This is a genomic window from Citrobacter cronae (assembly GCF_016893685.1).
GTDB classification, from domain to species: domain Bacteria; phylum Pseudomonadota; class Gammaproteobacteria; order Enterobacterales; family Enterobacteriaceae; genus Citrobacter; species Citrobacter werkmanii.
Window position 1 is genome coordinate 880277 of sequence record NZ_CP069763.1, and the last position, 40717, is coordinate 920993.

Consider the following 40717-nt stretch of genomic DNA (forward strand, 5'->3'; position numbering starts at 1 on the left):
TCGTAAACGGGGCAAAGACTTCGCTAAAGGCGTATTTCGCAGCCTGCTGTTCGGTCAGACCGCTGTGCTCAGGGGAAACCTGCCTGGCCACGCCAGGCTGATCGCGCATCATGGACCATATGCCAATCATGCCCAGACCACGATCAGTGGCATCCTGCATCACCAGTTTCGCATCAGACATATAAAACACTTCGCCCTGAACGTCGTTGTAACCGATCATCGGCGTCGTGCCCATCATGGCGTTGATTTCCGCATCGCTCTTGTCAGTGAAAATCTGCTTCATCTGGCTATGGAGGTTTTCAATGGCGGATGTCGCACACTTGCCATGAATGTTTTGGCCTTCAGTACCATCAGACTGGCAAATGCTGTTACCGTAATCCATCGCCATGACGTTGACACCAGCCAGTTCAACGCCCTTGGCTTTCGCATCTTCAAGTACGTAAAGACCTTCAGCCGTCAGGCCCGTCGGCAGAATAGGCAAGGTGTACCAAATCCCGACGCTACGACCTTCTGCTTTCCAGGTGTCCTGAACAGCCTTCACCGCTTCATTACGACGGTTTATGGATTCATGATCCGCAACCCAGGTGCCTTCAATATCGAAGTCCAGCACGTTAAGATTCAGGTTGTCTACAATATCGTAATAATGCTGCTTCAGGTCATTCACATTCTTACAAGACGCTGCCAGTGGGGAGTTATTCGCTCCGCCAATGGAAACCATGATGTCGCCACCTGCTTCACGCAGCGCTTTAATTTTGCTGTACTGAGCGTAGTCGTTAACGTTATATGCGGTACCCCATGTCGGCAGGCAGGTATCTGCATCTTTACTGACCACGAAAGCCATGGTGAAGTGGGTGACATTCTGGTTCTGCGCAAGGCTTGCCAGATCCGGCTGTGAGTTGAGGGTAAAATCGACATATGGGGCATAGACATGCGCAGGCCATGGTGACTTCGGCGTGCCTACTTTTTCTTTGGTGCCGGTCCAGTCGATAAACACGCGCCATGGATTGGTATCAAATGGGGAGACTTTCTGTACTTTGGACTGCGAAACGTAATTACCACCGTTATAGCGGATCAGCGTGCCGCTTTCATATACAGTGGAGGAATTATATTCTGGAGCTTTATTCAACTGGTCCTGAGTATAAGAGACAACAGTGCCCAGTGGTTTCCATGGACGACCATTTGTGCCGGTTGGGTTTTGATTAGCTGGAAGAGAAGGATCATCCCCTACGGTATAAAACAGGGCTTCATATTCCTGGCCATTTTTCTGAACTTTATCGCCTTTATTATAGACGGTCGAGGACGCCCATTGCGTGACAACGGCATAAGCCTCCCATGGATTTTCCTGACCAGGAGCAAAACCATAAGCGCTTTGCGCGACAGACGTTTTATACGTCGCATTATTATAAATAACAATATCACCAGCATTATAAGCGATACTATTGTCATATGCTGGGTAAGTTACCGTACCGCCACCCGTATCGCAGGTTGTTGGATTACCATATTTCGTTATTTCATCAGCGGTCGCTGCTCGCTCGTAGCGCCATGGGTTATTCGCTTCGTCGCCCGCGGCGTTTCCCGGACAATCCGATGCACCTACCCACCACGCATTGCTATACACGCCGCTGTCGAAAATCACTTCATACATACTGCCGCCTTCCTGACCGCTCCATGCTTCCAGGGCAAATGCTGGCAAGGCAGCACATGTCAGCCCCATACAAAATAAGGCTTTTGTTGCGAGATTTAATTGCATTATTAAACATTCCTGTTGTTATAAATCCATCAATTTATTACATATGTATGTAATAACGCATAAGGTAGATATAACAACAAACAAGTTCAATTAATAAAATACAAATCGCAATGCTTTAAGAAATGAACAAACTTATCCTACCAGATAAATTATTTATATATTGAGATTAACTAATATTTCTGAAATCTTTAAATAAACACAAATAAAAAAGCCCCGAAATATATTCGGGGCTTTTAAACTAACTACGTTAAATAAACGTAATATTAGCTCATTACTTTAGCAACAACGCCCGCACCTACAGTACGGCCGCCTTCACGGATTGCGAAACGCAGACCGTCGTCCATCGCGATCGGGTGGATCAGGGTAACAACCATTTTGATGTTGTCGCCCGGCATTACCATCTCTACGCCTTCCGGCAGTTCGATGGTGCCAGTCACGTCAGTAGTACGGAAGTAGAACTGCGGACGGTAGCCTTTGAAGAACGGAGTATGACGGCCGCCTTCGTCTTTGGACAGGATGTACACTTCAGATTCGAACTTGGTGTGCGGCTTGATAGAGCCCGGCTTAGCCAGTACCTGACCACGTTCGATTTCTTCACGTTTGATACCACGCAGCAGAACACCAACGTTCTCACCAGCACGGCCTTCGTCCAGCAGTTTGCGGAACATTTCAACGCCAGTACAGGTAGACTTAGCAGTCTCTTTGATACCAACGATTTCAACTTCTTCACCAACTTTGATGATACCGCGTTCTACACGACCGGTAACAACGGTACCACGACCGGAGATGGAGAATACGTCTTCGATAGGCAGCAGGAACGGCTTGTCAATCGCACGCTCTGGTTCCGGGATGTAAGAGTCCAGGAAGCCAGCCAGTTCGATGATTTTCGCTTCCCACTCTGCTTCGCCTTCCAGCGCTTTCAGAGCAGAACCACGAACGATCGGAGTGTCGTCGCCCGGGAAATCGTACTGAGACAGAAGTTCACGAACTTCCATTTCTACCAGTTCCAGCAGCTCTTCGTCATCAACCATGTCGCATTTGTTCAGGAACACGATGATGTACGGAACGCCTACCTGACGACCCAGCAGGATGTGCTCACGAGTCTGCGGCATCGGGCCGTCAGTCGCAGCAACAACCAGGATCGCGCCGTCCATCTGCGCAGCACCGGTGATCATGTTTTTAACATAGTCGGCGTGGCCCGGGCAGTCTACGTGTGCGTAGTGGCGAGTCGGGGTGTCATATTCAACGTGAGAAGTGTTGATGGTGATACCACGAGCTTTTTCTTCCGGCGCGTTATCGATCTGGTCGAATGCACGAGCAGCACCGCCGTAGGTTTTAGCCAGTACGGTGGTGATTGCAGCGGTCAGGGTAGTTTTACCGTGGTCAACGTGGCCGATGGTGCCGACGTTAACGTGCGGTTTTGTACGTTCAAATTTTTCTTTAGACACGGCTATATTCCTTACTATAGTGCTCTCCCCTATGGAGAGAGCACGGGACTTAGGTTTTAATCCTGTGGCTTATTTACCACGGGCTTCAATAACGGCCTGAGCAACGTTGTTCGGCGCATCGTCGTACTTCAGGAACTCCATGGAGTAAGAAGCACGGCCTTTGGTCAGAGAACGCAGCTGGGTTGCATATCCGAACATTTCAGACAGCGGAACTTCAGCATGGATAACAACGCCAGTGACGTTGGATTCCTGACCACGAAGCATACCACGACGGCGGCTCAAGTCACCGATAACGTCACCGGTGTTCTCTTCCGGAGTCTCTACTTCAACCTTCATGATAGGCTCAAGCAGAACTGGTTTCGCTTTCTTAAAGCCATCTTTGAAGGCGATAGAAGCGGCCAGTTTAAACGCCAGCTCAGAGGAGTCAACGTCATGGTAAGAACCGAAGTGCAGACGCACGCCCAGATCAACAACCGGGTAACCAGCCAGCGGGCCAGATTTCAGCTGTTCCTGGATGCCTTTATCAACGGCCGGGATGTATTCGCCAGGAATTACACCACCTTTGATGTCGTTGATGAACTCGTAGCCTTTCGGGTTTGAACCCGGCTCCAGCGGGTACATGTCGATAACAACATGACCGTACTGACCGCGACCACCAGACTGCTTAGCGTGTTTACCTTCGATATCGGTAACTTTCGCGCGAATCGCTTCGCGGTAAGCAACCTGAGGTTTACCGACGTTCGCTTCAACGTTGAATTCACGCTTCATACGGTCAACGATGATGTCGAGGTGCAGCTCACCCATACCAGCGATAATAGTCTGGTTAGATTCTTCGTCAGTCCATACGCGGAAAGACGGGTCTTCTTTAGCCAGACGGCCCAGAGCCAGACCCATTTTTTCCTGGTCAGCTTTGGTTTTCGGTTCTACCGCGATGGAGATTACCGGCTCAGGGAATTCCATACGTTCCAGAATGATCGGGTGATCCGGGTCACACAGAGTGTCACCAGTGGTCACGTCTTTCAGACCGATTGCAGCAGCGATATCGCCCGCGCGAACTTCTTTGATCTCTTCACGTTTGTTGGCGTGCATCTGAACGATACGGCCAAAACGCTCACGTGCAGTTTTCACGGAGTTCAGGATGGTATCACCGGAGTTAACCACACCAGAGTACACACGGAAGAAGGTCAGGTTACCCACGAACGGGTCGGTAGCGATTTTGAATGCCAGAGCAGCAAACGGCTCATCATCGCTAGCGTGACGCTCAGCCGGAGTATCTTTACCGTCGTCCAGAATACCGTTGATCGCAGGTACGTCGACTGGGGATGGCAGGTAATCAATTACCGCATCCAGCATCGCCTGAACACCTTTGTTCTTAAACGCAGAACCACAGGTTACCAGGATGATTTCGTTGTTCAGAACGCGCTGACGCAGAGCTTTTTTGATCTCTTCTTCAGTCAGTTCTTCACCACCCAGGTATTTCTCCATCAGCTCTTCTGAAGCTTCCGCTGCGGACTCGATCAGGTTCTGGTGCCATTCGTCAGCCAGTTCCTGCATGTCAGCCGGGATATCTTCATAAGTGAAGGTTACGCCTGCATCTTCTTCGTTCCAGTTGATGGCTTTCATTTTCACCAGGTCAACAACACCGGTGAACGCTTCTTCAGCGCCAATCGCCAGCTGCAGCGGAACAGGGTTCGCGCCCAGACGGGTTTTGATCTGACCAACAACTTTCAGGAAGTTCGCACCCATACGGTCCATTTTGTTAACGAACGCAATGCGCGGAACTTTATATTTGTTTGCCTGACGCCATACGGTTTCAGACTGAGGCTGAACACCACCAACTGCGCAGTAAACCATTACTGCACCATCAAGCACACGCATGGAACGTTCTACTTCGATAGTGAAGTCAACGTGCCCCGGGGTGTCGATGATGTTTACGCGATGCGGTTCATACTGCTTAGCCATACCAGACCAGAATGCAGTAGTCGCTGCGGAGGTGATAGTAATACCACGCTCCTGCTCCTGCTCCATCCAGTCCATGGTGGCTGCGCCGTCATGAACTTCACCGATTTTATGGTTTACACCGGTGTAGAACAGAATACGTTCGGTAGTAGTGGTTTTACCGGCGTCGATGTGCGCACTGATACCGATGTTACGGTAGCGCGCGATGGGTGTTGTACGAGCCATTTGATTCCTCGTTTATCTTTTAGGCGTTCAATTTAAGTAGCCCAAAGCGGGCTGCTTACTGGAAGCGCCCGCCTGGTGACTAAAACTCCGAAGGGATTACCAACGGTAGTGTGCGAACGCCTTGTTGGCTTCTGCCATACGGTGAACGTCTTCACGTTTCTTAACTGCAGTACCTTTGTTTTCTGCAGCATCAGAAAGTTCGTTCGCCAGGCGCAGAGCCATGGATTTATCACCGCGTTTACGAGCAGCTTCAACGATCCAACGCATTGCCAGGGCATTACGACGGACCGGACGGACTTCAACTGGTACCTGATAAGTAGAACCACCAACGCGGCGAGACTTAACTTCGACAGTCGGGCGCACGTTTTCGAGAGCTACTTCGAAAGCTTCCAGTTCGTTTTTACCAGAACGCTGAGCCAGGGTCTCCAGCGCGCTGTATACGATAGTTTCGGCAGTAGATTTTTTACCATCTACCATCAGGATATTTACAAATTTAGCCAGCAGTTCTGATCCGAACTTCGGATCCGGCAGAATTTTACGCTGACCAATGACGCGACGACGTGGCATGGAAATACTCCGTTGTTAATTCAGGATTGTCCAAAACTCTAAGAGTTTAGTTTGACATTAATATAAAACGTTTGGCCTTACTTAACGGAGAACCATTAAGCCTTAGGACGTTTCACGCCATACTTGGAGCGTGATTGCTTACGGTCTTTAACGCCGGAGCAGTCAAGCGCACCACGAACGGTGTGGTAACGAACACCCGGGAGGTCTTTTACACGACCGCCACGGATCAGGATCACGGAGTGCTCCTGCAGGTTGTGACCTTCACCACCGATGTAGGAAGTCACTTCAAAACCGTTAGTCAGACGAACACGGCAAACTTTACGCAGTGCGGAGTTCGGTTTTTTAGGGGTGGTAGTATATACACGAGTACATACGCCACGTTTCTGCGGGCATGCTTCCAGCGCAGGCACGTTGCTTTTTGCAACTTTGCGTGCACGTGGTTTGCGTACCAGCTGGTTAACTGTTGCCATTAAATAGCTCCTGGTTTTAGCTTTTGCTTCGTAAACACGTAATAAAACGACCTCATACAATATGAGGACGCAGAATTTTAGGTCGGTGTCGAAAAGGTGTCAAGAAATATACAACGATCCCGCAATTACCAGGACATCTGGTTGGGATGCTTCACCGTAAGTCTGACGAAGTCAGTATAGCTAACCCTGACGACACTGTCTGAAATTTGACCATCTAACCCGCGAGCTTTAATGTCTTCTTCCAGTACAGAGACCTTAATGGAGGCATTTTGCAGACTTTCAAGGAAACGGCTTCCTTCTATTGCGGCAGTCACGCCATCCTGGAGCAGTAAAAGCTCATCGTCTTTTTCAATCAGGCGAAGAAGAGAGGAGAAATCAGTAAGCCACGCGGAGCGGTGTAGTGTGTGCAGCATGAGAGTCTCAAAACCTTAAAATGACGTCATAATTGCCTAGCTCACGGCGCAAATCTTCAGGTTCCAACGGCGTGGCATCAACCACAAAATTAACACCCTGCTGAAGACCCCGCTCACGTAATGAGGCGGCACAAAGCCAACATTGATCGATATCGTACAACTCCAACAGCTTAAACGTTGCGATATAGTTGCGAGCCAGAACGACATCCGGTTGTTGACCCTGGAGGATCTGGAACACGCCATCGCCGATAAAAAACACGCCGAGACCTTCCGTTAGCGCAGATGTCGCCAGTAAGGCATCTAACCCTTCACGGCCGGATGCGCTGCCGTGCGGCACGGTAGAAAAGACAAAAGCAACCCGTTTCATTAAAACTGCACCACGCGATCGCAGGTCAGGGACGCCTCAGCCAGCGAACCCAGCCCGCTGAGATTGAAACCTGATTGTAGATTAGCACCTGCCAGCCCAAGCCGCTTTGCTTCAGCTTCATCAACAACGCCGCGGCGCAACGCCGCTGCAACGCAGATATTTAGCGTCACGCCATGTTGTTGGTTCAGCTGTTGCCAGGCTCGTACCAGATCATACTCATCGCTGGCGGGCGAAGTCAGGAAGTTGGCGTTATACACACCTTCACGATAGAAAAATACGCTGCTTAACTCATGCCCTTCCTTGAGTAGCGCGTGGGCAAATTGCAACGCGCTACTCGCCTGCTGTGTACCATAAGCAGGTCCCGTCACCATGATGGTAAAGCGCATTACTTGTCTTGCCCCTGGAAATCGCCGCTTTTGAACTGGCGAATATAGAGGTAGACCGTGTGCTTGGAGATATTCAGCCGATCGGCGACCTGGTTAATCGCATCTTTAATATCGAAGATACCTTTCTCATACAGATTCAGGACAATCTGGCGGTTTTTCGCATTGTTGGATACATTGCGATCGGCATTCACTTCTTCGATCGTGAATTCCAGCGTCTGGGTGACCAGATCTTCGACTGAAGAAGCAAAGTTCACGGCAGAGCCCACTTCCGGGGTTTCCGGTGGGATAAAGGTATTCATTATCTGCGAGAATGGCACATCGAGGTTCATGTTGATGCACAGCAGACCAATCACGCGATGCTCTCGGTTACGAATGGCAATCGTCACCGACTTCATCAAGACACCGCTTTTCGCACGTGTGAAGTAACACTTCGACACGCTGCTATCCGCACCCGTCATATCATGCAGCATACGCAAAGCAAGGTCGGTTATCGGTGAGCCAATTTTACGGCCCGTGTGTTCACCGTTCGCAATGCGGATAGCTGAGCATTTCAAATCCTGCAAAGAGTGCAATACGATTTCACAATGGGAACCAATGAGCATCGCCAACCCGTCCACTACCGCTTCATAGGATTTAAGGATATCGAAGTCAGTTTGATCGAAAGGACGTTGATCCAGTAAATCTAGCTCACTGGTTTCGTTGGTTAAAAGCGACCTGGACATGAAAAAAAGCACTCCTTTTCAGGAGCCTGTCGTTATGTTGTCAGGGCAGGCTCATCACTATTATAGGGGCATCTAAAGTAATACAGCGCACAAGGCGCTTTCCAGTATTAATTATATCCTGTCGATAATAAAAAACCGCCGCCCTGTGGGCGGCGGTTACTGTTCGCTTACTTTTTGCTGCTATCTGCAGCTTTATCGGCCGGTGCAGCATCTGGCTGCGCCTCGGCTTTCGGTGCCGGTTTGATGTCTAACAGTTCAACATCAAAGACCAGCGTAGAGTTGGCCGGAATACCCGGAACCCCGGTTTTGCCGTAAGCCAGATCCGGTGGGATAACCAACTGAATTTTACCGCCTTTCTTGATGTTTTTCAGACCTTCGGTCCAGCCAGGGATAACACCATCAAGACGGAAAGAGAGCGGCTCGCCACGGGTGTAGGAGTTGTCAAACTCTTTACCATCAATCAGCGTACCTTTGTAGTTTACAACCACGGTATCGCTGTCTTTCGGCGCAGCGCCGGTACCTTCTTTCTCTACTTTGTAGATCAAGCCGGTGGAAGAGGTTTTAACGCCTTTCTCTTTAGCAAATTTCTCGCGGTAAACTTTACCTTTGGCTTCATTGTCAGCCGCGTCTTTTTCCATTTTCGCCTGAGCGGAGCTCTTCACGCGCGCTTCAAACGCCTGCAGAGTTTGTTCGATTTCCTGGTCAGAGAGCTTGCTCTTGTCAGCAAACGCATCCTGAACGCCAGCGATCAGCTGATCTTTATCCAGTTTGATGCCCAGCTTTTCCTGCTCTTTCAGGGAGTTTTCCATATAACGACCCAGTGACGCGCCCAGCGCGTAAGCGGATTTTTGGTCGTCATTCTTGAATGCTGCTTTGCTGTCAGCAGTAGCGGCTGGTTTCGCAGCATCAGCAGCGAAGGTGATCGGGGCATGCAGAGCAACAGCCATTGTGGTCGCCAGCAGCGTTACTTTAAACAGTGATTTCATCCATATCTCCAGGGCCGGGGCATCTCACCCCAGGGTTATCTAACATAAAAATGTACTATAAAGCGTTGCAGAACAAATCAACATACAGGCACGCCCTATTATCACCACTTTTCAGACTCTTTTTGTTTAAATTAGTTTCGTTGCCGAAGATTGAGTGCTGTGCAAACAGGCAAAGTTAAGTAGAATTCGCCGCAGTCCGCGATCTGCCGGAGAAAAAAGAAAGAGGTGAATCATGCAGGATACAACATTAGAAACTCGCCTGGCCGAGCTGGAAAGCCGCCTGGCATTTCAGGAAATCACCATTGAAGAGCTCAACGTGACGGTAACTGCGCATGAACTGGAAATGGCTAAACTACGCGATCATCTGCGTCTGCTGACTGAGAAGCTGAAAGCCACGCAGCCGTCCCACATCGCGTCGCAGTCCGAAGAGACCCCACCGCCGCATTATTAAGACGTAAAAAAAGCGGGGATATCCCGCTTTTTTGTGCCCGATGGCGCGAACGCTTAGCAGGCCTACTCACATATACCCAAAGGATTTCAAATCACAGCAAGGCGGCAAGCTTGAGGAAGTCCCGGGAGCATAGATAACTATGTGACCGGGATTTGAAAGCGCAGCCAACACCGCTGTGGGGTGAAAGACGAAGGGTATTAGTGGCAACCGCAGCCGCCGTTACCTTTACCGCCACCGCCGCAGCAGCCTTCGCCACCGTGCTCGTGACCATGGTCGTGGCCGTGACCACCGCAGCAACCATCGTGACCGTGGTCATGATCGTGGTCGTGACCGTGCGCGCCGTGAACGTGGCCATGAGCCAGTTCTTCTTCGGTCGCTTCACGAATCGCTACAACTTCTACGTTGAATTTCAGGTTCTGGCCAGCCAGCATGTGGTTACCGTCAACCACAACGTGGTCGTCTTCCACTTCAGTAATTTCTACCGGTACTGGACCCTGGTCAGTTTCAGCCAGGAAACGCATGCCAACCTGCAGTTCGTCAACGCCCATGAAGACGTCTTTAGGAACGCGCTGCACCAGGTTTTCGTCGTACTGGCCGTAAGCGTCGTTTGCGCCAACAGCAACGTCGAATTTGTCGCCAACTTCATGACCGTCCAGCGCTGTTTCCAGGCCAGAAATCAGGGAACCGTGACCATGCAGGTAGTCCAGCGGTGCACTCACCGGAGACTCATCAACCAATACACCGTCTTCTGTACGTACCTGATAGGCCAGGCTGACCACCAGGTCCTTTGCTACTTTCATGATATCTCCTGAGCATGGAAAGAATAGTGGCGCAGATTGTAGCGGAATTCTGCACCCGTGTACCCTCTAGCTTAAAAAAAGCTGCGCCATATCGCTAGTCCGGATGAAAAATCCCGATCACTTGCTCTTCTTTGCGAACATGTTCGCGCGCCTCTTTATCGGCTTCCCGCATCTGATGCCCGCACTTAACACACTCAACAATATCGATATTATTTTCGCGCCACATCGCCAGCGTATCCTGCGCCTGGCAGGACGGACATTTTGCGCCTGCAATAAAACGTTTACGAATTGCCATGATTACCTCTACTCAAATTCATCCCAGCCATCCAGCTGACGCCGCTCTTGCTGCATCTCACGTTGGAAAATTTCCTCCAGTTCACGCCGGGCTTCCCTGGCTCGCGAGATTTGTACCGTGTCTGTATGCATGGGAATCAGTTCCCGCAACATGCGCATATCGAGCCGCCGAAAATGCAGCTGAGCGCGCTGAGCCTGGTGCGGATGCATCCCCAACGTGACCAGCGTTTTACGCCCCAACTCCAGCGCACTGGAGAACGTTTCGCGGGAAAACTGCGTCACCCCGGCCTGTAATAACTCATGCGCCTCTACACGTCCGCGCGCTCGCGCAAGAATATGCAAATGCGGAAAGTATTGTTGGCAAAGCTCCACCAGTTTCATGGTGTCTTCGGGTTCATTACAGGTAATGACGATGGATTGCGCCGCCTCTGCCCCCGCAGAACGCAACAGATCCACTTGGGTGGCATCTCCGTAATAGACCTTATAACCATATTTGCGCATCAGATTCACAGCGCTGATATCTCGCTCCAGGACGGTAATACGCATTTTATTGGCCATCAGTAAGCGACCAATAACCTGACCAAAGCGTCCAAACCCCACGACAATGACCTGCGGTTTATCATCCTCCACCCAGGGTTTTTCATCTTCTTCATCCGGGCCGTTAAACTGGCGGGAGAGCCATTTATCAATCAGCTTCATCACCAGCGGCGTGGTCATCATCGACAACGTGACGGTCACCAGCAGTAGCGCCATTTGATCGCCCTGAAACAATCGTTGCGAGGATGCCGTTGAAAACAGCACGAAAGCGAATTCACCGCCCTGGCTTAACACGCCGGCAAACTGCATTCGTTCAGAGCTTCTCATGCCGTTCAGTCGTGCCAGCACATACAACACCAGCATCTTCACGACCACCAGCACGATTACGCTCGCCGCTACCCACAGAATATGGGTATAGAGCACGCCGAGATTGAGCGACATGCCGACGGAGATAAAAAACAGTCCGAGCAACAGGCCCTTAAAGGGATCGATTGCCGTTTCCAACTCATGGCGGTATTCGCTTTCCGCCAGCAGCACGCCCGCGATAAACGTTCCCAGCGCCATCGACAATCCCAGCGCATCCATAAATAGCGCGGAACCCAGTACCAGCAGCAGCGTAGCGGCGGTGAACACTTCCCGCACGCCAGAACCCGCAATGAAGCGGAAAACAGGGCGCAGCAAATAGCGTCCGCCAATCAACATGCCGGCGAAAGCCAACACCTTCATGCCCACTTTGATCCAGTCAAAATGTTCATCAGCAGACCCCGCCAGCAGTGGAACCAGCGCCAGTGCGGGGATTACTGCCAAATCCTGGAACAGCAGCACCGAAAAACCCAGTTGCCCGGATTCGCTGCGGTTCATGCCTTTTTCGCGCATCAACTGTAGCGCCATGGCGGTCGATGACATCGCCAGACCAATGCCGCCGACCACTGCCGCTTGCCAGGAGAATGCGGTCAGCATCAGCAAGCCAGCAAGTACCACTGCGCTCAACATCACCTGCGCGGCACCGACGCCAAAAATTGAACGCCGCAATTGCCATAACTTAGCCGGGTTAAGTTCCAGCCCAATGATGAACATCAAAAAGACGACGCCCAGTTCGGAAAAGTGCAGGATTTCATCTACATCGCTAATGAATCCTAATCCCCACGGGCCGATAGCGATCCCCGCCAGCAAGTATCCTAATACCGGGCCAATACCCAGCCGCGATGCCAGCGGCACCGCAGCGACCGCCGCGAAGAGGAACAACACTCCCGCGGTCAATAAATCAGAACCTTCCATCAGCGGCCTCCCACAGGAATCGGATTCGCCAGCCAGTCACCGTACGCTTTAGCATGGCTGTCCAGCTCCTGCTTCGTTTGCCGCCTTGCCCAGTAAACGATGATTGGGCTCATCCAGTGCATGCGGCACATACCGGCCGTTAGCTCAAAAGGGCGCAGTACATCGCTCATCGGATAACGGTTCAGCGCGTCATAACGGTACGCGCTTTCCGGTTCACCGGTAGTGATGACGCTTCGCCAGTACTTTCCCGCCAGTTGATTCCCTCCGGGACCGCTGGCAAATCCGCGGCTCAGAACACGGTCAAGCCACTCCTTTAACAGCGCCGGGCAGCTATAGGTGTAGAGAGGATGCTGAAAAACAATCACATCATGCTCGCGCAGCAGCGCCTGCTCATGCGGAATGTCGATAAAAAAATCAGGATAGTGCGCGTAAAGATCGTGCACGGTCACATTACTGAGCTGCATGGCCGGTTTAAGCAGAACCCGGTTCGCGACCGAGTCCTGAGATTCCGGATGGGCATACAGCAGCAACACTTTCGCTGGCTGGAACATCATCCCCCTCCCGGTTTTGTCTTTTGTCTATTTTCGACGTTTTGGGCTACCATGGCGCCTCAGTGCGGCAAACGGCCCACACATTACATTATCATAATGATAAATTAACATAGTCTGAACATACGGCGCCTTATGATTGTTTTCTCATCGTTACAAATTCGTCGCGGCGTGCGCGTCTTGCTGGACAATGCCACGGCCACTATTAATCCAGGGCAGAAAGTTGGTCTGGTGGGCAAAAATGGCTGCGGTAAATCTACTCTGCTGGCATTGCTGAAAAATGAACTCAGCGCTGACGCCGGAGGATTTACCTATCCGGGAAACTGGCAGCTCGCCTGGGTGAATCAGGAAACGCCAGCGTTGCCACAGCCCGCGCTGGAGTACGTGATTGACGGCGACCGCGAGTATCGTCAACTGGAAGCGCAGTTGAACGATGCCAACGAACGTAACGATGGACACGCCATTGCCACCGTCCATGGCAAGCTGGATGCCATTGACGCCTGGACCGTACGCTCACGCGCGGCAAGCCTGCTGCATGGCCTCGGCTTCTCCAATGAACAGCTTGAACGTCCGGTCAGCGATTTTTCCGGCGGCTGGCGTATGCGTCTTAACCTGGCCCAGGCGCTGATTTGCCGTTCAGACCTGCTGCTGCTTGATGAACCGACCAACCACCTCGATCTTGACGCGGTGATCTGGCTGGAAAGATGGCTGAAAAGCTATCAGGGCACGCTGATTCTGATTTCCCATGATCGCGACTTCCTCGACCCGGTGGTGGACAAAATTATTCATATCGAACAGCAAACCATGTTCGAGTACACCGGCAACTACAGCGCGTTTGAAATCCAGCGTGCGACCCGCCTCGCGCAGCAACAGGCGATGTACGAAAGTCAGCAGGAGCGTGTGGCGCACCTGCAAAGCTATATCGATCGTTTCCGTGCTAAAGCAACCAAAGCAAAGCAAGCGCAGAGCCGTATCAAAATGCTGGAACGTATGGAGCTCATTGCCCCGGCGCACGTGGACAACCCGTTCCACTTCAGCTTCCGTCAACCGGAAAGCCTGCCAAACCCGCTATTGAAGATGGAAAAGGTCAGCGCCGGCTATGGCGATCGCGTCATTCTCGATTCGATCAAACTGAATCTGGTGCCGGGTTCACGCATTGGCCTGCTCGGTCGTAACGGTGCGGGTAAATCAACCCTGATTAAGCTGCTGGCGGGTGAACTGGCCCCCATCAGCGGTGAAATTGGTCTCGCCAAAGGCATTAAACTGGGTTACTTCGCGCAGCATCAGCTGGAGTTTTTACGTGCCGATGAATCGCCCATCCAACACCTGGCGCGCATGGCGCCGCAGGAACTGGAGCAGAAACTGCGCGACTACCTCGGCGGATTCGGCTTTCAGGGCGATAAAGTCAGCGAACAGACCGCCCGCTTCTCCGGTGGTGAAAAGGCGCGTCTGGTGCTGGCATTGATCGTCTGGCAGCGCCCGAACCTGCTGCTGCTTGATGAACCGACTAACCACCTGGATTTGGATATGCGTCAGGCGCTGACCGAAGCGCTGATCGATTTCGAAGGCGCGCTGGTCGTAGTCTCGCACGACCGTCATCTGATTCGCTCCACTACCGACGACCTCTATCTGGTGCACGACAAGAAAGTCGAGCCGTTTGACGGCGATCTGGAAGATTATCAACAGTGGCTGAGCGATGTGCAGAAACAGGAGAACCAGAGCGACGAACCGGCGAAGGAGAGCGTGAACAGCGCCCAGGCGCGTAAGGATCAGAAGCGTCGCGAAGCTGAACTCCGCACCCTGACGCAGCCGCTGCGCAAAGAGATCACCCGTCTGGAAAAAGAGATGGAGAAACTACAGGCGCAGTTGGCGCAGGCGGAAGAGAAACTCGGTGATAGCGAACTCTACGATCAAAGTCGCAAAGCCGAACTCACTGCCTGTTTGCAGCAGCAAGCGAATGCAAAATCCGGGCTGGAAGAGTGTGAAATGGCCTGGCTGGATGCGCAGGAACAACTCGAACAGATGCTGGCCGACTAACGATGGGAAGACGATGATGAATCAGCTGACGACCAACGATATTACCTTCCGCAAGCTGAGCATCTTCATGACCTTTATGGAGAAGGGTAACATCGCCCGCACCGCCGAGGCGCTGAACATCAGCGGCGTTAGCGTTCACCGGGCGTTACACACGCTGGAAGAGAACGTTCGTTGCCCGCTGTTCGTTCACAAAGGGCGTAATCTTATCGCCCAGCCCGCAGCGTGGACGTTGCTGGAGTACTGCCAGGAAGTCACCCAATTGATGGAACGCGGGCTGGAAGAGGCGCGCAAAACGGCAGGCGTGGGTCAGGGCCGCCTGCGCGTGGGTACGCTCTACTCACTGACGCTGGAGACGGTACCGCACCTGATTATGGGCATGAAGCTGCGCCGACCTGACCTGGAGCTGGATCTCACCATGGGCTCCAACGAAGCGCTGCTGAAGATGCTGGAAGACGGCGTGCTGGACGCCATCCTCATCTCCATTTCCGAAAGCGAAATCGACCGCAACAGCCTCGAAGTGCTGCCCCTGTTCCACGACGATATCTACCTCGCCGCACCGATGTCAGCTACGCTGGACGCCACCATGAAGGCGGACCTGCGCCACTATCGCAATGAGAAATTTGTCTCGCTGGCGGAAGGATTTGCCACCTACGCCGGTTTTCAGGAAGCATTTCATATCGCCGGGTTTGAGCCTGAAATCGTTACCCGCGTAAACGACATCTTCTCCATGCTCAGTCTGGTACAGGCAGGGGTGGGTTTCTGTTTAATGCCGGGGCGAATGAAGAAAATGTATGAGAATACCGTGAAGCTGCAAAAACTGGCTGAGCCCTATCAGATGCAGCAGCTTATCGCGATTGTCTTTGCCCGCAACCGCGAGCGCGACCCAAGCCTGTTAGCGCTGGCCGCCGAAGGGCGCATGTACGCCAGGACGCTGAACCAGAACGCCTGAATCGCCGGATGGCGACGCTTCGCGTCTTATCCGGCCTACATCAGGTGCGAGCCGTAGGCCCGATAAGCGCAGCGCCATCGGGCAATCACATCACGCACGAAGGCGTTTCGCCAGATGCACGGCAACATCGACGCCGCTGCGCTCCAGAGAAATAGACTCCCCTTCCCACGCGGCCTGACGCGTCAGGCAGGTCAGCACGCCACCGGGCGGCATTTCAATCGCCAGCCGCGCTTCACGTTCGTTAGCGGAAATCACCGCCTCCTGCCAACGCACCGTGCGCGCCATATTCATCGCCAGGTCATCAGCAATGCGTTCCGGCTGCCACAGCACGCGTCCGGTACTGCCGCTCAGGTAGGCATAGCGCGGACGGGAAAGCGTCACGCGGCTAAACGCTTCCACCAGCTTTTGCGCGGGCTCGACCAGCAGTTCACAGTGCGACGGCACACTCACCGCCAGACGAGAAGCCTTACTGGCCCCTTTGGCCATCGCGCGTTTTGCCACTTCCGCCATCGCTTCATCGGTACCCGCAATCACAATCTGCGTTTCGGCATTCAGGTTGGCAATATAGGTTTCGCTGTCTGCCACCAGGCTTTCCACCTGACTTAACGTTAGCCCCATAATCGCCGTCAGGCCGTAACCATGTGGGTATGCTTGCTCCATTAAGTCACCGCGCAGCGCCACCAGCGTCAGCGCATCGGCAAAATCGAGCGCACCGGCAACCACCGCCGCCGGGTACGCGCCAATGGAGAGTCCACTGAGGATATCAGGCGCGACACCACGACGTTCAAGCTCACGCGCCCAGGCAACGCCGGCAATCAGCAGAGACAGTTGAACGGCTCGGGTATGTTTCAACGCTTCAGGGCTATCCAGCGTATCCACCTCTGCGCCCAGCACTTCACGCGCCTGAGCGAGCTCCGCCCCCGGAAGGTTTTGCAGCATACCTTCGTGCTGTGTCCCCTGCCCCGGGAAGGTAAACAGAATTTTCATGACTCCTCCCTGCCCCACGGATCGCGCACCAGTTGCGGCCCCTTTGAGGTTTTTAACAGCGCTTTTCCATCACGCAGCCATTCATTGAGGGCAAAGCCGCCGCGCGGAGTATCCACTTGGGTATCCGCCCGGCACAGTCCGCCCATCAGTTGCTGCTGCCACTTCTCCAGCGCTTGTCGGGAGAGCGGCTGAGGCGCGCGGATCAGCAGATCAAGATCGCTTGCCGCGTGGATCACCGGGATCCCGGTCGCCAGCGCATAGCCGGTACTCCCGGAAATGCCCCACGTCCACGGCCACGACTGCTGGGCCAATAATAAAGCCACCTGAAGCGGCGGCTGAGAGATAAAGGGCGAACGCAGCAGCGTCTGCGGGTCCACCAGCGATTCCGGCGAGCAGACGCGAACGACCGCCTCCGCTTTCACCCAACCGGCGGCGCGCTGGTCGCGCTTCATCCCGCGGACGCCCACGGGAATACGCCCCTGCGCATCAACATCACGGCGCACGACCACCGGCAGACCGCTATGCCAGACGGTATCCACCCAGGATTCCGTGACATCCTCGAGCGCGTCGCGTGCGTTCAGCCAGATAAGATCGTGTGGACGTAATGTTGTGCTCATGATTTAGATTCCTGAAGTCAGCGAGATAAACAGCGGCAGCGACAGGATACACAGTACAGAGCTCAACAGCAGCACGGCTTCTGCATCTGGAGACTGCACGCCAAAGCGGTTACCGAACACCACGCCGAAGAAGCCCGCGGACAATGCAATCATCAGGATGGCAGTGATAGCCACGGAACCATGCAGGCCGAAAATCAGCACGATACCCCAGGCAATGGCCGGTTGAATCAGCAACTTAGCGATGGTGGAAGTAATCACCACGGTATTGATTTGCAATTTACGCGCAGAGAGGATAACACCGGTCAGGAACAGCGCCGCCGCAGTAGCAGACAGACCCAGCGGTTTGATCGCCGCCAGCACCAGCTCCGGCATTTTAATACCAATGGCGGAAAGGATAACCCCCAGCAGCGGGCCCATTACGATTGGCTTTTTAATCGAACGCCACATCAGTACCGGCAGCATAGAGAGCGTAGAACCGGTGTTACCGCCTTCCGCACGCGCTTTTTCACGTTCGAGGATCAGCAGGCAGAACGGTGTCATCAGTACGGAACCGCAGGCAATGGAAACGGCAACGGAAAGCGAGGTGGAAGAGGTTTCACCCAGCACGCTACCCAGAATCGGCAGACCCAGCGCGGCATAGTTTGGCAGCGCAACGGTCAGGGTCAGCACGGCGGCATCCTGTGGAGATTTCTTGAAAACTTTGGTCGCCATAAAGTAGATAGCGGCATAGGTAATCCACATCGCCAGCGTCAACACCACAATCAGCGGTGACTGAGCCACGATACCGGCCCACGGCGTTTGTACCGTGGCGCTAAACAGCGCTGCGGGTAACGCAAAGTCCATCACGAAAATATTGAGCAGGGAGACATTCTTGTTGTCGACCATTTTGGCCTTCCCGGCCCAGAATCCCAGCAACATGATGACGAAAATCGGAGCAAGAGCATGAACAATTACGTAAGTCATATTTCACCTGTAATCTTAAAAGAAGTAGCACTGACGCGATGATTGTTATTTTTCGGATGCAGCGACCCACGCGGGTGCAGTCACTGCACCCGCGGAGCCGTACATCCGGCAGGTCTCTTTTTTTACTTACCAGCTTGCTCGCATGCGTTCGCGTACGAGGGCAGAGCTGCGGCGATTGTCGGCACCCAGACGGCTTTTAAGCGTAGGGTCCTGACGCGCGTCGTTGATGGCCTGTTGCAGGGTGTTTTTCACCAGCGCCAGGTCTTGTGCGGATGGGGCATCCGGGTTGCTGATATCCAGCAGGTTTTCCAGCAGGCCCAGGGTGGCGTAGTTGCTGATGTCATAGGCCATCGGCGGAATAGTTGCCGCCAGTTTTTCCAGCGCCTCAACGGTACGCAGGGTAATGCGCGCCGCGGACTCTTTGCCCATCGCGTGAATCAGTACGCCTTTATCGTTGAAGGCGATCAGACGGTTTGCCTGGTAGCCGTGCGCCAGAAATGCCCCGGACATCGCTTTACCGACGATAAGACCAATCACCGGGTGGCCTGCCAGACGCGCATTGGCATACGCCGCAGCTGCGCCAGCCAGCGCCTGATGAATGCCAAAGCCTTCTTCACGACGACCATAGGCCTGGCTGGCGACGTCAATCACCGCCACAATCGGGCGCTTGACGGCTTTATCGGCATCGGCGGCGATGGTTTCACTGACAACTTTCGCAAGCCACCAGCCTTCCAGCAGACCGACTTCACCTTTAGTGGCGCGCGGATAGTGGTTATGGGCATCCGGAACGACGGCGATAAAGCGCACGTTTTCACCGTTCAGCTCGCCATCAGCGGCCTGTACGGACGGGCACAGCCCTGCAATACGTTTGGCGCCTGGCGCCAGCGTTTCCAGCCATAATTCGCCACGGCTAATTACGTTACTCATCATTTCACCTCCCGGGCGAAGAGCGCTCTAATCTGTTCTGAATCGGCCTGTTTGCGGGTATCAAAATGGCTCAGGCGGTCGAGATACCAGTCGTAATTATCGGTGCGATGTTTTGCCGGAACGCCTTTCGCCAGCGCCTCGTTCATGGCGGCTTTCACCGCGTTCACACCGTCGTTGACCAGTGCTTCTACCAGCCCGCTTTCGTAGCGAACTTCACCACCGGTCATGCTCCAGATGAACGGACGGTCGCGGGAGTCATACTCTTCAATCCCGGCTTCCTGTTCGATTACCTGCGGGCCGTTCAGGCCGAGACGCGCTTCGCGGGTCACAATCAGATAGCTACACAGCGCCGCCGCGATGGACATCCCGCCGAAGCAGCCCACAGTACCGGCCACAATGCCAACCACCGGGGTGTAACGACGCAGATCCACAATCGCCGCATGAATATCGGCAATCGCCGCCAGACCGAGGTTCGCTTCTTGTAAACGAACCCCCCCGGTTTCCAGGCTCAGTACCGCCTGAGTAGGAATGCCGTTACGGTTATCTTCCGCCGCCAGCTCCAGCGCCGCTGCCATTTTGGCACCGGACACTTCGCCCATGCTGCCGCCCTGGAACGCGCCTTCAATCGCTACAACAACGGCCGGTTTACCATTGATGGTGCCTTTTGCCACGACCATGCCGTCATCGGCCTGTGGAACAATGCCCTGTGCGCCGAGCCACGGCGACATCACGCCTTCAAACGGGTCGAGAAGTTCACGGTAGCTGCCTTCATCCAGCAACGCATGCGCACGCTGGCGTGCTTTTAATTCGATAAAACTGCGGTCATCACGCATAGCTCACCTCTTCAAAAACCTGTTCGATACGAATGCGCGCCACGCCCGGCGTCGCGCCGAAGTCATGGATGGTCAGTTTGCCTGCAGGCAGGCTGCTGACCGTCTGCAGACGGTTGAACAGCGCTTCCCAGCGGCGGGTGCTGTTATTGACAGAAGTGGTGATATCAATGGTTAACGTCTGGCCCTGGTCGGCGGTGAATAACACCTCCATATCCCCGGAGCCCACAACGCCTGCCAGCGCTTTGCCGCTTAAGGTGCGGCTGGCCGGTACGGTTAACGTAATGTGTTCCATAACATCCTCTTAATGCTTTAAATACGGCGATTCGACGTGATTTCGACGCGATCGAGAAATAGCGTGGCGGCGAGCAGGTCAGCCGCGCCGCCCGGCGAGGCGTTTAGCGCCAGCATCTGGCTATCCAGTTCCGCTAATGCCGCCTGACCCGCCGGGTGCGCGCTGCCGCCTGCATTCAACACGGCGCGCGCGCCGTCCTGCATGGCATCAAGCCCTTCCAGCCCGGCACGAGAAAGTACGCAGGTATCGGTCAGCGAGGTCATGATCGCCATCAGCGCATCCAGCCTCGCGTGCGTCTCGCTACTACCGCGCAGGCGGCTTAAACGCAGCTGCGGCAGAGCGCGCTGCATCACGTGCGGAAACGCCTGCTGAGCTTCTTCACGAGCGCCCGGTACACGATAACGATGCGTTGCGCGAAGCCCTTTGCTGAACACCTTCGGCGCTGCGTCATCCGGCAGCTTCGCCAGTTCCGCTGCGGTAGCGGCTATCTGCTGCGCGCCACCGGCACCACCGTGCATCGCAACGGCGCTCACCAACAACCCCAGCGCCCAAATCGCGCCGCGGTGGGTATTCACGCCGTGGGTCGCGGCCATCATCTGCTGCTCGCCCTCACGGCCGAGTCGCCCTATGGTTTGTCTGAGCGCAATATCCGCTGGACGCTGCCAGCTTTGCTGCGCCAGCGCCTGAAACGTAGGGGTCAGGCTATGTGCGGAGCGCTCCATTAGCGAAAGCGTAAGATCGTGGTGCGCGCCGTTCCCCCGACTGTCCACCAGACCGGGTTTCGGGCTTAATCGTGCTTCGTCAATCAGACACTGCGTGGCGGTTCGCGCCAGCCACTCGGCACCGCCTTCAACCTGAATCTGGGGCAGAAGTTTCATTACCAGCTCCGGAATTTCGCAGGTGGGTTGTAAAGACCGCCGGACCATTCCACCAGGTCAGCGACGCTACCGGCTGCCAGCAGCGAACGGGTGGCATCGGTACGACGAATGCCCATATCTTCCGGATAGACCACCTTGCCGCTCTGACGCAGTTCGGCAACGCGCTTAGCATCAACGCCCAGCCCGATATCGGTGATACCCGCGACCGCAGCCACCATCGCACGGCGCTCTTCAAGATCTTTGGCGCGGTAGAGGTAGGCGATACCTTCTTCGGTCAGCACGTGGGTTACGTCATCGCCGTAGATCATTACCGGTGCCAGCGGCATGCCGGAGGCTTTCGCCACGTCAACCGCGTCCAGTTTTTCGACGAAGGTTGGCTTCACGCCCGCCTGGAAAGTTTCGACCATCTGCACCACCAGTTTTTTACCGCGCTGCATTGGGTCTGGTTCGGTGATCATATTCAGCCAGGCTGGCGTTGCATGACGACGACCGTGCGGGTCGTGACCCATGTTTGGCGCGCCGCCGAAGCCAGAAAGACGGCCGCGGGTCACGGTGGAGGAGTTGGCGTAGCCATCAACCTGCAGGGTGGAGCCGATAAACATATCTACCGCGTACTGGCCAGCCAACTGGCAGAAGGCGCGGTTAGAACGCATCGAGCCGTCGGAACCGGTAAAGAAGATGTCTGGGCGGGCGCGGATATACTCTTCCATCCCCAACTCGCCGCCGAAGCAGTGCACGCTTTCTACCCAGCCGCTCTCAATTGCCGGAATCAGCGTTGGATGCGGGTTCAGGGTCCAGTGCTTACAGATTTTGCCTTTCAGACCGAGCTGTTCACCGTAGGTTGGCAGCAACAGTTCAATCGCCGCGGTGTTGAAGCCGATACCGTGGTTCAGCGACTGTACCTGATGTTCCGCGTAGATGCCTTTAATCGCCATCATCGCCATCAGGATGTGTTCCTGTTTGATCAGGCGCGGGTCGCGGGTAAACAGCGGTTCGATAAAGAACGGTTTGTCGGCGACAACCACGTAGTCAATCCAGGAACCCGGAATATCCACGCGCGGCAGGTCGCATTCGTCGTCCACCAGCTCGTTCACCTGTGCGATGACGATACCGTCGTGGAATGCAGCAGCTTCCACCAGCGCCGGGGTATCTTCGGTACTCGGCCCGGTGTAGAGGTTACCTTTACGGTCAGCTTTATAACCGGCAATCAGCGCCACGTTCGGGGCCAGGTCAACATAAAGACGGGAATAGAGTTCGATGTAGGTGTGGATGGCGCCGATTTCCAGTTGGCCATCTTCCAGTAGTTGCGAAATACGCAAGCTTTGGGTACCGGAGAAGGAGAAGTCCAGCTTGCGGGCGATGCCTTTTTCAAAGATATCCAGATGCTCGCTGCGCCCGACGCTTGGCATAATCATATGCAGGTCGTGCACAATCTGCGGATTGACTTCAGCCAGCATGCGGGACAGGAAATCTGCCTGCTTCTGGTTATTCCCTTCTAATACCACGCGGTCACCCGGCGCGATCAGTTTTTCCAGCATCGCGGTCAGGTCTGCGGTCGGCAGCACCTTACCCTGCACCGGAACGGAAGCCAGACGGCGCTGTTTTTCCGTGCGGCGGGTGTTCCAGACTCGTGCTGGCGTTTGCCCAGATAACATTATTAACCTCCTGATTCAGCTAATCATTTTGATTGCTTAACACTGGAAAGAGTGTGCACCCTGGTGAGAAAGTCATCAATTAAGCGTAGGAAAGAATCATTAGCTTGAGAGTAATAATTGAAGTAACCATTTGTGACGATGATCAATTCACGCCGGGAGGGAGGAGGAAGCGGGTAACGCAACCCGCTTGCGGAAAACTAGCTTTGTGCCGCCAGGCGCTGGCGGATCTGTTCGAAGTGCTCACGGTTAATCAACTTCCCGTTGAGAAAACGGGTTTTCAGCTCTCCTTCCTGCTCTTGCACCCAGGTTTGTTCATCATGCAGACGCAATTCTCCTTGCTCATCACGTACTACGCGAAGCAAACCTCGGGCCGAGCGCTTTAAGCCGTTATCGGTTTTCGGCTCTTTAAAAATCGTCCGACCCTTGCCGTCGACTTCGCCCCACGTTGCCTTCATCGCAAAACCGAAGGTGTCACGCGTGTTGTACTGATAGGTAAAAGAACCCACGCCAAACACCACATTTGAACTGGCAAATCCTTTCGCTTCCAGGCGGCGCAGGATCTCATTCGCCCGCTCAAGGGTGATGGAATCGCCATAAATTAGCCCCACATGTGGGTCGAGCACCTTGTAGCCTTTGGCGTTAACCGTGCCGCCAAATATCTCCCACAGCACCTCCACAGAGCCTTTCTCCTGTGCTGTACGATCGGCTCGTGTATCCTCATCCGCGCCAGTACCGCACAGGATCTCAACCGGATTACCGCTGTCCGGGCGGAAAACCACCCGTCCCTCGCGCGCCAGAATGATGTTCTTCAGCTCGCGGGTGTACTCCGTCAGTACCTGCCAGTAATCCCACGTATCAGAGACAATCGACACAAATCCCTGCGGGTAGAGATCGGCAATCAGGCGGCGGAAGGTTTCAATCTCATGCTCACGCTCCCCCATACACATCACGCTGTGCTCGGTCGCCGGAATGCTGGCGCCGATAAAATAGGGCTCGCCGTCGGTATAATAATCCCGAGCGTAGAGAAGCGACGGAATGCTGTCAGTGCCTTTAAAACTCAACAAGTGGCCGCTGCCCGCCTGCATGGTGTCCTGCAATCCGGCCATACCGCGAAATGAAAAGTCATGGCACTGGAAGTCGAGGTGTGACAGGTCGCTACAGGTTTTCTGTGCCCAGCGCGCGCAAATTTTACGATAGTGATGAGCAATGGTGGCGTTTGTTGACGCCTTCCACAGTTCTGCCGACAGCACGGTCTCCAGGTAATTCACCAGCCAGAAAAACTCAGGTTGGGTGTTGATGATAGTTAAAACAGGCACCGCCATCGGCACTTTGCTGCCTTCATCCAGCGCTTTGATGTGCAACGGCAGATAGCCCAACTGATGCAGGGCGCGGATATGATCAACCGCTACCGTATCTTTGCCGAGATAGCTGTCCATGACCTGTTTGTATTCGCTGACCACCTCGTCTTCCGGACGGGCAAAGAATGCCTCGTTAAACAAATCAACCAGAAACCACTGCAGAAAACCTTGCAGGCCAAAAAACACCAGTTTGCCATCCGCCAACGGCGAGGAGAAAAAGCGATCGCTGCGCGGGGTAAAGTTGGAATACACGCGACTGGTTCCTTGCGGATACTGTACGCGGTGAGAAACTTTGTAGCCGTCGATAGCCAGAATCGGGTTCATTTTCATAATCAGTATCTCCCTCAGGCGCGGTAAATCGCGTCAATGTCGATAAGCTCAAGCTGCGGATGTTCCAGCGTCGGGGCAGCGAAAGAGGTGGTGGTGTAGATAGCATCAATACCGTTCGCAAACAGGTGTTCGACGCCTTTAGAGAAAATACCGTGGGTGATATACAGGTTGACGCTACGGGCACCTGCATCACGGAGTACCTGCGCAGAACCAATGAACGTACCGCCAGCGTCACACAGGTCGTCAACAATCAGCATATCCCGGCCCCTGACGTCTCCGGCGACTAAAGCAAATCCCGTCAGCTTGCCGCTTGCCACATCGCGTTTTTTGCTCAGGACGGCGTACTCCGCTACACCGACCGCTCTGGCAACGGCATCAATTTTCTTCAGCGATCCGGCATCGGGGGCGACCAGCATTAGCGCTTTTTGTCGGAACTGCCGCTGCAAGGTCGCGCTGTGCAGCAGGCAAGTCTCTTGTGAAATCGCCACAAAATTATTGATAGCTGCCGCCGCCGCGTCACTGTGCGGATCGAGCACCTTCACCCTATCGAATTGCAGCGTATTAAGCTGGCTGCCAAAGACTTTCAGCGCAAAGCTATCACCCACCACCATATGGCGATCCTGACGAGCCCATGGTAACCAGGGAAGTTCGAGATGACTGACCAGCACATCCGTTTGATGGCGAACCGCCTCCACCAGTTGCGCCAACAGCATAAAGTCGTTCATATCGCGCATCGCCGTCGCACGAATGCGCATCAGGCGAGCAAAGGGTGGTAATGCTTCAGTAACCTTCAACCAGACGGCGCCATCAGGAAAAACACCGTGTGTCATTCCGTAGCTCTGGTCGTCCAACGTTAGTGTCAGTTTTATGTTCATCACGCTCACCCCTTAATTGTGTCCCTTCGACATAATTAATAATGTCCTTAGGACACATATAAAGCAAGCAAAAATGCATTATTTTTAGGCCATCGCATAATCCACTGATAAATAATAAGAAAAAACGAACCTTGCCCCCCGGTATTGGGCTGGTACACTTGTGGGCGTTGCAAATCATCGTGAGTACCTTATGACCACCGAAGCCGACTACCTGAATCAATACGATGCCCGCCGCTTTCCCACACCACTGGTGACGGTCGATAGCGTGCTGTTTACCCTGCATCAACAGGCGCTGTGCGTATTACTGGTTGAACGAGCAAACCAGCCGCAAAAAGGGCGTTGGGGATTACCAGGTGGCTTCATTGATATTGAGCGCGATGACTCCACTCGCGCCACAGCGCTGCGCAAGCTCACTGAAAAAACAGGGGTTTTGCCTTCGTGGCTGGAACAACTGGATACTTTTTCCGGCCCGGATCGCGACCCGCGCGGCTGGAGTCTGACAGTCGCCTGGTTTGCGCTAATCGCCTGGGTAGACTGTGCGCCGCACATCGCCAGCGTCAGCAATGCCCGTTGGGTGCCGGTTGATGAGCTGAAAAATTATTCACTCGCATTCGACCACGGAGACATCATTACGGCGGCCCTGCATCGCTTGCGGCAAAAAACAATGTACTCGCTACTGCCCGTATACTGTTTGCCGGAGACATTTACCCATGGGCAACTGCTCGAAGCCACCGAGGTGATCCTCGGTCAGTCGATCCAGCGTAAAAGTCTGATTCGCCGCTTTGAAGCGTCAGGAATGTTTGAAGATACCGGAGAAAGCGTGGCGACAGGGACGCGGAAAGCTCGCCTGTGGCGACGAAAGCCCGACGTCGATTTTCATTTTTTCTCGCGTAACCTGCTGACTGACTAGCGACAAAATCACATATTGGCTAACCCGCAAGCGCTGCGCGCGGTATAGTTATTCTTTCCGATTATTAATTGCTCTGGTGTTATGGTTGAAATCACGTCCACAGAAATGATCCCACCTACTGATGATTCGCGAGAATTCCGCCCTATGCGCGGTATCAGTAACCGCCATTTGCAGACAATGCTGCCGCGTTTAATTCGCCGCAAGGTGAAGTTCGACGCCCATTGGCAGCGTCTGGAATTACCCGACGGTGACTTTGTCGATCTGGCATGGAGTGAAGATCCGCAACAGGCGAAGCACAAACCGCGCCTGGTGGTTTTTCACGGTCTGGAAGGCAGTCTGAACAGCCCGTACGCACATGGCCTGATTGAAGCAGCGCAAAAGCGCGGCTGGCTGGGCGTGGTGATGCATTTTCGCGGCTGCAGCGGCGAACCAAATCGTCTCAACCGTATTTATCATTCTGGTGAAACAGAAGATGGCACCTGGTTTTTACATTGGCTGGAACGCGAGCTTGGTCGTGTGCCGACCGCGGCGGTCGGCTATTCACTCGGCGGGAACATGCTTGCCTGCCTGCTGGCCAAAGAAGGCAACGATATTCCCATTGATGCAGCGGTTATTGTCTCTGCGCCTTTCGTGCTGGAAGCCTGTAGTTACCATATGGAGAAGGGGTTCTCACGCGTCTACCAGCGCTATCTGCTCAATCTGTTGAAAGCTAACGCCTCGCGTAAGCTACAGGCCTATCCGGGTTCGTTGCCGGTGAGTCTGACCCAGTTGAAATCCCTGCGTCGCATTCGTGATTTTGACGATCTCATCACTGCCAAAATCCACGGTTTTGCCGATGCTATAGACTATTACCGCCAGTGTAGCGCCATGCCATTGCTTAATCAGATCGCCAAACCGACGCTGATTATCCATGCCAAGGACGATCCGTTTATGGATCATCACGTGATCCCTGAACCGGAAAACCTGCCCTCACAGGTGGAGTATCAGTTGACTGAACACGGCGGACACGTCGGATTTATTGGCGGCACAGTGCGCCGCCCTGAGATGTGGCTGGAATCCAGAATTCCCGACTGGCTGACAACGTATCTGGAGGCGTCATCATGATTATCCCCTGGCAAGACATCTCCCCGGACGCGCTGGACAATCTGATTGAAAGCTTTGTCTTGCGCGAAGGTACCGATTATGGTGAACATGAACGTTCGCTCGAACAAAAAGTCGCCGACGTCAAACGCCAACTACAATCAGGTGAAGCCGTCCTGGTGTGGTCCGAACTGCATGAAACGGTCAACATCATGCCGAGGAAGCAGATTCACCAGTAATTCGTAGCCGACGGCCGACTATAATAAAAAATCAACCTATTCATGGAGTTGTTATGTCTGCCAAACATCCGGTGATTGCGGTAACAGGATCCAGTGGCGCGGGGACCACCACCACCAGCCTCGCGTTTCGTAAAATTTTCGCGCAGCTAAATCTGCGCGCCGCCGAGGTGGAAGGTGACAGTTTTCATCGCTATACCCGTCCGGAAATGGATATGGCGATTCGCAAAGCGCGCGATGCCGGGCGACATATCAGTTATTTCGGGCCCGAAGCCAATGACTTTGGTCTGCTGGAACAAACCTTCATTGAATACGGCCAGACGGGAAAAGGTCAGTCGCGTAAATATCTGCACACCTACGATGAAGCCGTACCGTGGAACCAGGTCCCGGGAACGTTTACCCCCTGGCAGCCATTGCCTGAACCGACGGATGTCCTGTTCTATGAAGGGCTACACGGCGGCGTCGTCACCCCACAGCAAAATGTGGCCCGGCATGTCGACCTTCTGGTCGGTGTGGTGCCGATCGTTAACCTGGAATGGATCCAGAAACTGACCCGCGATACCAGCGAGCGTGGACACTCGCGTGAAGCGGTGATGGACTCGGTTGTGCGCTCAATGGACGATTACATCAATTACATCACGCCGCAGTTTTCCCGTACGCACATCAACTTTCAGCGCGTACCCACCGTCGATACCTCAAACCCCTTTGCCGCCAAGAGCATTCCGTCGCTGGATGAAAGCTTTGTGGTCATTCATTTTCGTAATCTGGAAGGGATCGACTTTCCGTGGCTTCTGGCCATGCTGCAAGGCTCATTCATTTCCCACATCAATACATTAGTCGTACCTGGCGGCAAAATGGGTCTGGCGATGGAATTGATTATGCTGCCGCTGGTCCAGCGACTGATGGAAGGTAAAAAGATAGAATGATGTACGGGATGTGCCCGATGGCGCTACGCTTATCGGGCCTACGAATCGGTATCGTCCTGTAGGCCCGATAAGGCCAAGCCGCCATCCGGCATCACGTATTACGCAGCAACCACTTCATAGGAGTGGGTAATATTCACTGCCTTTTCCAGCATCAATGCCACGGAACAATATTTTTCCGCCGAGAGATCGACGGCGCGGGAGACCGACGCCTCTTTCAGATCGTTGCCGGTGACGATGAAATGCAGATTAATGTGGGTAAACAAACGCGGCGCTTCTTCACGGCGCTCAGAGGTGAGCTTCACTTCGCAGTTGGTCACATCCTGACGACCCTTTTGCAGGATCGACACCACATCGATGGCGCTACAACCGCCTGCAGCCATTAATACCATTTCCATCGGGCTCGGCGCTTTATCACCGGAGTTACCGTCCATCAAAATTTGGTGGCCAGAGGCGGACTCACCGAGGAAGGTTAACCCCTCAACCCACTTTACACGCGCTTGCATAATTCGTAACTCCAATGTTTCAATTTTCCTGACAGATTACGCGTATATAACAATTCTCGCAACGGAAGGCGACCTGCGTCATGCTGAAGCGAGACACCAGGAGACACACGGCGAAAGCTATGCTAAAACAGTCGGGATGCTACAGTAATACATTGACGTACTGCATGTATGCAGAGGACATCACATTACAGGCTGCAGTATATTTTTAGTAGCCCCCTTCCCAGGTAGCGGGAAGCACATTTTTGCAAACCCAGAGGCAGCGTCGTTTTCTGGCTCTGGAGACAGCTTATAACAGAGGATAACCGCGCATGGTGCTTGGCAAACCGCAAACAGACCCGACTCTCGAATGGTTCTTGTCTCATTGCCATATTCATAAGTACCCATCGAAGAGCACGCTGATTCACCAGGGTGAAAAAGCGGAAACGTTGTATTACATCGTTAAAGGCTCAGTGGCAGTGCTGATCAAAGATGAAGAAGGGAAAGAAATGATCCTTTCTTATCTGAATCAGGGCGATTTTATTGGTGAATTAGGCCTCTTCGAAGAAGGCCAGGAACGTAGCGCTTGGGTACGGGCCAAAACCGCATGTGAAGTCGCTGAAATTTCCTACAAAAAATTTCGCCAATTAATCCAGGTCAACCCGGATATTCTGATGCGCCTGTCTTCTCAGATGGCTCGTCGCCTGCAGGTCACGTCTGAAAAAGTAGGCAACCTTGCCTTCCTCGACGTCACCGGCCGTATTGCCCAGACTCTGCTGAATCTGGCAAAACAGCCTGACGCGATGACTCACCCGGACGGTATGCAGATTAAAATCACCCGCCAGGAAATCGGCCAGATCGTTGGCTGCTCCCGTGAGACCGTTGGTCGTATTCTGAAGATGCTGGAAGATCAGAACCTGATCTCCGCTCACGGTAAGACCATTGTCGTTTACGGCACACGTTAATCCCATCGAAATGGCGCGTTACCCGGTAGCGCGCCATTTTTGTTTGCTCCGATGTGGCGAAGACTGATTTATCACCCCGAGATCAACTACGCACTACGGCAGACGCTGGTGCTGTGTTTACCTGTGGCCGTCGGTCTTATCATTGGTCAGCTTCATCTGGGGCTTCTGTTTTCCCTCGTCCCAGCCTGTTGCAACATTGCCGGTCTTGATACCCCGCATAAACGCTTTTTTAAACGTTTAGTTATTGGCGCATCGCTGTTTGCCGGTTGCAGCCTGATCATGCAGTTACTGCTGGCGCAAGATATACCACTGCCGCTCATCCTCACCGGCCTGACGCTAATTCTTGGCGTAACCGCCGAGCTAAGCCCGTTGCATGCGCGACTGCTGCCAGCCTCACTCATCGCGGCAATTTTCACGCTAAGCCTTGCCGGGAACATGCCCGTCTGGGAGCCATTGCTGATCTATGCACTGGGTACGTTGTGGTACGGTCTGTTCAACTGGTTCTGGTTCTGGATGTGGCGTGAGCAGCCACTGCGTGAATCGCTTAGTCTGCTGTACCGCGAATTAGCCGATTACTGTGAGGCCAAGTACAGTCTGCTGACCCAGCATGCCGATCCAGAAAAAGCGCTGCCTCCGTTACTGGTTCGTCAACAAAAAGCGGTGGATTTGATTACCCAGTGCTACCAGCAAATGCACATGCTGTCGGCGCATCACAATAATGAATACAAGCGACTGTTGCGTGCCTTTCAGGAAGCGCTCGATTTGCAGGAACATATTTCAGTTAGCCTGCATCAGCCGGAAGAGGTGCAAAAGCTGGTCGAGCGAAGCCACGCGGAACAGGTGATTCGCTGGAACGCGCGCACCGTCGCCGCCCGCCTGCGCGTCCTGGCCGATGATATCTTGTATCACCGCTTACCGACCCGTTTCTCAATGGAAAAGCAAATTGGCTCGCTGGAGAAAATCGCCAACCAGCATCCGGATAATCCGGTAGGACAGTTTTGCTACTGGCACTTCAGCCGTATCGCCCGCGTGCTACGGACCCAGCGCCCGCTGTATGCCCGAGATTTGATGGCGGACAAACAGCGGCGGTTGCCGTTGATCCCGGCGCTGAAAAACTATCTGTCGTTGAAATCCCCGGCGCTGCGTAACGCCGGGCGCATCAGCGTCATGCTGAGTATTGCCAGCCTGATGGGCAGCGCCTTACATCTGCCTAAACCTTACTGGATTTTGATGACGATCCTGTTCGTCACGCAAAATGGCTATGGGGCGACCCGGGTGCGTATTTTGCATCGTTCGGTGGGTACGCTCGTCGGACTGGTGATTGCGGGCGTCACATTGCACTTTCATATTCAGGAAGGCTTCACGCTGGCAGGCATGTTGCTGATCACGTTAGGCAGCTATCTGATCATTCGCAAAAACTACGGCTGGGCCACCGTCGGCTTTACGGTTACGGCGGTGTACACCCTGCAACTGCTGACGCTGAACGGGGAACAATTTATCGTGCCGCGGTTTGTCGACACGGTGATTGGCTGCTTAATCGCCTTTGGCGGCACGCTCTGGCTGTGGCCACAGTGGCAGAGTGGTCTGTTGCGTAAGAACGCCCACGATGCGTTAGAAGCCGACCAGGAGGCTATTCGCCTGATCCTCAGCAACGATCCGCAGGCCACGCCGCTGGCGTATCAACGCATGCGGGTCAACCAGGCGCATAACACGCTGTTTAACTCACTGAATCAGGCAATGCAGGAGCCGGGATTCAACTCGCACTATCTGGCGGATATGAAACTGTGGGTCACGCACAGCCAGTTTATTGTCGAACACATCAACGCGATGACCACACTGGCAAGGGAACATACGATGCTGACGCCGGATTTGGCGCAGCGGTATCTGGAGTCCTGCGAAATTGCGCTCCAGCGCTGTCAGCAGCGGCTGGAGTATGACGGACCGGGAAGCTCGGGCGATGTGAATATTCTCGAAGCGCCTGAAATGCTGTCCCACGGTCCATTAAGCACCCTGGAGCAGCATCTGCAGCGAATATTGGGGCATCTGAACACCATGCACACCATTTCGTCGGTAGCATGGCGTCAACGACCCCACCACGGGATCTGGCTTAGCCGTCGGTTGCGGGACATGAAAGGCTAAGATCGGCTGCCGGATGCGCTACGCTTATCCGGCCTACGAATCACACCTTACCCTGTAGGCCGGATAAGGCGCTCGCGCCGCCATCAGGCAATCAASCAATCAGGCAATCAACCAATCAGCCCACCACCTTCGCTACCGCCTGCGCGAAACGCTGCATCCCTTCCTCGATATCCGCGTCTTCCACCACCAGCGACGGCGCGAAACGCATCACGTCCGGCCCGGCATTCAGCACCATCACCCCATCGTGCGCGGCGGCGTAGAGGAAATCGCGCGCCCGGCCTTTAAACTGCGGCTTCAGCTCGACGCCAATCAGCAGCCCCATGCCGCGAATATCGCTGAAAATATCGAACTGCTGATTAAGTTTCTGCAAATGATGCACAAACGTCTGACGTTTGCCCTGAATACCTTCCAGCACTTCCGGGGTGTTGATGATATCAAACGCGGCATCTGCAACCGCACAGGCCAGCGGATTACCGCCGTAAGTGGAACCGTGCGAACCCACGTGGAACGCGGAGGCAATTTCCTGAGTGGTCAGCATGGCGCTCACCGGGAAACCGCCGCCGAGCGCCTTGGCGCTGGTGAGGATATCCGGCGTCACGCCGTAATGCATATAGGCAAATAAATCGCCGGTACGCCCCATCCCACACTGCACCTCATCAAAGACCAGCAGCGCCTGGTGCTGGTCGCAAAGTTCACGCAGACCTTGCAGGAATTCCGGGGTTGCCGCAGTGACGCCGCCTTCTCCCTGAATGGGCTCAACCACCACCGCACAGGTGTGATCGTCCATCACCGCTTTTACCGCATGCAGATCGTTAAACGGTACATGGATGATATCCGCCGGTTTTGGTCCAAAGCCGTCGGAATATTTCGGTTGCCCACCGACAGATACGGTAAACAGCGAACGACCGTGAAACGCATTATGGAAGGCGATGATTTTGGTCTTGAACGGGCTGTGGCGCATGCAGGCATAATGACGCGCCAGCTTAAAGGCGGTTTCGTTGGCTTCGGTACCGGAGTTCATGAACAGCACGCGTTCAGCAAAGGTCGCATCAATGATTTTACGACCTAAGCGCAACGCCGGTTCGTTGGTGAAAACGTTACTGGTGTGCCACAGGGTTTCACCCTGGGTTTTTAACGCCTCAACCAGCGCCGGATGGCAATGCCCTAACGCGGTAACTGCAATGCCGCCCGCAAAATCAACATACTCTTTGCCCTGTTGATCCCAGACTCGACTCCCTTTTCCTTTTACCGGGATAAACTCAGCCGGTGCATAAATCGGCAGAATTACTTCATCGAATGTCGCGCGCGTAATCGCAGTTTGTTCAGTTGCCATGTCATTACCACCCTGTTAAGCAGAAATGCTAGTGAAATTATAATCACAAAATATGAATAAAAAATCACTGAATAGCAACCATAAATCACCGTTGGAGGAAATTATCCAGCAGCTGATGCCCCTGTTCGCTGAGAATACTCTCCGGGTGAAACTGCACACCTTCCAGATCCCACTCGCGGTGGCGAATGCCCATTATCTCTTGTGTTTCACTCCAGGCCGTCACTTCAAAGCAGTCAGGAAGCGTTTCGGGGGCAACCACCAGAGAATGGTAGCGTGTCACGGTTAATGGGTTGGCGAGTCCCTGAAAAACCCCCTGCCCGTTATGCGTAATCGGCGAGGTTTTACCATGCATCACTTTTGCTGCCCGAACCACGGTCGCGCCAAACGCCTGCGCCATCGCCTGGTGACCAAGACATACACCCAGCAGGGGAATTTTGCCCGCAAAATGGCGAATCACATCCAGCGAGATACCGGCATCATCCGGCGTGCATGGGCCTGGGGAAATCACGATTTTTTGCGGATTCAGCGCGTCGATTTGCGACAGCGTCAGCTCGTCGTTACGCCTGACGAGGACATCAGCACCCAGTTCGCAGAAGTATTGGTACAGGTTCCAGGTAAAAGAATCATAGTTATCGATAAGCAGGATCATGGCGGCTCCGGTACATAAGAACCGCGCTATTCTACTCAGTTTCCGGGGCTTCGCTTACCACTTTACGAAATATCGCCCGCAGAGCGGTCAGGTCGCCCATCGCCCCGCTCTGGTTCGCCTGGTTCCACTCCTCAACCTGAATGTCATCCCAGCACAGTATATACCCGGCATGGATCGCTAGCTGTTCGAAGAAAATACGCTGCGCGAGACCGCTACCAATACGAAACGGATGCAGCACATTGATTTCGCAATAATAGTGCGCAAGGCGGTCGACGAATTTTTCTTCCGGCAATCCCACCAGCCAGGACTCCTCTTCAAGGTCCTGCATCAACGCATTGCCCTCTTTCTCAATATAGGCGAAATGGCAAAAGCGAGTATCGCCCTGGTAGATATCAACTTCCCGCAGTTGCCCCGCCCAATCGAAAATATCCTGGTATAACTGGCGATGAATGGCGCACAGGTGTGGCAGGCCACGCTTTAAAGGCCCCAACTCAACCGTCGCGGCGCGCAGTGCTGTTAATTCGTATGCCGCTTGTGCCAGACGCTGGGCCTGATGAATCCCCAGGCGGTTACGCATCACATTCAGTCCGGGGTACAGATAAGGGTCGCGTCCATCACCGAATTTATCGCTCATAGTGCCTCCTCAACTCATCCAGACGCGCCAGGGCGTCTTCCGCACTCAGAGTAATCCGTGGAATATCCACGCCTTCCAGTCGTCGACTTCCCTGGAAATTGACATTACGCCGTTGCTCCCAGAGCCTGGACTTTTGTTTATCGGTGAGTTTTTTCACGTGACCTCCCTGAATGTAAGCGGCACTTGCCACAAGTATAAGCAGCAATTTCGGGTTACGCAGAGAAGGGAGAGAACGCGGGCAGGAACTGCCCGCGCAAATTACGATTACGGCAGGACTTTAGCAGAAAGGATAACAATCGGTTTTGACGGGACATTCTGGTAAGGACCAACATCATGGGTCTGTACCTGAGAGATCTTATCTGCAACATCCATACCTTTCACAACTTTACCGAACACAGCATAGCCAAAGTCGCGTTGGCCATGATCGAGAAAAGCGTTGTCTGCAATGTTGATAAAGAACTGGCTGGTCGCGCTGTCTTTATCCGCTGTACGCGCCATCGCAATCGTACCGCGGGTGTTACGCAGACCGTTATCGGCTTCATTCTTGATTGGCGGGTTAGGTTTCTTCTGCTGCATCTGCTCGGTGAAGCCGCCGCCCTGTACCATAAAGCCTGGGATCACACGGTGGAACGTGGTGTTGTTATAAAAACCACTGTTCACATAATCGACAAAGTTTTGCACTGAAACCGGGGCTTTCTGGCTGTTCAGCTCCAGCTCGATGTTACCAGCAGAGGTGGTCAGCAGGACATGTGGGTCATCTTTTGCTGCCAGTGCTGCAGGAGAGAGCGCGGAAAGAGCGAGAACAGCTGCAACAGCCGCCAGAGTCGATTTGAGCATGAGAAGTCCTTAACAAGAGCAGAAATGAAGCAAGTGAAGTGATTCTAAAGAGCCTTCAAGGACAAGGCCATCCCTTTACTTAATTTTACGTATCTGAAACAAATGTAACTGCATAACCGGAATACTCATTGTGATCTAGCTCACATACAAAAATGTAACGGAGCAAGTTATTGCCATTAAATATTTAAATACGTCACTAAAACGCCTAAAATCTGCCCGCTCACGGCGCAATCAATGCGTCTTACACTTCTATACAGGCCAGTCATGACTAACAGCAATCGCATTAAGCTCACATGGATTAGCTTTCTCTCCTACGCCCTGACAGGCGCGTTGGTAATTGTCACCGGGATGGTGATGGGAAATATCGCAGATTACTTCCATTTGCCCGTTTCCAGTATGAGTAACACCTTCACCTTCCTGAATGCCGGCATCCTGATTTCTATCTTTTTGAATGCCTGGCTGATGGAAATTGTGCCCCTGAAAACCCAGTTGCGCTTTGGCTTTATCCTGATGGTTCTGGCGGTCGCCGGACTGATGCTCAGCCATAGCCTGGCCTTGTTCTCAGCAGCAATGTTTGTACTGGGGCTGGTGAGCGGTATCACCATGTCGATTGGTACGTTCCTGGTCACGCAGATGTATGAAGGTCGCCAGCGCGGTTCCCGCCTGCTGTTTACGGACTCCTTCTTCAGCATGGCTGGCATGATCTTCCCGATGGTGGCGGCATTTCTGCTAGCGCGCAGCATCGAATGGTACTGGGTTTATGCCTGCATCGGCCTGGTATATGTTGCCATTTTCCTGTTGACCTTCGGTTGCGAATTCCCGGCGCTGGGCAAACACGCTCAGCAGTCAGACGCGCCGGTAGTAAAAGAAAAATGGGGCATTGGCGTACTGTTCCTGTCCATTGCGGCTCTGTGCTACATCCTCGGCCAGCTTGGTTTTATCTCGTGGGTGCCGGAATATGCCAAAAGCCTGGGCATGAGCCTGGGTGATGCGGGTAAACTGGTCAGCGACTTCTGGATGTCTTACATGGTTGGCATGTGGGCGTTTAGCTTTATTCTGCGTTTCTTCGATTTGCAGCGCATCCTGACGGTACTGGCGGGTTTGGCCACCGTCCTGATGTATCTGTTTATCACCGGTACGCCGGAGCATATGCCGTGGTTCATTCTGACGCTGGGCTTCTTCTCCAGCGCGATTTATACCACCATTATTACCCTCGGTTCCCAGCAGACGAAGGTCGCCTCACCTAAACTGGTTAACTTCATTCTGACCTGCGGCACCATCGGTACCATGCTTACTTTCGTCGTCACTGGCCCGATCGTCGCTCATAGCGGTCCAATGGCGGCATTGCAAACGGCTAACGGCTTGTATGCCGTTGTGTTTGTGATGTGCTTTATCCTTGGGTTTGTTACGCGCCATCGCCAGCATAACGCGCCGGCCACGCATTAATCTCACGGCCGGATGGTGTTCTCGCCATCCGGCATATCCCTGGCGTCCCTTCCTCCATTGGTGATGTAGGCCAATTCATACAAAAACCCCTTAATTTGTGCGCTTTTTATACAAACACGAAAAGCCAGTCAATTCCGTAACTTATAAAAATGTAGGTAAATCAGTTATATACCCCTTAAGGAGTATATGAGGGCGAATTTGATTTGTATCAATAAGCGGGGTAGCTGAATCGTTAAGGTAGGCGGTAATAGAAAAGAAATCGAGGCAAAAATGAGCAAAGTCAGACTCGCTATTATCGGTAATGGTATGGTCGGCCATCGCTTTATTGAGGATCTTCTTGATAAATCCGACGCTGCCAATTTTGATATTACCGTCTTCTGTGAAGAACCCCGCAAAGCGTACGACCGCGTACACCTGTCTTCCTACTTCTCCCACCACACCGCCGAAGAGCTTTCTCTGGTGCGTGAAGGATTCTACGAGAAGCACGGCGTTAAGGTATTAGTCGGCGAGCGCGCAATTACCATCAACCGCCAGGAGAAGGTGATCCACTCCAGCGCGGGTCGTACGGTTTATTACGATAAGCTGATCATGGCGACTGGCTCTTATCCGTGGATCCCGCCGATTAAAGGTTCGGAAACTCAGGACTGCTTCGTTTACCGCACCATTGAAGACCTCAACGCCATTGAGTCTTGCGCGCGCCGTAGCAAACGCGGTGCTGTCGTCGGCGGTGGCCTGCTGGGTCTGGAAGCCGCCGGTGCGCTGAAAAACCTCGGCGTTGAAACCCACGTGATTGAATTCGCTCCGATGCTGATGGCTGAACAGCTGGATCATATGGGTGGCGAGCAGTTACGTCGCAAAATTGAAAGCATGGGCGTGCGTGTGCACACCAGCAAAAACACAAAAGAGATTGTCCAGGAAGGCGTCGAAGCGCGCAAAACCATGCGTTTTGCCGATGGTAGCGAACTGGAAGTCGATTTTATCGTTTTCTCTACCGGTATTCGTCCACGCGACAAACTGGCTACCCAGTGCGGTCTGGACGTCGCTCCGCGCGGTGGGATCGTGATTAACGACACCTGCCAGACTTCTGACCCGGACATCTATGCCATCGGCGAATGCGCCAGCTGGAACAACCGTGTATATGGTCTGGTGGCACCCGGCTACAAAATGGCGCAGGTTGCCGTTGACCATATCCTCGAAACCGAAAACGCCTTCGAAGGCGCAGATTTAAGCGCCAAGCTGAAGCTGCTTGGCGTTGACGTTGGCGGGATTGGCGACGCACATGGCCGCACACCGGGTGCGCGCAGCTACGTTTACCTCGACGAGAGCAAAGAAGTCTACAAACGCCTCATTGTCAGCAAAGATAACAAAACGCTGCTCGGCGCGGTTCTGGTGGGCGACACCAGCGATTACGGCAATCTGCTGCAACTGGTGCTGAACGCTATCGAACTGCCGGAAAACCCGGACTCATTGATCCTGCCTGCGCACGCGGGCAGCGGCAAACCGTCTATCGGCGTCGATAAACTGCCGGACAGCGCGCAGATTTGTTCCTGCTTCGACGTCACCAAAGGCATGCTGGTTGCTGCTATCAATAAAGGTTGCCACACCGTTGCAGCGCTGAAAGCTGAAACCAAAGCCGGTACCGGCTGCGGCGGATGTATCCCGCTGGTAACGCAGGTCCTGAACGCTGAACTGGCGAAACAGGGTATTGAAGTTAACAACAACCTGTGTGAACACTTCCCGTACTCGCGTCAGGAACTGTTCCATCTCATTCGCGTAGAAGGCATTAAAACCTTCGAAGAGTTGCTGGCAAAACACGGGAAAGGCTACGGCTGTGAAGTGTGTAAACCTACCGTCGGTTCCCTGCTGGCCTCGTGCTGGAATGAGTACATTCTCAAACCTCAGCACACGCCGCTGCAAGACACCAACGACAACTTCCTGGCGAATATCCAGAAAGACGGCACCTACTCCGTGATCCCGCGCTCCGCTGGCGGTGAAATCACACCGGAAGGTCTGGTGGCCGTGGGACGTATCGCACGTGAATTTAACCTGTATACCAAAATCACCGGTTCTCAGCGTATTGGCCTGTTCGGCGCGCAGAAAGATGACCTGCCGGAAATCTGGCGTCAGTTGATTGAAGCTGGTTTCGAAACCGGTCATGCCTATGCTAAAGCGTTGCGTATGGCGAAAACCTGCGTGGGCAGCACCTGGTGCCGCTACGGCGTGGGCGATAGCGTCGGTTTCGGCGTCGAGCTGGAAAACCGCTACAAAGGCATCCGTACGCCGCACAAGATGAAGTTCGGTGTCTCTGGCTGTACCCGTGAATGCGCGGAAGCCCAGGGCAAAGACGTGGGTATCATCGCCACTGAAAAAGGCTGGAACCTGTACGTTTGCGGTAACGGCGGGATGAAACCTCGTCACGCCGATCTGCTGGCGGCAGATATCGATCGTGAAACGCTGCTGAAGTATCTCGATCGCTTCATGATGTTCTACATCCGCACTGCCGACAAACTGACCCGTACCGCACCGTGGTTAGACAACCTGGAAGGCGGCATTGAGTATCTGAAATCGGTCATCATCGACGACAAGCTGGGCCTGAACGAGCATCTGGAAGAAGAGATGGCCCGTCTGCGTGAAGCGGTGGTATGCGAGTGGACAGAAACCGTTAACACCCCATCCGCGCAGGTTCGCTTCAAGCACTTCATCAACAGCGACAAACGCGACCCGAACGTCCAGGTTGTGCCTGAACGTGAACAACATCGTCCGGCAACGCCTTATGAGCGTATCCCGGTGACTCTGGTGGAGGAGAACGCATGAGCCAGTGGCAAAACATCTGCAAAATCGATGACATTCTGCCTGCAACAGGCGTCTGCGCCCTGTTAGGTACTGAACAGGTCGCAATTTTCCGCCCGTATCACAGTGACCAGGTGTTTGCGATCAGCAACATCGACCCGTTCTTTGAGTCCAGCGTGCTTTCTCGTGGCTTGATCGCTGAGCATCAGGGCGAACTGTGGGTCGCCAGCCCGCTGAAAAAACAGCGCTTTCGTTTAAGCGACGGACTGTGCATGGAAGACGAACAGTTCTCCGTGAAACATTACGAAGCGCGGGTGAAAGACGGCACGGTGCAGTTGCGCGGTTAATTAACTTTTGGGAGGCGCAACGCCTCCCCTTTTTTGACGTATTT

At 53.8% G+C, this 40717-nt stretch carries 41 protein-coding genes and 1 pseudogene; 12 read left to right on the forward strand and 30 right to left on the reverse strand.

The features are described 5' to 3' along the window. The 10 genes from JSN25_RS03915 to fkpA all read right to left on the reverse strand — a co-directional run. On the reverse strand, nt 1–1750 hold a 1750-nt coding region (locus tag JSN25_RS03915; protein ID WP_204525453.1), incomplete at its 3' end, for a glycosyl hydrolase family 18 protein. A 263-nt stretch (nt 1751–2013) separates the two neighbouring features. Next, on the reverse strand, nt 2014–3198 hold the full coding sequence (tuf, locus tag JSN25_RS03920) for an elongation factor Tu (RefSeq protein WP_003031109.1): 1185 nt from the start codon (nt 3196–3198) through the stop codon (nt 2014–2016). 69 nt (nt 3199–3267) lie between these two features. Continuing rightward, complete coding sequence (gene fusA / locus JSN25_RS03925) at nt 3268–5382, reverse strand: elongation factor G (protein WP_038634754.1); 2115 nt, start codon at nt 5380–5382, stop codon at nt 3268–3270. A gap of 96 nt (nt 5383–5478) precedes the next feature. Further along, on the reverse strand, nt 5479–5949 hold the full coding sequence (rpsG, locus tag JSN25_RS03930; protein ID WP_003023657.1) for a 30S ribosomal protein S7: 471 nt from the start codon (nt 5947–5949) through the stop codon (nt 5479–5481). Nucleotides 5950–6044: 95 nt separating this feature from the next. Then, nucleotides 6045–6419, reverse strand: a complete 375-nt coding sequence (gene rpsL / locus JSN25_RS03935; RefSeq protein ID WP_003023654.1) for a 30S ribosomal protein S12 — start codon at nt 6417–6419, stop codon at nt 6045–6047. Between the two features lie 125 nt (nt 6420–6544). Next, entirely contained in the window at nt 6545–6832 is a 288-nt protein-coding gene (gene tusB / locus JSN25_RS03940) for a sulfurtransferase complex subunit TusB (RefSeq protein ID WP_038634759.1), read from the reverse strand. 7 nt (nt 6833–6839) lie between these two features. Further along, on the reverse strand, nt 6840–7199 hold the full coding sequence (gene tusC, locus JSN25_RS03945; RefSeq protein WP_038634761.1) for a sulfurtransferase complex subunit TusC: 360 nt from the start codon (nt 7197–7199) through the stop codon (nt 6840–6842). Then, complete coding sequence (tusD, locus tag JSN25_RS03950; RefSeq protein ID WP_137351159.1) at nt 7199–7585, reverse strand: sulfurtransferase complex subunit TusD; 387 nt, start codon at nt 7583–7585, stop codon at nt 7199–7201. Before tusD ends, tusC begins: the two co-directional genes overlap by 1 nt. Beyond that, nucleotides 7585–8307, reverse strand: coding sequence for a helix-turn-helix transcriptional regulator (locus tag JSN25_RS03955; protein ID WP_003023643.1), 723 nt, complete (start codon nt 8305–8307; stop codon nt 7585–7587). The genes tusD and JSN25_RS03955 overlap by 1 nt, the downstream gene beginning before the upstream one ends. Before the next feature lie 167 nt (nt 8308–8474). Further along, entirely contained in the window at nt 8475–9293 is an 819-nt protein-coding gene (gene fkpA / locus JSN25_RS03960; RefSeq protein WP_038634767.1) for an FKBP-type peptidyl-prolyl cis-trans isomerase, read from the reverse strand. Between the two features lie 232 nt (nt 9294–9525). On the opposite strand from fkpA, the gene JSN25_RS03965 reads away from it, so the two are divergent. Further along, on the forward strand, nt 9526–9744 hold the full coding sequence (locus tag JSN25_RS03965) for a protein SlyX (RefSeq protein WP_038634770.1): 219 nt from the start codon (nt 9526–9528) through the stop codon (nt 9742–9744). A 197-nt stretch (nt 9745–9941) separates the two neighbouring features. On the opposite strand, the gene slyD is transcribed toward JSN25_RS03965, so the two are convergent. From slyD to kefG, 4 genes are all read right to left on the reverse strand, one after another. Then, entirely contained in the window at nt 9942–10544 is a 603-nt protein-coding gene (gene slyD / locus JSN25_RS03970; protein WP_006687368.1) for a peptidylprolyl isomerase, read from the reverse strand. Between the two features lie 94 nt (nt 10545–10638). Next, the gene (locus JSN25_RS03975) at nt 10639–10839 is read right to left on the reverse strand and encodes a YheV family putative zinc ribbon protein (protein ID WP_016154768.1); all 201 of its coding nucleotides are present in this window, start codon (nt 10837–10839) and stop codon (nt 10639–10641) included. 8 nt (nt 10840–10847) lie between these two features. Beyond that, nucleotides 10848–12653, reverse strand: coding sequence for a glutathione-regulated potassium-efflux system protein KefB (gene kefB, locus JSN25_RS03980; RefSeq protein WP_038634774.1), 1806 nt, complete (start codon nt 12651–12653; stop codon nt 10848–10850). Continuing rightward, nucleotides 12653–13204 (reverse strand): glutathione-regulated potassium-efflux system ancillary protein KefG, encoded by a 552-nt coding sequence (gene kefG / locus JSN25_RS03985; RefSeq protein WP_003023629.1) that lies wholly within the window; start codon nt 13202–13204, stop codon nt 12653–12655. The genes kefB and kefG overlap by 1 nt, the downstream gene beginning before the upstream one ends. 132 nt (nt 13205–13336) lie before the next feature. Between kefG and JSN25_RS03990 the strand changes: the two genes are divergently transcribed. After that, complete coding sequence (locus JSN25_RS03990) at nt 13337–15238, forward strand: ABC transporter ATP-binding protein (protein ID WP_085048984.1); 1902 nt, start codon at nt 13337–13339, stop codon at nt 15236–15238. A 16-nt stretch (nt 15239–15254) separates the two neighbouring features. Continuing rightward, entirely contained in the window at nt 15255–16187 is a 933-nt protein-coding gene (locus JSN25_RS03995) for a LysR family transcriptional regulator (protein WP_069323833.1), read from the forward strand. Nucleotides 16188–16277: 90 nt separating this feature from the next. Here the strand turns inward: JSN25_RS03995 and mdcH are convergent, their stop codons facing one another. The 10 genes from mdcH to prs all read right to left on the reverse strand — a co-directional run bounded on the left by mdcH (nt 16278) and on the right by prs (nt 25902). Then, nucleotides 16278–17174 (reverse strand): malonate decarboxylase subunit epsilon, encoded by an 897-nt coding sequence (gene mdcH / locus JSN25_RS04000; protein WP_204525454.1) that lies wholly within the window; start codon nt 17172–17174, stop codon nt 16278–16280. Then, nucleotides 17171–17791, reverse strand: coding sequence for a malonate decarboxylase holo-ACP synthase (locus JSN25_RS04005; protein WP_160955711.1), 621 nt, complete (start codon nt 17789–17791; stop codon nt 17171–17173). The genes mdcH and JSN25_RS04005 overlap by 4 nt, the downstream gene beginning before the upstream one ends. 3 nt (nt 17792–17794) lie before the next feature. Then, the gene (locus JSN25_RS04010; RefSeq protein ID WP_065356474.1) at nt 17795–18754 is read right to left on the reverse strand and encodes an AEC family transporter; all 960 of its coding nucleotides are present in this window, start codon (nt 18752–18754) and stop codon (nt 17795–17797) included. A gap of 126 nt (nt 18755–18880) precedes the next feature. Continuing rightward, complete coding sequence (mdcE, locus tag JSN25_RS04015; protein WP_069323819.1) at nt 18881–19681, reverse strand: biotin-independent malonate decarboxylase subunit gamma; 801 nt, start codon at nt 19679–19681, stop codon at nt 18881–18883. Then, a complete protein-coding gene (locus JSN25_RS04020; protein WP_038634789.1) occupies nt 19681–20514 on the reverse strand; it encodes a biotin-independent malonate decarboxylase subunit beta in 834 nt (277 codons plus the stop codon). The genes mdcE and JSN25_RS04020 overlap by 1 nt, the downstream gene beginning before the upstream one ends. Beyond that, nucleotides 20507–20806, reverse strand: coding sequence for a malonate decarboxylase acyl carrier protein (gene mdcC / locus JSN25_RS04025; RefSeq protein ID WP_069323817.1), 300 nt, complete (start codon nt 20804–20806; stop codon nt 20507–20509). The genes JSN25_RS04020 and mdcC overlap by 8 nt, the downstream gene beginning before the upstream one ends. 17 nt (nt 20807–20823) lie before the next feature. After that, nucleotides 20824–21684: a triphosphoribosyl-dephospho-CoA synthase gene (locus tag JSN25_RS04030; RefSeq protein WP_069323816.1), complete on the reverse strand. Its 861-nt coding sequence runs from the start codon at nt 21682–21684 to the stop codon at nt 20824–20826. Further along, nucleotides 21684–23339 (reverse strand): malonate decarboxylase subunit alpha, encoded by a 1656-nt coding sequence (gene mdcA, locus JSN25_RS04035; RefSeq protein WP_038634792.1) that lies wholly within the window; start codon nt 23337–23339, stop codon nt 21684–21686. The genes JSN25_RS04030 and mdcA overlap by 1 nt, the downstream gene beginning before the upstream one ends. Before the next feature lie 197 nt (nt 23340–23536). Then, nucleotides 23537–25027 carry a nicotinate phosphoribosyltransferase gene (locus tag JSN25_RS04040; protein ID WP_150345501.1) on the reverse strand — a complete coding sequence of 497 codons (1491 nt, stop codon included), beginning with the start codon at nt 25025–25027 and terminating at the stop codon, nt 23537–23539. A gap of 14 nt (nt 25028–25041) precedes the next feature. Then, on the reverse strand, nt 25042–25902 hold the full coding sequence (gene prs / locus JSN25_RS04045) for a ribose-phosphate diphosphokinase (RefSeq protein ID WP_159121678.1): 861 nt from the start codon (nt 25900–25902) through the stop codon (nt 25042–25044). A 190-nt stretch (nt 25903–26092) separates the two neighbouring features. On the opposite strand from prs, the gene JSN25_RS04050 reads away from it, so the two are divergent. The 4 genes and pseudogenes from JSN25_RS04050 to JSN25_RS04065 all read left to right on the forward strand — a co-directional run bounded on the left by JSN25_RS04050 (nt 26093) and on the right by JSN25_RS04065 (nt 29054). Then, nucleotides 26093–26812: an NUDIX hydrolase gene (locus tag JSN25_RS04050; RefSeq protein WP_121530039.1), complete on the forward strand. Its 720-nt coding sequence runs from the start codon at nt 26093–26095 to the stop codon at nt 26810–26812. Between the two features lie 44 nt (nt 26813–26856). After that, nucleotides 26857–27916 (forward strand): annotated as a pseudogene (locus tag JSN25_RS04055) (hydrolase). Continuing rightward, nucleotides 27913–28131, forward strand: coding sequence for a YheU family protein (locus JSN25_RS04060; RefSeq protein ID WP_087856300.1), 219 nt, complete (start codon nt 27913–27915; stop codon nt 28129–28131). The pseudogene JSN25_RS04055 and the gene JSN25_RS04060 overlap by 4 nt, the downstream one beginning before the upstream one ends. 53 nt (nt 28132–28184) lie before the next feature. Next, entirely contained in the window at nt 28185–29054 is an 870-nt protein-coding gene (locus tag JSN25_RS04065) for a phosphoribulokinase (RefSeq protein WP_003827751.1), read from the forward strand. Nucleotides 29055–29152: 98 nt separating this feature from the next. On the opposite strand, the gene JSN25_RS04070 is transcribed toward JSN25_RS04065, so the two are convergent. After that, a complete protein-coding gene (locus tag JSN25_RS04070; RefSeq protein ID WP_006687378.1) occupies nt 29153–29557 on the reverse strand; it encodes an OsmC family protein in 405 nt (134 codons plus the stop codon). Nucleotides 29558–29865: 308 nt separating this feature from the next. Here JSN25_RS04070 and crp point away from each other — a divergent pair, with 308 nt between their 5' ends. Then, nucleotides 29866–30498: a cAMP-activated global transcriptional regulator CRP gene (gene crp, locus JSN25_RS04075; RefSeq protein ID WP_000242758.1), complete on the forward strand. Its 633-nt coding sequence runs from the start codon at nt 29866–29868 to the stop codon at nt 30496–30498. A gap of 51 nt (nt 30499–30549) precedes the next feature. After that, complete coding sequence (locus JSN25_RS04080) at nt 30550–32637, forward strand: YccS/YhfK family putative transporter (RefSeq protein WP_087856299.1); 2088 nt, start codon at nt 30550–30552, stop codon at nt 32635–32637. 115 nt (nt 32638–32752) lie between these two features. Here JSN25_RS04080 and argD read toward each other — a convergent pair whose 3' ends face one another. The 5 genes from argD to ppiA form a co-directional block, all read right to left on the reverse strand. Next, a complete protein-coding gene (argD, locus tag JSN25_RS04085; RefSeq protein WP_204525455.1) occupies nt 32753–33970 on the reverse strand; it encodes a bifunctional acetylornithine/succinyldiaminopimelate transaminase in 1218 nt (405 codons plus the stop codon). 85 nt (nt 33971–34055) lie between these two features. After that, nucleotides 34056–34619, reverse strand: a complete 564-nt coding sequence (gene pabA / locus JSN25_RS04090) for an aminodeoxychorismate synthase component 2 (protein WP_038634811.1) — start codon at nt 34617–34619, stop codon at nt 34056–34058. Between the two features lie 31 nt (nt 34620–34650). Then, nucleotides 34651–35253, reverse strand: a complete 603-nt coding sequence (locus JSN25_RS04095) for a putative adenosine monophosphate-protein transferase Fic (protein WP_204525456.1) — start codon at nt 35251–35253, stop codon at nt 34651–34653. Further along, the gene (locus tag JSN25_RS04100) at nt 35243–35410 is read right to left on the reverse strand and encodes a YhfG family protein (protein WP_137346716.1); all 168 of its coding nucleotides are present in this window, start codon (nt 35408–35410) and stop codon (nt 35243–35245) included. The genes JSN25_RS04095 and JSN25_RS04100 overlap by 11 nt, the downstream gene beginning before the upstream one ends. A gap of 107 nt (nt 35411–35517) precedes the next feature. After that, nucleotides 35518–36090, reverse strand: a complete 573-nt coding sequence (gene ppiA / locus JSN25_RS04105) for a peptidylprolyl isomerase A (protein ID WP_204525457.1) — start codon at nt 36088–36090, stop codon at nt 35518–35520. 264 nt (nt 36091–36354) lie between these two features. Between ppiA and tsgA the strand changes: the two genes are divergently transcribed. From tsgA to nirD, 3 genes are all read left to right on the forward strand, one after another. Further along, the gene (gene tsgA / locus JSN25_RS04110) at nt 36355–37536 is read left to right on the forward strand and encodes an MFS transporter TsgA (protein ID WP_038634817.1); all 1182 of its coding nucleotides are present in this window, start codon (nt 36355–36357) and stop codon (nt 37534–37536) included. A 270-nt stretch (nt 37537–37806) separates the two neighbouring features. Then, nucleotides 37807–40350, forward strand: coding sequence for an NADPH-nitrite reductase large subunit (gene nirB, locus JSN25_RS04115; RefSeq protein WP_061381016.1), 2544 nt, complete (start codon nt 37807–37809; stop codon nt 40348–40350). Then, the gene (gene nirD / locus JSN25_RS04120) at nt 40347–40673 is read left to right on the forward strand and encodes a nitrite reductase small subunit NirD (RefSeq protein ID WP_042312029.1); all 327 of its coding nucleotides are present in this window, start codon (nt 40347–40349) and stop codon (nt 40671–40673) included. Before nirB ends, nirD begins: the two co-directional genes overlap by 4 nt. Nucleotides 40674–40717: the final 44 nt, after the last annotated feature.

Coding starts and splice junctions, on each gene's coding strand:
- fusA (WP_038634754.1), bottom strand. CDS start 5,382: ATGGCTCGTACAACACCCATCGCGCGCTACCGTAACATCGGTATCAGT.
- rpsG (WP_003023657.1), bottom strand. CDS start 5,949: ATGCCACGTCGTCGCGTCATTGGTCAGCGTAAAATTCTGCCGGATCCG.
- rpsL (WP_003023654.1), bottom strand. CDS start 6,419: ATGGCAACAGTTAACCAGCTGGTACGCAAACCACGTGCACGCAAAGTT.
- tusB (WP_038634759.1), bottom strand. CDS start 6,832: ATGCTGCACACACTACACCGCTCCGCGTGGCTTACTGATTTCTCCTCT.
- tusC (WP_038634761.1), bottom strand. CDS start 7,199: ATGAAACGGGTTGCTTTTGTCTTTTCTACCGTGCCGCACGGCAGCGCA.
- tusD (WP_137351159.1), bottom strand. CDS start 7,585: ATGCGCTTTACCATCATGGTGACGGGACCTGCTTATGGTACACAGCAG.
- JSN25_RS03955 (WP_003023643.1), bottom strand. CDS start 8,307: ATGTCCAGGTCGCTTTTAACCAACGAAACCAGTGAGCTAGATTTACTG.
- fkpA (WP_038634767.1), bottom strand. CDS start 9,293: ATGAAATCACTGTTTAAAGTAACGCTGCTGGCGACCACAATGGCTGTT.
- JSN25_RS03965 (WP_038634770.1), top strand. CDS start 9,526: ATGCAGGATACAACATTAGAAACTCGCCTGGCCGAGCTGGAAAGCCGC.
- slyD (WP_006687368.1), bottom strand. CDS start 10,544: ATGAAAGTAGCAAAGGACCTGGTGGTCAGCCTGGCCTATCAGGTACGT.
- JSN25_RS03975 (WP_016154768.1), bottom strand. CDS start 10,839: ATGGCAATTCGTAAACGTTTTATTGCAGGCGCAAAATGTCCGTCCTGC.
- kefB (WP_038634774.1), bottom strand. CDS start 12,653: ATGGAAGGTTCTGATTTATTGACCGCGGGAGTGTTGTTCCTCTTCGCG.
- kefG (WP_003023629.1), bottom strand. CDS start 13,204: ATGTTCCAGCCAGCGAAAGTGTTGCTGCTGTATGCCCATCCGGAATCT.
- JSN25_RS03990 (WP_085048984.1), top strand. CDS start 13,337: ATGATTGTTTTCTCATCGTTACAAATTCGTCGCGGCGTGCGCGTCTTG.
- JSN25_RS03995 (WP_069323833.1), top strand. CDS start 15,255: ATGAATCAGCTGACGACCAACGATATTACCTTCCGCAAGCTGAGCATC.
- mdcH (WP_204525454.1), bottom strand. CDS start 17,174: ATGAAAATTCTGTTTACCTTCCCGGGGCAGGGGACACAGCACGAAGGT.
- JSN25_RS04005 (WP_160955711.1), bottom strand. CDS start 17,791: ATGAGCACAACATTACGTCCACACGATCTTATCTGGCTGAACGCACGC.
- JSN25_RS04010 (WP_065356474.1), bottom strand. CDS start 18,754: ATGACTTACGTAATTGTTCATGCTCTTGCTCCGATTTTCGTCATCATG.
- mdcE (WP_069323819.1), bottom strand. CDS start 19,681: ATGAGTAACGTAATTAGCCGTGGCGAATTATGGCTGGAAACGCTGGCG.
- JSN25_RS04020 (WP_038634789.1), bottom strand. CDS start 20,514: ATGCGTGATGACCGCAGTTTTATCGAATTAAAAGCACGCCAGCGTGCG.
- mdcC (WP_069323817.1), bottom strand. CDS start 20,806: ATGGAACACATTACGTTAACCGTACCGGCCAGCCGCACCTTAAGCGGC.
- JSN25_RS04030 (WP_069323816.1), bottom strand. CDS start 21,684: ATGAAACTTCTGCCCCAGATTCAGGTTGAAGGCGGTGCCGAGTGGCTG.
- mdcA (WP_038634792.1), bottom strand. CDS start 23,339: ATGTTATCTGGGCAAACGCCAGCACGAGTCTGGAACACCCGCCGCACG.
- JSN25_RS04040 (WP_150345501.1), bottom strand. CDS start 25,027: ATGAAAATGAACCCGATTCTGGCTATCGACGGCTACAAAGTTTCTCAC.
- prs (WP_159121678.1), bottom strand. CDS start 25,902: ATGAACATAAAACTGACACTAACGTTGGACGACCAGAGCTACGGAATG.
- JSN25_RS04050 (WP_121530039.1), top strand. CDS start 26,093: ATGACCACCGAAGCCGACTACCTGAATCAATACGATGCCCGCCGCTTT.
- JSN25_RS04060 (WP_087856300.1), top strand. CDS start 27,913: ATGATTATCCCCTGGCAAGACATCTCCCCGGACGCGCTGGACAATCTG.
- JSN25_RS04065 (WP_003827751.1), top strand. CDS start 28,185: ATGTCTGCCAAACATCCGGTGATTGCGGTAACAGGATCCAGTGGCGCG.
- JSN25_RS04070 (WP_006687378.1), bottom strand. CDS start 29,557: ATGCAAGCGCGTGTAAAGTGGGTTGAGGGGTTAACCTTCCTCGGTGAG.
- crp (WP_000242758.1), top strand. CDS start 29,866: ATGGTGCTTGGCAAACCGCAAACAGACCCGACTCTCGAATGGTTCTTG.
- JSN25_RS04080 (WP_087856299.1), top strand. CDS start 30,550: ATGTGGCGAAGACTGATTTATCACCCCGAGATCAACTACGCACTACGG.
- argD (WP_204525455.1), bottom strand. CDS start 33,970: ATGGCAACTGAACAAACTGCGATTACGCGCGCGACATTCGATGAAGTA.
- pabA (WP_038634811.1), bottom strand. CDS start 34,619: ATGATCCTGCTTATCGATAACTATGATTCTTTTACCTGGAACCTGTAC.
- JSN25_RS04095 (WP_204525456.1), bottom strand. CDS start 35,253: ATGAGCGATAAATTCGGTGATGGACGCGACCCTTATCTGTACCCCGGA.
- ppiA (WP_204525457.1), bottom strand. CDS start 36,090: ATGCTCAAATCGACTCTGGCGGCTGTTGCAGCTGTTCTCGCTCTTTCC.
- tsgA (WP_038634817.1), top strand. CDS start 36,355: ATGACTAACAGCAATCGCATTAAGCTCACATGGATTAGCTTTCTCTCC.
- nirB (WP_061381016.1), top strand. CDS start 37,807: ATGAGCAAAGTCAGACTCGCTATTATCGGTAATGGTATGGTCGGCCAT.
- nirD (WP_042312029.1), top strand. CDS start 40,347: ATGAGCCAGTGGCAAAACATCTGCAAAATCGATGACATTCTGCCTGCA.